The organism is Halorubrum aidingense JCM 13560, from assembly GCF_000336995.1.
Lineage (GTDB): Archaea > Halobacteriota > Halobacteria > Halobacteriales > Haloferacaceae > Halorubrum > Halorubrum aidingense.
Genome location: NZ_AOJI01000022.1, coordinates 275,852 through 331,763, shown reverse-complemented (window position 1 = coordinate 331,763; position 55,912 = coordinate 275,852). Strand labels below are relative to the sequence as shown.

General features: G+C 69.2%; 55 protein-coding genes and 1 pseudogene (2 of these 56 cut by a window edge). 20 read left to right on the top strand and 36 right to left on the bottom strand.

The genetic code is table 11. From position 1 onward, the window contains the following. Positions 1–1,256, top strand: partial view of a hypothetical protein gene (locus C461_RS08480; RefSeq protein WP_008000353.1) — the 3' portion only. It extends 61 nt beyond the left edge of the window; 1,256 of the gene's 1,317 nt are visible here — the last part of the coding sequence; its start codon lies beyond the left edge, outside the window; the stop codon is at positions 1,254–1,256. A 734-nt stretch (positions 1,257–1,990) separates the two neighbouring features. Here C461_RS08480 and C461_RS08475 read toward each other — a convergent pair. Next, on the bottom strand, positions 1,991–4,417 hold the full coding sequence (locus tag C461_RS08475; RefSeq protein WP_008000350.1) for a heavy metal translocating P-type ATPase: 2,427 nt from the start codon (positions 4,415–4,417) through the stop codon (positions 1,991–1,993). Positions 4,418–4,591: 174 nt separating this feature from the next. Beyond that, positions 4,592–5,347 carry a helix-turn-helix domain-containing protein gene (locus tag C461_RS08470; RefSeq protein WP_049906445.1) on the bottom strand — a complete coding sequence of 252 codons (756 nt, stop codon included), beginning with the start codon at positions 5,345–5,347 and terminating at the stop codon, positions 4,592–4,594. Between the two features lie 220 nt (positions 5,348–5,567). On the opposite strand from C461_RS08470, the gene C461_RS08465 reads away from it, so the two are divergent. Beyond that, complete coding sequence (locus C461_RS08465; protein ID WP_008000346.1) at positions 5,568–6,026, top strand: Htur_1727 family rSAM-partnered candidate RiPP; 459 nt, start codon at positions 5,568–5,570, stop codon at positions 6,024–6,026. Further along, the gene (locus C461_RS08460) at positions 6,023–7,264 is read left to right on the top strand and encodes a TIGR04347 family pseudo-SAM/SPASM protein (RefSeq protein ID WP_008000343.1); all 1,242 of its coding nucleotides are present in this window, start codon (positions 6,023–6,025) and stop codon (positions 7,262–7,264) included. The genes C461_RS08465 and C461_RS08460 overlap by 4 nt, the downstream gene beginning before the upstream one ends. Before the next feature lie 10 nt (positions 7,265–7,274). Here C461_RS08460 and C461_RS08455 read toward each other — a convergent pair whose 3' ends face one another. Both C461_RS08455 and C461_RS08450 read right to left on the bottom strand, forming a co-directional pair. Further along, positions 7,275–7,880 (bottom strand): helix-turn-helix domain-containing protein, encoded by a 606-nt coding sequence (locus C461_RS08455; RefSeq protein WP_008000341.1) that lies wholly within the window; start codon positions 7,878–7,880, stop codon positions 7,275–7,277. Between the two features lie 119 nt (positions 7,881–7,999). Then, on the bottom strand, positions 8,000–9,049 hold the full coding sequence (locus tag C461_RS08450; protein ID WP_008000339.1) for a hypothetical protein: 1,050 nt from the start codon (positions 9,047–9,049) through the stop codon (positions 8,000–8,002). A 172-nt stretch (positions 9,050–9,221) separates the two neighbouring features. Here C461_RS08450 and C461_RS08445 point away from each other — a divergent pair, with 172 nt between their 5' ends. After that, positions 9,222–10,055, top strand: a complete 834-nt coding sequence (locus tag C461_RS08445) for a geranylgeranylglycerol-phosphate geranylgeranyltransferase (protein WP_049906473.1) — start codon at positions 9,222–9,224, stop codon at positions 10,053–10,055. A 126-nt stretch (positions 10,056–10,181) separates the two neighbouring features. Here C461_RS08445 and yciH read toward each other — a convergent pair whose 3' ends face one another. From yciH to C461_RS08420, 5 genes are all read right to left on the bottom strand, one after another. Beyond that, positions 10,182–10,475 carry a stress response translation initiation inhibitor YciH gene (yciH, locus tag C461_RS08440; protein ID WP_004596695.1) on the bottom strand — a complete coding sequence of 98 codons (294 nt, stop codon included), beginning with the start codon at positions 10,473–10,475 and terminating at the stop codon, positions 10,182–10,184. A gap of 157 nt (positions 10,476–10,632) precedes the next feature. Beyond that, positions 10,633–13,017, bottom strand: a complete 2,385-nt coding sequence (locus C461_RS08435) for a transglutaminase TgpA family protein (protein WP_008000336.1) — start codon at positions 13,015–13,017, stop codon at positions 10,633–10,635. Beyond that, positions 13,014–14,180, bottom strand: a complete 1,167-nt coding sequence (locus tag C461_RS08430) for a DUF58 domain-containing protein (RefSeq protein WP_008000335.1) — start codon at positions 14,178–14,180, stop codon at positions 13,014–13,016. Before C461_RS08430 ends, C461_RS08435 begins: the two co-directional genes overlap by 4 nt. Before the next feature lie 6 nt (positions 14,181–14,186). Continuing rightward, complete coding sequence (locus C461_RS08425; protein ID WP_008000334.1) at positions 14,187–15,239, bottom strand: AAA family ATPase; 1,053 nt, start codon at positions 15,237–15,239, stop codon at positions 14,187–14,189. Positions 15,240–15,601: 362 nt separating this feature from the next. Next, a complete protein-coding gene (locus C461_RS08420; protein ID WP_008000333.1) occupies positions 15,602–16,915 on the bottom strand; it encodes a dihydroorotase in 1,314 nt (437 codons plus the stop codon). Between the two features lie 100 nt (positions 16,916–17,015). On the opposite strand from C461_RS08420, the gene C461_RS08415 reads away from it, so the two are divergent. After that, positions 17,016–17,561 (top strand): hypothetical protein, encoded by a 546-nt coding sequence (locus C461_RS08415; protein WP_008000332.1) that lies wholly within the window; start codon positions 17,016–17,018, stop codon positions 17,559–17,561. A 574-nt stretch (positions 17,562–18,135) separates the two neighbouring features. Next, positions 18,136–19,506, top strand: a complete 1,371-nt coding sequence (serS, locus tag C461_RS08410; protein ID WP_008000331.1) for a serine--tRNA ligase — start codon at positions 18,136–18,138, stop codon at positions 19,504–19,506. A gap of 13 nt (positions 19,507–19,519) precedes the next feature. Here the strand turns inward: serS and C461_RS08405 are convergent. After that, positions 19,520–20,123, bottom strand: a pseudogene (locus C461_RS08405) (LURP-one-related/scramblase family protein). Positions 20,124–20,203: 80 nt separating this feature from the next. Continuing rightward, entirely contained in the window at positions 20,204–21,391 is a 1,188-nt protein-coding gene (endA, locus tag C461_RS08400) for a tRNA-intron lyase (RefSeq protein ID WP_008000325.1), read from the bottom strand. A 148-nt stretch (positions 21,392–21,539) separates the two neighbouring features. Here endA and C461_RS08395 point away from each other — a divergent pair, with 148 nt between their 5' ends. Further along, on the top strand, positions 21,540–23,801 hold the full coding sequence (locus C461_RS08395) for an AAA family ATPase (RefSeq protein WP_008000323.1): 2,262 nt from the start codon (positions 21,540–21,542) through the stop codon (positions 23,799–23,801). Positions 23,802–23,807: 6 nt separating this feature from the next. Further along, a complete protein-coding gene (locus C461_RS08390) occupies positions 23,808–24,797 on the top strand; it encodes a hypothetical protein (protein ID WP_008000320.1) in 990 nt (329 codons plus the stop codon). Between the two features lie 18 nt (positions 24,798–24,815). Here the strand turns inward: C461_RS08390 and C461_RS08385 are convergent, their stop codons facing one another. From C461_RS08385 to lwrS, 4 genes are all read right to left on the bottom strand, one after another. Next, positions 24,816–25,301 carry a CopG family ribbon-helix-helix protein gene (locus C461_RS08385; RefSeq protein ID WP_008000318.1) on the bottom strand — a complete coding sequence of 162 codons (486 nt, stop codon included), beginning with the start codon at positions 25,299–25,301 and terminating at the stop codon, positions 24,816–24,818. Between the two features lie 25 nt (positions 25,302–25,326). Beyond that, a complete protein-coding gene (locus C461_RS08380; protein WP_008000316.1) occupies positions 25,327–25,686 on the bottom strand; it encodes a PadR family transcriptional regulator in 360 nt (119 codons plus the stop codon). Between the two features lie 37 nt (positions 25,687–25,723). Continuing rightward, positions 25,724–26,377 (bottom strand): HAD family hydrolase, encoded by a 654-nt coding sequence (locus tag C461_RS08375; RefSeq protein ID WP_008000315.1) that lies wholly within the window; start codon positions 26,375–26,377, stop codon positions 25,724–25,726. A 109-nt stretch (positions 26,378–26,486) separates the two neighbouring features. Next, a complete protein-coding gene (lwrS, locus tag C461_RS08370) occupies positions 26,487–26,897 on the bottom strand; it encodes an LWR-salt protein (RefSeq protein WP_008000314.1) in 411 nt (136 codons plus the stop codon). A gap of 64 nt (positions 26,898–26,961) precedes the next feature. On the opposite strand from lwrS, the gene uppS reads away from it, so the two are divergent. Continuing rightward, entirely contained in the window at positions 26,962–28,059 is a 1,098-nt protein-coding gene (uppS, locus tag C461_RS08365; protein WP_008000312.1) for a polyprenyl diphosphate synthase, read from the top strand. A 38-nt stretch (positions 28,060–28,097) separates the two neighbouring features. Here the strand turns inward: uppS and C461_RS08360 are convergent, their stop codons facing one another. Beyond that, positions 28,098–28,556: an NOB1 family endonuclease gene (locus C461_RS08360; protein WP_008000311.1), complete on the bottom strand. Its 459-nt coding sequence runs from the start codon at positions 28,554–28,556 to the stop codon at positions 28,098–28,100. Further along, positions 28,556–28,801 carry a PRC-barrel domain-containing protein gene (locus C461_RS08355; RefSeq protein WP_008000310.1) on the bottom strand — a complete coding sequence of 82 codons (246 nt, stop codon included), beginning with the start codon at positions 28,799–28,801 and terminating at the stop codon, positions 28,556–28,558. Before C461_RS08355 ends, C461_RS08360 begins: the two co-directional genes overlap by 1 nt. 129 nt (positions 28,802–28,930) lie before the next feature. Between C461_RS08355 and infB the strand changes: the two genes are divergently transcribed. After that, on the top strand, positions 28,931–30,724 hold the full coding sequence (gene infB / locus C461_RS08350; RefSeq protein WP_008000309.1) for a translation initiation factor IF-2: 1,794 nt from the start codon (positions 28,931–28,933) through the stop codon (positions 30,722–30,724). 80 nt (positions 30,725–30,804) lie between these two features. Here the strand turns inward: infB and C461_RS16185 are convergent, their stop codons facing one another. The 3 genes from C461_RS16185 to C461_RS08340 all read right to left on the bottom strand — a co-directional run bounded on the left by C461_RS16185 (position 30,805) and on the right by C461_RS08340 (position 32,240). Further along, positions 30,805–30,930 carry a hypothetical protein gene (locus tag C461_RS16185; RefSeq protein WP_275039111.1) on the bottom strand — a complete coding sequence of 42 codons (126 nt, stop codon included), beginning with the start codon at positions 30,928–30,930 and terminating at the stop codon, positions 30,805–30,807. 123 nt (positions 30,931–31,053) lie between these two features. Beyond that, on the bottom strand, positions 31,054–31,293 hold the full coding sequence (locus tag C461_RS08345) for a hypothetical protein (RefSeq protein ID WP_008000308.1): 240 nt from the start codon (positions 31,291–31,293) through the stop codon (positions 31,054–31,056). Positions 31,294–31,358: 65 nt separating this feature from the next. Then, on the bottom strand, positions 31,359–32,240 hold the full coding sequence (locus C461_RS08340) for a LysR family transcriptional regulator (protein WP_008000307.1): 882 nt from the start codon (positions 32,238–32,240) through the stop codon (positions 31,359–31,361). A gap of 233 nt (positions 32,241–32,473) precedes the next feature. Between C461_RS08340 and C461_RS08335 the strand changes: the two genes are divergently transcribed. From C461_RS08335 to C461_RS08325, 3 genes are read left to right on the top strand one after another with little or no spacing between them, the layout of a single operon-like run. Further along, positions 32,474–33,418 (top strand): substrate-binding domain-containing protein, encoded by a 945-nt coding sequence (locus C461_RS08335; protein ID WP_008000306.1) that lies wholly within the window; start codon positions 32,474–32,476, stop codon positions 33,416–33,418. A 5-nt stretch (positions 33,419–33,423) separates the two neighbouring features. Then, positions 33,424–34,140, top strand: coding sequence for an ABC transporter permease (locus C461_RS08330; protein WP_008000305.1), 717 nt, complete (start codon positions 33,424–33,426; stop codon positions 34,138–34,140). Continuing rightward, entirely contained in the window at positions 34,140–34,904 is a 765-nt protein-coding gene (locus tag C461_RS08325) for an amino acid ABC transporter ATP-binding protein (RefSeq protein ID WP_008000304.1), read from the top strand. The genes C461_RS08330 and C461_RS08325 overlap by 1 nt, the downstream gene beginning before the upstream one ends. Before the next feature lie 378 nt (positions 34,905–35,282). Here C461_RS08325 and C461_RS08320 read toward each other — a convergent pair whose 3' ends face one another. From C461_RS08320 to C461_RS08310, 3 genes are read right to left on the bottom strand one after another with little or no spacing between them, the layout of a single operon-like run. Then, positions 35,283–35,834 (bottom strand): HIT family protein, encoded by a 552-nt coding sequence (locus C461_RS08320; RefSeq protein ID WP_008000302.1) that lies wholly within the window; start codon positions 35,832–35,834, stop codon positions 35,283–35,285. After that, complete coding sequence (gene map / locus C461_RS08315; protein ID WP_008000300.1) at positions 35,834–36,739, bottom strand: type II methionyl aminopeptidase; 906 nt, start codon at positions 36,737–36,739, stop codon at positions 35,834–35,836. The genes C461_RS08320 and map overlap by 1 nt, the downstream gene beginning before the upstream one ends. Positions 36,740–36,791: 52 nt before the next feature. Next, positions 36,792–38,843, bottom strand: a complete 2,052-nt coding sequence (locus C461_RS08310; RefSeq protein ID WP_008000298.1) for a histidine kinase N-terminal 7TM domain-containing protein — start codon at positions 38,841–38,843, stop codon at positions 36,792–36,794. An 80-nt stretch (positions 38,844–38,923) separates the two neighbouring features. On the opposite strand from C461_RS08310, the gene C461_RS08305 reads away from it, so the two are divergent. Next, on the top strand, positions 38,924–39,391 hold the full coding sequence (locus C461_RS08305; protein ID WP_008000297.1) for a peroxiredoxin: 468 nt from the start codon (positions 38,924–38,926) through the stop codon (positions 39,389–39,391). A 49-nt stretch (positions 39,392–39,440) separates the two neighbouring features. Here the strand turns inward: C461_RS08305 and C461_RS08300 are convergent, their stop codons facing one another. From C461_RS08300 to C461_RS08290, 3 genes are all read right to left on the bottom strand, one after another. Then, positions 39,441–40,367 carry a DMT family transporter gene (locus C461_RS08300; protein WP_049906443.1) on the bottom strand — a complete coding sequence of 309 codons (927 nt, stop codon included), beginning with the start codon at positions 40,365–40,367 and terminating at the stop codon, positions 39,441–39,443. 118 nt (positions 40,368–40,485) lie between these two features. Continuing rightward, positions 40,486–41,532, bottom strand: coding sequence for a polyprenyl synthetase family protein (locus tag C461_RS08295; RefSeq protein WP_008000295.1), 1,047 nt, complete (start codon positions 41,530–41,532; stop codon positions 40,486–40,488). Next, positions 41,529–42,881, bottom strand: a complete 1,353-nt coding sequence (locus tag C461_RS08290; protein WP_008000294.1) for a ribonuclease J — start codon at positions 42,879–42,881, stop codon at positions 41,529–41,531. The genes C461_RS08295 and C461_RS08290 overlap by 4 nt, the downstream gene beginning before the upstream one ends. Before the next feature lie 336 nt (positions 42,882–43,217). Between C461_RS08290 and C461_RS08285 the strand changes: the two genes are divergently transcribed. Beyond that, positions 43,218–43,460 (top strand): LSM domain-containing protein, encoded by a 243-nt coding sequence (locus C461_RS08285; protein WP_008000293.1) that lies wholly within the window; start codon positions 43,218–43,220, stop codon positions 43,458–43,460. Continuing rightward, positions 43,457–43,633: a 50S ribosomal protein L37e gene (locus C461_RS15115; protein WP_008000292.1), complete on the top strand. Its 177-nt coding sequence runs from the start codon at positions 43,457–43,459 to the stop codon at positions 43,631–43,633. Before C461_RS08285 ends, C461_RS15115 begins: the two co-directional genes overlap by 4 nt. A 154-nt stretch (positions 43,634–43,787) precedes the next feature. On the opposite strand, the gene C461_RS08280 is transcribed toward C461_RS15115, so the two are convergent. The 4 genes from C461_RS08280 to C461_RS08265 form a co-directional block, all read right to left on the bottom strand. Beyond that, positions 43,788–44,861, bottom strand: coding sequence for a deoxyhypusine synthase (locus C461_RS08280; protein ID WP_008000291.1), 1,074 nt, complete (start codon positions 44,859–44,861; stop codon positions 43,788–43,790). A 72-nt stretch (positions 44,862–44,933) separates the two neighbouring features. Continuing rightward, positions 44,934–45,209, bottom strand: a complete 276-nt coding sequence (locus C461_RS08275; protein ID WP_008000288.1) for a ubiquitin-like small modifier protein 1 — start codon at positions 45,207–45,209, stop codon at positions 44,934–44,936. A 47-nt stretch (positions 45,210–45,256) separates the two neighbouring features. After that, a complete protein-coding gene (locus C461_RS08270; protein WP_008000286.1) occupies positions 45,257–46,672 on the bottom strand; it encodes a hypothetical protein in 1,416 nt (471 codons plus the stop codon). Next, positions 46,669–47,967, bottom strand: a complete 1,299-nt coding sequence (locus C461_RS08265) for a potassium channel family protein (RefSeq protein ID WP_008000285.1) — start codon at positions 47,965–47,967, stop codon at positions 46,669–46,671. The genes C461_RS08270 and C461_RS08265 overlap by 4 nt, the downstream gene beginning before the upstream one ends. Positions 47,968–48,113: 146 nt before the next feature. Here C461_RS08265 and C461_RS08260 point away from each other — a divergent pair, with 146 nt between their 5' ends. Next, entirely contained in the window at positions 48,114–49,403 is a 1,290-nt protein-coding gene (locus C461_RS08260) for an NAD-binding protein (protein WP_008000284.1), read from the top strand. 52 nt (positions 49,404–49,455) lie between these two features. Here the strand turns inward: C461_RS08260 and C461_RS08255 are convergent, their stop codons facing one another. The 6 genes from C461_RS08255 to sdhC form a co-directional block, all read right to left on the bottom strand. Beyond that, complete coding sequence (locus C461_RS08255; protein ID WP_049906441.1) at positions 49,456–50,091, bottom strand: uracil-DNA glycosylase; 636 nt, start codon at positions 50,089–50,091, stop codon at positions 49,456–49,458. Positions 50,092–50,241: 150 nt separating this feature from the next. Further along, positions 50,242–50,469 carry a hypothetical protein gene (locus C461_RS08250; protein WP_008000282.1) on the bottom strand — a complete coding sequence of 76 codons (228 nt, stop codon included), beginning with the start codon at positions 50,467–50,469 and terminating at the stop codon, positions 50,242–50,244. 225 nt (positions 50,470–50,694) lie between these two features. After that, entirely contained in the window at positions 50,695–52,524 is a 1,830-nt protein-coding gene (locus C461_RS08245) for an FAD-binding protein (RefSeq protein ID WP_008000281.1), read from the bottom strand. A 52-nt stretch (positions 52,525–52,576) separates the two neighbouring features. After that, on the bottom strand, positions 52,577–53,473 hold the full coding sequence (locus C461_RS08240; RefSeq protein ID WP_008000280.1) for a succinate dehydrogenase/fumarate reductase iron-sulfur subunit: 897 nt from the start codon (positions 53,471–53,473) through the stop codon (positions 52,577–52,579). Positions 53,474–53,480: 7 nt separating this feature from the next. Continuing rightward, positions 53,481–53,852 (bottom strand): succinate dehydrogenase hydrophobic membrane anchor subunit, encoded by a 372-nt coding sequence (locus tag C461_RS08235; RefSeq protein WP_008000278.1) that lies wholly within the window; start codon positions 53,850–53,852, stop codon positions 53,481–53,483. Between the two features lies 1 nt (position 53,853). Next, positions 53,854–54,279 (bottom strand): succinate dehydrogenase, cytochrome b556 subunit, encoded by a 426-nt coding sequence (gene sdhC, locus C461_RS08230; protein WP_008000276.1) that lies wholly within the window; start codon positions 54,277–54,279, stop codon positions 53,854–53,856. A 306-nt stretch (positions 54,280–54,585) separates the two neighbouring features. Between sdhC and C461_RS08225 the strand changes: the two genes are divergently transcribed. The 3 genes from C461_RS08225 to C461_RS08215 all read left to right on the top strand — a co-directional run. Continuing rightward, complete coding sequence (locus C461_RS08225) at positions 54,586–54,780, top strand: cold-shock protein (protein ID WP_004046659.1); 195 nt, start codon at positions 54,586–54,588, stop codon at positions 54,778–54,780. Between the two features lie 137 nt (positions 54,781–54,917). After that, positions 54,918–55,619 (top strand): TetR/AcrR family transcriptional regulator, encoded by a 702-nt coding sequence (locus C461_RS08220; protein ID WP_008000271.1) that lies wholly within the window; start codon positions 54,918–54,920, stop codon positions 55,617–55,619. Between the two features lie 48 nt (positions 55,620–55,667). Continuing rightward, positions 55,668–55,912 carry the 5' end (the start) of an MFS transporter gene (locus tag C461_RS08215; protein WP_008000269.1) on the top strand. 1,111 nt of this gene lie beyond the right edge of the window, so 245 of the gene's 1,356 nt are visible here — the first part of the coding sequence; the start codon lies at positions 55,668–55,670; the stop codon falls past the right edge of the window.

Sequence of the window (55,912 nt, the reverse complement as noted above, 5' to 3'; positions counted from 1 at the left end):
ATCACGCGTACCAAGAGTTCGAGATCGTCGTCTCCGGCGAGTACCAGGGAATCGAATCGTCGATCGAACTCTACGGCGACTACATCAATTCGCTGGTGAAAGCGGAGACCCACAACGCCTCTCGGGCGGACCGGATGGCGGAAATCCGTGCGTCTGACTCTAACGGTGAGAACCAGAAGCGGGCACAGGCGCTGTACGACTATCTCGACGGCGAGGCGACGGTCGGTGAGCGGTTCGTCGTCACCTTCCCGGACGCGCGGCTCCGGGACAGCGACGAGGCGCTCGCCAGCCGGGTGACGCCGCCACGGCTACTGCGGTCGACGACCGGCGAGACGATCGGTCGCGCAGCGCAGGACGACGACGGCAACGTCTTCCGGTGGGAGTCGGCGGTACCGCGACTCTCGGCACGGATCAGCCATCCGTGGCCACCGCTCGGGACGACCGGACCGTTCAACCCGAACGAGACGCTGCTCGCCGCCGGTGGAGATGGCGGGACTGACTCTCCGACCGTCAACGTCGGGCCATTGCTGGACCCCGCCCGAAACGACAACGAGCACGACGGGGTTTCGATCGCGAACGGTGCTGTCACCGGGTTCACGTGGGACGAGCGGGGGTCGTGGGGTGAGGAGACCCGTGTCGGTGCGGCCAGGCTCACGCCGATGCTCGTCGCGTCAGTATCCGCCCAGCCCGAGGGCTGCCCGGAACCGATACCGGCACTACTCTTCGTCCAGCGCGTCCGTCACGAGGGCCAGTGTATCTACGTCGGCGGCTGGACGATCAACGACAACGCCCTGTACCAGGACTCGGTGACGATACTGGCCGCCGAGACCGCGCCCGAAGTCGTCGCGGTAGCTCTCGAAGAGCCCGACGAGAACGACGGCGAGGATATCCGACAGGCTATCCTATCGGAGTTGGACACCGAAAGGTGCGACGAGCGGTGCCGACTCGGCTCCGTGACTTACGACGGCGAAGTAGGCGAAGACGGGACCCTGAACGAGGCGGTCGAACAGTTCCTGCCGGCTGCCTACGGTGACGGGAAAAAACGCCGACTCCTCGCGAACGACGTCTGGGAGAGCGCCGGCGGTCGGGACAACCGGACGTCGGTACAGGGCATGGTCGTGCCACTCAATCCGCCGATCGTCCACGTGGACTATCCGGCGGCGGCCACCTGTCGACCCTGTGAGACGTGGTACTGTTGGCTCCCCTGCCCCTCGACGAATCTGGTACCAGCGGTCAACAATATCAGCTCCCGCTGACTGTCGGTTCGTGAACACCCGTCGGTCGTCGTCTCCGGAGACGGCTCTCCGGAGCGGCTTCGAGCCGGATCAGAAGCGGTCCCGATTCCTCAGCGATCCTGCCTCTAGAGCAGTTTGTGCGAATAACGGATGATACCGTACATCGCCGAGAGTGTGTCAGCTGTAATTTGCTTTCTGAAACGGTAAGACGAATAATGGTCCGATAGTTGTCGGCCTCGGCACTCATAGGGCTCGTCATCGCTGGTGCCGAGGCAGCTCGGAGCGGTGCATCGTCATCGGCCGCTCTCCCGTAGTCGCCTCGTCGCCTAAAAGGGACCGGGGACGGGCCGCCCGCGGTTCGCTCCGCGGCGGTCAGTCACCCCCGTGGCTCGACCCCGCGTACGCGTTCCACCGATCGGTCCCGTTCGGGAGCCGCCCGGTGTCCGTCGCGTCGAACGTGGACGCGCACTGCGCGACGGCCTCGGCCGCGGTCGGCAGCGCATCGGGATCTTCGGTTTTCTCGGCTTTCTCGGCCTTCTCGGCGTCCTCCGATTGCTCGGATTTCTCAGCCGCCGGATCGGTCGTCGAGTCGGTTCGGTCCGCCTCGCGCGTACTCGGACCCTCGGGGCCGACCGCCGGCGCCGATTCCGAGCCTGCGTCAATCGTGTACTACTGGTGGCACGATACCCCCGACGGCCGTATCCTTAATAATTGTTTATGTTGGACTGGGTGTTGCGACGGGCGCTCACTCCGGATCACTCCGGCTCGATCCGGGAGAGCCGCATCGCGTTGGCGGTGACGCCGAGGCTCATCCCCATGTCGCCGACGACGACGGCCATCGCGACGCTCACCAATCCCAGGGGCACGCCGAGCGCGAGGAGCAGCTTCACGCCGAGGCTCGCCCAGATGTTCTGCCGGATCACGCCGTTGGCGGTGTGCGAGAGCCCGTACAGGTACGGGAGCTTCTCGATGTCGTCGGCCATCAACGCGATGTCCGCGGTTTCGAGGGCGGTGTCGGTCCCGGCCGCGCCCATCGCGACGGCCACGTCGGCGGTCGCCAGCGCGGGCGCGTCGTTGATCCCGTCGCCGACCATCGCCACCGTGCCGTAGGCGTCCTGCAGCGACTCGATCGCGGCCACCTTGTCCTCGGGGAGGAGTTCGGCGCGGTACTCGTCCACGCCGACCTGCTCGGCGATCGCCCGCGCGGTCCCCTCGTTGTCGCCGGTCAGCATGACGACGTGCGCCACGCCGAGGTCGTGTAACCGCTCGACCGCCCGGCGCGCGCCGGGGCGCACCTCGTCGGCGATCGCGATGGCGCCCGACAGCTCCGTTTTCGTCCCCACGAGCACGACGGTCTTCCCCTCCCGCTCCAGTGCGTCGATCGTCTCGACGCCGAGCGCCGCCGACTCGTCGGCCGTCGCGTCGCGTTCCGCCGCGACCCCGCCGTCGGTCGCCGCCCGCGATTGCGACAGGTCGAACCCCAGCTCTTCGAACAGCGCCGGCTTGCCCGCGTAGTACGTTTCGCCGTCGAACTCGGCGCGGACGCCCCTCCCCGTCAGGCTCTCGAAGTCGGTCGGCTGCGGGAGGTCCGCGATCCCGTCATCGTCCGCCCGATTCAGAACGGCCGTCGCGATCGGGTGTTCGCTGCGCTGTTCGATGCCGGCGGCGCGCCGGAGCAGCGTCGCTTCGTCGGTGCCGCCGAAGGGGACCACGTCGGTGACGGAGAGCTCGCCTTTCGTGAGCGTCCCCGTCTTGTCGAGGGCGACGGCGTCGACCTCGCCCATCGCTTCGAGGTGAGTGCCGCCCTTGATCAACACGCCGTTCTTCGCCGCGCTCGTGATCCCCGAGACGACGGAGACGGGCGTCGAGATGACGAACGCGCAGGGACACGCGATGACGAGCAGCGTCAGCCCGCGGACGAACCACGTCCCCCAGTCGCCGACGAACGTGATCCCGTATCCCGCGACGGCGACCGATATCGGGTCCGCGATGAGCAGCGGCGGGACGACCGCGGTCAGGATCGCGAGGACGACCACGAGCGGCGTGTAGTACCCCGCGAACCGGTCGACGAACCGTTCGGTCTCGGTCCGTTCCGCCTGCGCGCCCTGGACGAGTTCGATGATCCGCGCGAGCGTCGAGTCCCCCGCCGTCGAGGTCGCTTCGATCTCGAGGTACCCTTCGGCGTTGATCGAGCCCGCGTACACCTCGTCGCCGGCCGTCTTGTCGATCGGCACGCTCTCGCCGGTGATCGGCGACTCGTCGACCGCGCTTCCCCCGTCGAGAACGGTGCCGTCGAGCGGGACCTTCTCGCCCGGCCGGACGATCACGGTCTCCCCGACGTCGACCGCGTCGGCGGAGACGGTCACCTCCTCGCCGTCCCGGCGAACGGTGGCCTCTTCGGGCGACAGCTCCATCAGCTCGCGCAGCGAGTCGCGAGCGCGGTCCATCGCGTAGTCCTCTAACAGCTCGGCGACGCTGAACAGCACCGCGAGGGTCGCCGCCTCGACGAAGTAGCCGATCCCGGTCGCGGCGACGATGGCGGTCCCCATCAGCAGGTCGATGTCGAGGCTCCGCGCCCGCGCCGAGTAGTAGCCGGCCCGGACGATCGGGACCCCGCTGACCGCGACGGCGCCGATGAACAGCGCGTCCGCGACCGTGATCGGCGCGCCGAGCACGGTCGCCACGCCGACGTTCGATCCCGTAAGGACGAACTCGAAGAGGAGCCCGAGCGTGACGAGGACGGCACCGACCCACGTCTTCTTGGCGCGCGGGCTCGTCCAGGTCTCGGACGGCGGCGCGACCGCGGGACCGTCGGCGGCCGTCGCCGACGCGGTCGCCCCCGACGCCGCGTTCGACCCGTCGGCGCTTCCGCCACCCGTCGCGTCGGCCCCACCGGAGCCGGCGGGGTCGGCCCGGTCGACGACCTCGTAGCCGGCGCCCTCGATCGCGGCGACCACGTCGGCTTCGCTCGTTCGGTCCGGGTCGTACGTGATCGCCGCCGTGCCGGTGGTCGGCTGGAGCACGGCGTCGACGACGCCGTCGACGCGCCGGAGCCCCTTGTCCACCTTCCCCGCACAGGACGGACAGTCCATCTCGGGGACGGCGAGGCGAACGGTCAGGGTCGGCTCGGCACCGGACCCGGGGTCGGCCGCCCCGCTTCCCGGCTTCGAGTGATCGGTCATCGCGTGACGGTAGGCGTCACCTCACGGTAAGCCTTTGTTGGAATGTTCCAACTCGGCGGCGTTCCGCTCGCCGAATCTAAACGGTTCGGGGCAGTCCGGCGGTCCGAGGCGGTCCGAGGCAGTCCGGCGGTCCGAGGCGGTTCGAGGCGGTCTGGGCAGTTACCGGTGATTCACCTACCGGCTACCCATCGTCGGGCTCGTCAGCCCCTCGTCGGCGAATCGCTCCGTGATCACCTTCGCCTCGGCCCGGCGGAGCCGGTAGGTGAGCGTCGAGCGCGGCACGTCGAGGTGTTCCGCGAGCTCGCCGGCGTCGATCGCCCGCGGGGACTCGTAGTAGCCGTGCTCGACGGCGGCCCGGAGCGCCGCCTCCTGTTCGGGGGCCAGCTCCGCGGCGTCGCCGCGGCGCCCGCCGGCAGAATCGTCCGGCGTCGCGGTCGCCGTTCGGAGCAGTTCCGTCCGGGCGCAGTCGCCGACCGCCGCCCGCACGTCGTCGAAGAACGCCCCCACGTCGCCGGCGCCGGAGTGGATGAGCCGCCACGTGTAGTGGCGCCCCTCGTGGCGCGTCTCGAACAGCACGCCCTCGCCGAGGTGCGCGCGAGCGATGTGCGGGACCGACGCGCACCGAGGGGTGCGCTCCCAGTCGGAGTACAAGATCAGGGTGTCGGCCGTGCGATCGAGGACGCGGGTGGTCTGGGTCGCCCCGCAGTCGTCGCTCGCGAGGCAGTCCGCGTAGTAGTCGCCGTCCGTGAACGCGCTCTCGAGCGCGTCGAGTGCGGCCGGGCTCCCCGTCGCGTGATCGACGCGCCAGAGCCGGTCGGCCGTCGCGTGCAGCGACAGCGATCGCACCCGCGCGTCCGGATGCTCGGCCAGCGCGTCGGCCACCCGGTTACACCCGGGTTCGTACTCGAGAGCGAAGACGAGTTCGCGCATACCGCCGTGTACGCCCCGCGAGAGCATAACGCGTTGGTCGCCGGACCGGCGGCGATCCGTGGGCGCCGATCGTCCCGAGATCGGTGCGAAGCCGGCGTAATCGGTGTTTTGCTATATCAATATACCATTTATAAGCCCGGCCGTCCGAACGTGTTCGGCCGGGTTACCTGCCCATGAAAACCCACGAAACCCGGTTGGATACGGCCTACGTACTCCGAATATGGTCGAAACGACGGACCGAACCGGGGGATCGAGTGGACCGCGCTCGGCGGACGGCCGCCGCTTCGAGGTGTTCGTCCGCGAGGCGGAGTCGGACCCACTTCGCCACGTCGGCACCGTCGCTGCGCCGACGCCCGACGCGGCCCACGAGGAGGCGAGCAAGCTGTTCGCGTGGTACGCCCGCGACGTGTGGGTGTGTCCCGCCGCCGAGACGCACCGGTACTCGGCGGAGTCGCTGGCCGACAGCGACGACGCGAGCGATCGGGATTCGGCCGCGGACGACACCGACCGTGAGGGCGCGGCAGAACCGCGCGTGTACGAGGAAACGGAGGGTACGCCCACCGTGCGCTGCGGGGGCGCCCCGCTCGGTGACGACCCCGCTGACGCCCCCGTCGGCGACAGCCCTGCCGACGCCCCCGCCGACAACGGTCCGACCGAGGGCTCGGGGGATACGCGATGATCTCCGTCAGCAAACTCCTCTGCGGGCTCGACGCCGAGAGCGACGGGCTCCGGTACGACGCGGCCGACGACTCGACGGAGCCGCAGATCACCGAGGAGAGACAGCGCCGCCCGGTCGTCGTCTGGAACACGACGAAGCGGTGTAACCTCTACTGCGAGCACTGCTACGCCGCCGCCGACCAGACGGGCGCCCCTGGAGAGCTGTCGACCGCGGAGGGGACGGCGCTCATCGACGACCTCGCCGACTTCGGGGTTCCGGTCGTTCTCTTTTCGGGCGGCGAACCCCTCGTCCGCGAGGACCTCACAGAGCTGGTCGCGTACGCCGCCGACGCCGGGGTGCGCCCGGTTCTCTCGACGAACGGGACGCTCCTGACGCGCGAGCGGGCCCGGGCGCTGAAGGAGGCCGGTCTGCAGTACGCCGGAGTCTCGGTCGACGGGCTCCCCGAGCGCAACGACCGGATCCGCGGGGAAGACGGCGCGTTCGACGCCGCGGTCCGCGGTATCGAGGCGTGTCTCGACGTCGGGCTCAAAACGGGACTCCGATACACGATCACCGAACACAACGTCGACGATCTGGCGGGCGTCGTCGACCTGCTCGTCGACGTGGGCGTCGACCGGTTCTGTTTTTATCACCTCGATTACGGCGGGCGCGGCGCCGACATCGCCGACGTCGACCTCGCCCCCGAGGCGACGCGGCAGGCGGTCACCGATCTGTGTGACCTCACGCGCGAGTACCACGACGCGGGCGAGGAGATCGAGACGCTGCTCGTCGGCAACTACGCCGACGCCGGCTATCTCGTCGAGTACGCCGACCGAGAGCTGGGGACGGACCGCGCTCGGCTGATCCGTCGGCACTTGGAACGCAACGGCGGCGACCCGACCGGCGAGCGGATCGCCGACGTCGACCCCGTCGGGAACGTCCACCTCACGCAGTTCTGGCAGGGGTACTCGCCGGGGAACGTTCGGGACCGCTCGTTCGGCGCGATCTGGACCGACGAGTCGAACCCTCTGCTCGCGGGGCTCCGCGATCGCGAAGAACGACTCACCGGCGCGTGCGCCGACTGCGCGTACCGAGACGTCTGTCGCGGCGGATCGCGGCTCCGGGCGCTGTCGGCGCACGGCGACCCGTTCGCGCCGGACCCGAAGTGTTACCTGACGGACGCCGAGCGGGCCGGGGCCGAGGCGATGCGTCGGATCGGTGGCGCGGAACACCGGACCGGCGAGTCGTCCGCGGACTGACCCGCCTCCGTCAGCGGCCGGCGCCGTCGAACGCGTCGGTGACGAGCGCGGCCTGCGCGGCGCGGAGCCGCTGTGAGAGCGCCGACTTGCTGATGTCGAGTTCGGCCGCGAGGTCGCCGAGCGCGACGTTCTCGTCGGCGTCGAAGTAGCCGCGGACGACGGCGAGTTCCATCCCCTCCCGCTGTTTCGGGGTGAGCGCGGACAGGTCGACGGTCGCCTGTTCCGTCGCCTCCGGCCCATCGACGACCGCGAGCCTGACGAGCCGGACGCCGTCGAGGATCTCGCGGAGCCCGGCGACGATCTCGCGGACGAGCCCCCGGTCGTCGACGTAGGTCGTCACGAGCAACAGCCCGTCCTCGCCTCGCCGCACGTGGGGGACGGCGCCGAACTGCTGGAACACGCGACAGAGACAGTCGTCGGTCACCTCGCCGCGCCCGCGAACCAGCCCCGGACGGTCCGTCGGTCGGAGGTCGACCGTGCACTCGTCGCCGACCGCGTTGATCGTCGCGGCCGCGGCGTCGTCCGTCGCCTCGACGACGGGGCAGTCCCAGTCGTCGCTCGGCGTGACCTCGAGGTCGACGCGGAGGCGGCGGCCGTCACCGGCGGCGTCGGTCATACGAATAAAAAGCGATCGGGCCGCTTAGGTGTTCGGCGCGTTGTCGTCGGGCGAGAATCTCGCTCGGGATCTCGGCGGTCCGAAAGCGGCTCGTGCGGCCGTGAAGACGGCGACCGCGCTCAGTCTTCGGGCTCGGGCGCCGCCGGCTCGTCGCCCTCGTCGCTCGCACCGTCGCTCTCGGCGGGCGCCTCGCCCTCCTCGGAGCGGGCGGCCACGAGGGCGCCGCTGGCGACGCTGTACATCGGTTCTTCGGCCGAGCGCACGCCGCTGATCGAGAACGGGATGTTGGCGTCGTCGAGGTGATCCGCGAACAGGTCCGTGAACCCGTTCGGGCTGGAGGTGCCGCCGGTGACGACGACGGGCACATCGAGGCCCTCCTCGACGTCCTCCTCGTCGACCTCGCGGGAGATGTTCTCGATGACGTAGTCGATCAGGTTCTCGTAGTAGATGGCGAGCGCGCCCTCGACGCCGCCGACGTCGGTGCGGAAGTCGAGCTCGAAGTCGTCCTCCTTGATACTCGTCACCTTGTCGACGGGGGTGCCCGTCGCCTGCGCGGTCTGCTCGTCGACCCAGTCGCCCCCGCGCGCGATGGAGAACTTCATCACGGGCACGGCGTAGTAGGAGAGACAGACGTTCGTCATCCCCGCTCCGAAGCTGATCCCGAGGCCGGTGAAGTTGTTGTCGGCGAGCTCGGAGTAGATGACGGCCATCCCCTCGTTGATCGGTTCGGGGTCGTACCCCATGTCGCCGAGCATCGATTCGAGCGTCTTCTCGTGGTACAGCGTCGTGAGCGGCGAGTCGATCGGGTCCGCGGGGCTGGAGTAGAACAGGCGCTCGTTCGGCCGCGAGGGCTGGCCGACGACCTGTTCGGTGATGAGCTTGATCATCGGAATCGCGGAGGCCTCCTCGCTGGAGAGGATGCCGTGTTGCATCGGGCGGCGCGTCTCCTTGTTGAAGATGTTCGCGAAGTTGAGGGCGTCGTCGCCGACGACGTACACCTTGTCGTCCTTCCGGATGTGGAGGACCTCGCTGCGGGAAAGCATCTGTTCGGCCATATCGCTGTACTCGATCTCGACGAACGAGTTGCGCTGCTGTACGAACACCGTCTCCGCTCCCTCCTGTCGCGCCGAGAGGATGTTCATCGTCCCGACGTCAAGGCCTTTAGCCATACGCGGACGTTTCATTCCGCCCATCATAAACGTTCGTGGCGGTGGCGTCGTCCGGCCGACACCACCCCGGATCGATCGGCCGACACCACCCCGGATCGATCGCCGTCCCGGACCGATCGGCCGACGCCATCCCGTGCCGCTTATGTGCGACGACGCGGTGGTCGGAGACGAGTTGAACGACACAGCACGCGGGGTGGTGGAGCTAGCGCGCCCGGGCAACTGCGTTGCGGCGGGGCTGTTGACGGCGACCGGCGCGTTCGTCGCCGGGACGGAGGGCGCCGCGGTCGCGGCCGCGATCGCGACGGTCACGACGGCGTTCGCGGTCGCCGCGGGCAACGCGATCAACGACTACTTCGACCGCGACATCGACGCCATCAACCAACCGGACCGCCCAATCCCGCGCGGCGCCGTCTCGGCGCGCGGCGCGCTGGCCGTCTCGGCGGGCTGGTTCGCCGCCGCGGTCGCGCTGGCGCTGGCGCTCCCGCCGCTGGCGCTCGCCATCGCCGCCGTCAACCTCGCCGCGCTCGTCACCTACACGACGATATTTAAAGGGACGCCGGGGCTCGGCAACCTGCTCGTCTCGTACCTCGTCGGCTCGACGTTCCTGTTCGGCGGCGCCGCCGTCGGGGCGCCCCGAGCGGTCGTCGTGCTCGCGCTGCTCGCCGGGCTCTCGACGTTCGCCCGCGAGGTGATCAAAGACGTCGAGGACGTGGTCGGCGACCGCGAGGAGGGGCTCACGACGCTGCCCGTCGCCGTCGGCGAGGACCGAGCGCTGTGGATCGCGACCGGCGCGCTCGTCGTCGCGGTGGTCGCCAGCCCGGTTCCGTACCTCACGGGGACGTTCGGCGTCGTGTACCTCCTCGTCGTCGCCGTCGCGGACGCGGTGATGCTGTTCGCCTGCTACGAGAGCTTCGCGAACCCGACCGCCGCCCAACAGCGGTTTAAATACGGAACGCTGCTCGCGGCGCTCGCGTTCGTGGTCGGGCGGGCCGCGCTGTTGGTGTGACTCGATGACGACGACCGTGTCGAGGCTCAAACCGGTGCAACGAAGACGACCAGAGACGGAGCGGCCGCTCCGCGAGTCAGTTCGCGCTTAAAAAGGATCGCTCGACGGCGGACGGTTAGGTGACGGTCACGCGACGTTGAAGCCCTTATCGCGGAGGAAGTCCTCCACGCGACCCGAGTGGTTCCCCTGTAGCTCGATGGCGCCGTCCTCGACGGTGCCACCGCAGGCGAACTTCGATTTGAGATCCGAGGAGAGTGAACTGAGGTCCACGTCCTTCGGGTCGAATCCTTCGATGACCGTTACCTCCTTACCGTACCTGCGCTCGTCGATGCGGATGCTGATCTGCTGGGACTCTTTCGCGACGTCTTCGCAGACGCAGAGTTCCTGGGGCAGTCCGCACGTCGAGCAGACTTCCGACATTACGGTCGAATCTACATGGTGCCCGTATTAAATAGTGTCGGGAGTGCGAGCCGGATGCACGTCGAACGGCGACCGCGAACCGCGGGTTCGTGCGTCCGACTCGCACGCGTTCGGGCTCGCGCGACCCGCGACCACGTCGTCGATTGCCGACCGATGATCACCGACCGCCGAACAGCCGGCCGACGCCCGGGAGCCGCTCGAGCGTGAGCCGTCTGACGATCCGCCGCGCCTCCGCCGCCTCGCTCCGGGTCACTGTCCCGGCGTACGTCGCTCGCTCGTAGATCTCGCCGACCGCCTGCACCCGCTCGTCCGCCCCGCGGACGCGGACCGCCTCGAGGTACTGGCGGGGCGTCTCCCCCGACCGACGGGGCCGATACCGGCCGGCGAGCAGCCGTTCGAGCGTCGCGAACGCCCGGCGGGCGTCCTCAGACGGCGCCGCCCGCGAGGGGAGCCAGAGCCGGGCGGCGGTTCGCGCGCGTGCCACCGCCCGGACGCGGCGCGCTCCGGCGGCGACGGCGGCGGCGAGCAGCAGCCAGACGGCGGCCGCGGTCCCCGAGGGGACTGGAAGCCACCCGTCGCCGCCGCTCCCGTCGTCGCCGTCACCGATCCCGCCACCGTCCACGCCGGTCCCGGGTACCAGCTCTCGTCGGGGGACCTCGCCGCCGGCCGCCCCGGCGGTATCGTTTCCGCCGTCGCCCGCGGCGGTGTCGTTCCCGTCGTCGGTCGCGTTCGTCTCCGCGGTCGGTCCGTCGTCCGCTGACGGGTCGACGTCGGCGGACGAGCCCTCGAACTCGAGCGACGTGTCCACCGACGACTCCGCGGTGTCGACGTTCTCGTCGCCGTCCGCGCGCGCCTCGGCGAGCTGCGCCTGCCGGATTCGGTCGCGGTCGGCGGCCGGCGTCGGGTCGAACTCGACCCAGCCGTGCTCCGGGAAGTACACCTTCACCCACGCGTGGGCGTTCTGCCCGCGGACGACGTACCGGTCGTCGCCGACCGCCTCGCCCGTCGTGTACCCCGTCACGAACTGCGCCGGGACCCCCTGCGAGCGCAACATCGCGACCATCGTGGTCGCGAAGTAGGTGCAGTACCCGGCGTCCATCTCGAAGAGGAACGCGTCCGCGACGTCGCCGTCCGGCTTCTCGACGGTCAGCGAGTAGTCGTACTCCTCGATCAGGTACCGCTCGATCGCGACGGCCTGATCGTACGGGTTCTCGGCGCCCGCCTCGGAGACGATCGCATCGGTCCGATCGCCGACCCGGTCCGGCGTGCTCTCCGGGAGTTGGGTGTACCGCGCCTCGATAGCGGGGTCGTACTCCGTGCTCGCGTTGCGTAGCTCGGCCGGCTCCGCGTCGAGGACCCGGCTCTCGACAGTCGCGACGTCGCCGGGTACCAACGGAGCGCCGAGCCGGATCGTCTCCCGCTCGTCGACCCGTGCGGTTGAGCTCCCCGCACCGCGCGCGTCGACCGCCTGCCACGGGGCCGGAAGCAGTCGGGTCTCCGACGCCGGCTCGATCGTGACGTTCGCCGTCGTCGTCTCGCCCGGCGGGCCGTCGAGCGGGCCGTCGAGCGCGGACTGCTCGCCCGAGCGCACCCACCCGTCGCCGGTGTACCGGTCGTAGGCGTTGGCGTGCCAGTTCGACGCGATCGGGCTCTCGATCGTGTACCTGACCTCGGGCGAGAGCCGCGTCGGACCGACGATCTCGACCCGGTCGTCGGCCCCCAGCGTCGACTCCAGCGTCGGGTTCCCGCGGTCCAGCGCCCAGGGCTGTGCCGCGCCCGCCGGCAGCACGGTGACGGTCGCGCTCACGAGGATCATCGCGGCCAGCACCGCGGCGAGCGTGCCGCCGTGCGACCGGAGCCGCCCGGGCGCGGAGAGGGTGTCGAGCCCGGCGGTGAGCGCGATCCCGACGACGCCGGCGAGCGTCGCGGTCCCGCCCGCGTCGCCGGTGAGCACGAGGAACGACAGGGTTCCGCCGGCGACCGTCGCGGCGGGCACGTGGCGTCCGCGGCCGGCGAGGTAGCCGACGAGGAACGTCGGCACGGGTGCGACCGCGAGTATCCACACGTCCGCGAGCGCGAGTCGGAGCACCGAGAGCCCGGTCAAAAGCGAGACGACGTCGTACGCGACGCTCTCGACCGAGAAGACCGCCCGTTGGCTCGCGGGGATCGCGAAGTAGTAGCCCGCCAGCGTCGCGGCGAACAGCGCCGCAGTCAGCCGAACCGCGGTGCGCTCGCGGACGACGCGGGCGAGAGCCGCGCCGGCGACGCCAGCCGTGGCGACCGCGACGGCCGTCCGAATCGTCCCGCCGACCACGTCCGTCGCACCGAGGAACACGGCGAGGTACGCTCCCGTGACGAGCGCGACACCGGCGACCGCGGGATCGGCGATTCCGGGCGGGAGGACGCCCAGCGGTCCGACGCCGCCGGGTGCCGACCGATCGCCCGTCGAGCGGTGGGGAGCCGACCGGTCGACCGCCGAGCGCTCACGAGCCGCCCGTTCCCGGTCCGATCGCATTCGGTCGAGAAGGCTCCGGTCGCTCATCGTCCCGACGCCTCCGTGGCTCGCCGATCCGCGCTGGGAGCGCCGGGGACGCTTCGGGCGCCCGGAGCACCGCCCGCGTTCCGGGCCGCCCGTTCGCCCCGCTCCGCCGGGCCGTGCGCCGGTGTCCCGGTGAGCGCCTCGAAGTCGACCGTCCGATCCCCGAGTTCGTACCGCGCGCCGTCGGCGTCCGCGACCACGCGCACGTCGGCGTCCTCGACCGCGACCCGTCCCGGTCCGGTCCGCGCGGCGAGTTCGAGCACGGTCCGCCGCCCCCGCTGGCCCGGGTCGGCGGCGACGGTCCCCGCCGGAAGCGCCACGTCGACGGGCACGCCGTCGTCCAAGAGCGCGACCGCGAGGCTGGCGGTCGCGGTCGCGAGTCGGTCGTCGCCCGCGAACCCGTCGTCGCCCGCGCGGTCGCCGACGGTCTCGCCCGCGATCGACACTCGGCCGCGGTCGGTCTCCGCGGCGAACTCCTTGACGACGATCTCGTCGCGCTTCGCGGTCGACGGCCAGTGAACGTCGCGGAGCGCGTCGCCGCGAGCGTACTCGCGCAGCCGGTCGAACTCCTCCCGCTGCCGGCCGACACCGAGCGCGTCGGGGGCGGACAGCCGTCGACGGAACTCGGCCGGGATCGGACGACAGGCGGGGTACGCGAGCGCGGTGTCGACCTCGTCGATCACGGCCCGCCGCTCGAAGAGCCCGAACACGTCGGTCGCCGTCACCGTGACGGGACCGAGCCGGCGCTCGCCGCGCCGCCGGTACCGAACGGCGTACGAGACGCCTCCCGACGCGCCCGCGGTGGTCGCGATCGGCTCCGTCTCCCCGGTCGTCCCCGTCGTTCCCGTCGCTCCCGCGAACCCGTCGTCGAGCCGGTCGGAGACGAGCGCCGGAAACGCCGGTGACACCGGCTCACCGAGGGTGTCGCCGTACAGCCGGAGGCCGACCTCGCGCGTCTCGCCGACGGCGCCGTCCGCCGGCCCGGTCCGACGGACGCTCGGGTCGGAGAGTCTGGCGACCTGGTAGTACCCCGCGGCGAGCGCGACGACACCGGGGAGCACGACCGCGTTGAGCGAGCGCGTGCCGACCGCCAGCGCCATGACGATCGCGACGGCACAGACGCCGCCCGCGATCCGCCCCCGGCGCGTGAGGGTGATCGTCGCCACGGCCGCTCACTCCACGGGGACGCGTTCGAGCGCGTCGGCGACGACGTCGGCGCCGTCGGTTCCGCTCGCGCCCGTCCTGATCCGGTGGGCGAACACCGTCTGCGCTTCCCGCTGGACGTCGTCGGGGATCACGTACCCGCGCCCGTCGAGCGCGGCCCGCGCCTGCGCACACCGGAGCAGCGCGAGGCTCCCGCGCGGGCTGACGCCGAGGCTGGCGTTCTGTCGGGTGTCGACGGCCAGTCGAGCGACGTATCGGCGGACCGTCTCCGCGGTCTCGATCGCGCCGACGGCGGCGCGGGCGGATCGCACGTCCGCGACGGTCGCCACCGGTTCGATCGCGTCGACCGGGTGGTCCGCGACCATCCGGCCGATGATCTCCGCCTCCTCGTCGGTGTCGGGGTAGCCGAGGCGGATCTTCTTGGTGAAGCGGTCCACCTCGGCCACCGGAAGCTCGTACGTCTGCCCGGGCTCCACGTCGTTCTGGGTCGCGATCACGCAGAAGGGGTCCGGCAGCTCGCGGGTCACGCCGTCCGTCGTCACCTGCCGTTCCTCCATCGCTTCGAGCAGCGCCGACTGGGTCTTCGGCGGCGCCCGATTGATCTCGTCGCCGAGCACGACGTTGCCGAACACCGGCCCCGGCTGGAACTCGAAGGCGTCGGTGCGCCGGTTGAACACGTTGACCCCGGTCACGTCGGAGGGGAGGAGATCGGGGGTGAACTGGACGCGCGTGAACGAGCCGTCGATCGAGCGCGCGACCGCCTTCGCGAGGGTCGTCTTCCCGACGCCGGGAACGTCCTCGATGAGGAGGTGACCGCGGGCGAGCAGGGTGACGAGCACGTGTTCGACTGACTCTCGCTTCCCGACGATCACCTCCTCGACGTTGGCCGTCACGCGATCGACGAGGGCGGCGACGTCGGCGACGGACATCTCCGTCGACGCACCGGTGTCCGCGGTATCGGTGTCAGACGAGCCGGTATCAGCCGCATCGGCGTCTGGTGAGGTGGAATCGGACGCGTCGGTCGCGGCGCCGACGGACCCCGTCTCGGTCGGGTCAGTCATGTGACCGATCGTCGGAGACCAACGGCCACCGGCCGCCGGGCGAGACGGTTGACCGGGCGTCTACGGAGACCGCCTCGGCGAAAATCGTGCGAACGCTACCCATGGTCATTAATATGACTCGACTACGGGAAGCAGCGGCATATGCGTTCCGCCGGCTCCGCCGTCCCCACCGGCTCTCGGGCCGGTCTCGTCGGTGTACGGTGATCGAGTCGGTCTCGCCGCGGCGGTCTCGTCGGGTTGACCTCGTCGGGTTGACCTCGTCGGGTTGACCTCGTCAGGTCGACCCCGTCGGAGCGTCGGCGCGTCGAATCGGTTATGGAAATTGCCAGGCTAAAAACCCGCCCTTCAGGGCGGGGAGGATGTCAACGGTCGCGGACGTTCCGTCCGACGGGCTCGCCGAACGACTCGGCGCCGGTGACGGGGTCTCGCTCGTAGACGACCTCGCCCCTGACGAGCGTTAGCTCCGGGAACACGCCCTGTACCCCCTCGAAGGGCGTCCACCCGCACGCGCTGTGGAGCGCGCCGGCCTCGATCTCGCGCGGGTTCGTCAGGTCGACGAGGATCAGGTCGGCGTCGGCCCCCGCCTCGATCCGGCCTTTCCCCTCGATGCCGAAGATCGACGCCGGGTTGGTGGCGACGACGTCGCGGACGCGCTCGATCGGGAGTTCGCCGGTCCGAACCGATTCGAGAAGCAGCGGGTACAGCGTCTCCACACCGGGGACGCCGCTCGGCGCCTCGCGGAGCCCCTGCCGCTTCTCGGCGACCGTGTGCGGCGCGTGGTCGGTGGCGACCACGTCGACGTCGCCGTCGCGGAGCCGCTCGAAGACGGCCGCCCGGCGCTCCTCGGACCGGAGCGGCGGGTTCATCCGACCGAACGTGCCGAGCCGTCCGGCGTTCTCTCGCGACAGAAAGAGGTGGTGGGGCGTGACCTCGCAGGTCGCGTCGGTGTCTGCGACGGCGTCGATCCCCTCCGGCGTCGACGTGTGCGCGATGTGCACCTGCGCGTCGCTCGCGTCGGCGGCGTCCAGCGCGCGTTCGACGGCCGCGGCTTCGGCCTCGGCCGTCCGGTAGGCGGACCACGCGTCGGCGGCCGCGGCGGTCCCGACGCCGCCGAGGTCGCCGCCGAGCGCCGACTCGTCGAACAGCGTCTCGTCTTCGGCGTGGACCGTGACGGGCACGTCCCGGGCGGCGGCCTCGGCGAGCGCCTCCTCGAACAGGTCGAGCGCGATCCCCATGTCGCCGGTCGAGTCGGCGAGGAACACCTCGCCGAGCGCGAACAGGGGGCGCTCGAAGAGGCTCTCGGGGTCCCAGTCGGCGGTGACGCCGCCGTTGATCCCGTAGTCGACGTGGGAGGCGGCCGCGAGGGCGGCCTTCTCGTCGAAGGCGTCGCCGTCGACGGTCGGCGGCGAGGTGTTCGGCTGGTCGACGACCGTCGTGACCCCTCCGGCGGCCGCGCTCCGTGAGCCCGAGGCCCACGTCTCCTTGTGGCTCCCGCCGGGCTCGCGGAAGTGGACGTGGACGTCGATGGCGCCCGGCAACAGGTGTCTGCCGCGCGCGTCGACGACGCGCTCGCCGGCGTCGGCGTCGAGTCCCTCCCCGACCGCCTCGATCGCTCCCTCCCGGATCCGGACGTCGCGGACCCGTCCGTCGGCCAGTTCTGCGCCCGTGATGAGCATGGATACGCGCTCGCGTCGGGCGGGTTAAATCGTGGTGATCCGAGCGGCGCCGACCGCGATCGACCCAAAACGATTTGTCGCGCGCGGCGGCCCTTCGAGCATGGCCGTTCCCTCCGTCGCTCCGGTCTTCCCTCTCGCTCTCGCCCTGCTTCCCGGCACTTCTCCCGCTCTCGCCGTCGTCGACACGGCGGTCGGGTGGGTCTTGACGCTCGCGCTGCTCGCGCTCCCCGGGATCGCCGCCGCGGTGCTGTGGTCGCCGTTCCTGCTCGCGGCGCGGTTCCGCGCGCTGTTCGTCGCGCTCCCGCCCGCCGGGCGGCTCGTTCCGTCGTACGTCGGCGTCGCACTCGGGCTCTCGGTCCCCTACGTCGCCGGCATTCTGCTCACGGTCGGGCTCGTCGACCCGGCGGGCCCCGGCTGGAGCAGCGGTCTCGTCGAGACCGCGCTGGCGGGCGGCGTCCTCGTCGCGCTCGTCGCCCCGACGGCCGCCGTGCTCGGGCTCCCGCGGCTCGGCGTCGACTGGGACCCGACCGGCTACGGCCCCGGCACGTGGGCGCTGCTCGTCGCTGCCGGGCTGTGGTACGCGGCGGTCGCCGCGGCGCCGCTGTTCGCGCTCGCGGTCGTCTTCGCGCTCCCCGGCGGATACTGATCGAGAATCTCGGCGCGTCCGTCGATCGACGGTGGCGGCGATGATGACGGGGGTGACGACGACGTAGTATATAAATGACCGAACGCGGTGGCGCGCTCCGGTGAGCGCCTTATAAAGGCGCGAACCGAGCGAGAGGGAGTCGCTGGCGCCGTCGGCGCCAGCGNATGACCGAACGCGGTGGCGCGCTCCGGTGAGCGCCTTATAAAGGCGCGAACCGAGCGAGAGGGAGTCGCTGGCGCCGTCGGCGCCAGCGGCGAGGCTGGGGAGGCGTGAGGTGCGGAGCGGTGCGGTTGCGGACCGGTGCGGTTGCGGAGCGGTGCGGTTGCGGAGCGGTTGCGGAGCGGTTGCGGAGCAGTTGGGTGTCGCAGGCGTTGGACAGGGCCACTACTCCACCGACGATTTGTAAGCGATCGACCGGAGCACGGTAGCGTTCACCGAGCCGCCGCTGGCGATTATTTATAAGTGGCCACCGCGGGCCGCGTGGCCGTGCACCGCACTCACCGAGCTATCGGTCCGACGAGACGGTACCGACGCTCCGATACGGTTTTGGGCCGTCCGGCGGAACCACCGACAAATGCTGTCTCGACAGTTCGTCCGGCAGAACCCCGAGGTCGTCCGCGAGGCGCTCGCCAACAAGGGCGTCGACGTGGACCTCGACCGGATACTCGACGTCGACGAGGAGTGGCGAGAGCTGAAACAGCGCGGCGACGACCTGCGCCACGAGCGCAACGAGGTCTCCTCGAAAATCGGCGAGCTGAAAGCCGCCGGCGAGGAGGCGGAGGCGCAAGAAGCGATCGAGCGCTCGCAGGAACTCAAGGCCGAACTCCAGGATATCGAGGACCGCGCCGACGAACTGGAGGCCGAACTGGAGCAGTCCCTGCTCGAACTTCCGCAGATTCCCCACGAATCGGTGCCCGTCGGCGCCGACGAGTCGGAGAACGTCGAGCGGCGCCGCGAGGGGTTCGACGACCGCCGGGAGCTTCCCGACGACGTGATTCCGCACTACGACCTCGGCGAGGAGCTGGAGATCCTTGACTTCGAGCGCGGCGCGAAGGTCGCCGGCGGCGGCTTCTACGTCGCGAAGGGCGACGGCGCCCGACTCGAACACGCGCTGATCCAGTTCATGCTGGACGTCCACCGCGAGCAGGACTACCACGACGTGTTCCCGCCGATCCCGGTCAACTCCGACTCGATGCGGGGCACCGGCCAGCTCCCGAAGTTCACCGAGGACGCCTACCGGATCGAGGGGACGAACGAGGAGCCGTACGAGGACGACGACCTCTGGCTGCTCCCGACCGCGGAGGTGCCCGTCACGAACCTCCACCGCGACGAGATCCTGCTCGGCGAGGACCTCCCCCTCAAGTACCAGGCGTACACGCCGAACTTCCGGCAGGAGGCGGGCGAGCACGGCACCGAGACGCGCGGAATCGTCCGCGTCCACCAGTTCAACAAGGTGGAGATGGTGAACTTCGTCCGGCCCGAGGAGAGCGAGGAGCGCTTCGAGGGGCTCGTCGACGAGGCCGAGGAGGTGCTCCGCCGCCTCGAACTCCCCTACCGCGTGCTGGAGATGTGCACCGGCGACCTCGGGTTCACGCAGGCGAAGAAGTACGACCTAGAGGTGTGGGCGCCCGGCGATGACATGGACGAGGGCCCCGAGGAGGGCGGCCGCTGGCTCGAGGTCTCCTCGGTCTCGAACTTCGAGGACTTCCAGGCGCGCCGCGCCGGGATCCGGTTCCGCGAGGAGCACCACGAGTCGGCCGAGTACCTCCACACCCTGAACGGCTCCGGGCTCGCGGTCCCGCGGATCGTCGTCGCCATCTTGGAGTACTACCAGAACGACGACGGCACCGTCACCGTCCCCGAGGCGCTGCGCCCGTACATGGGCGGGACCGAGACCATCGAGGGGCACGACGCCGTCGGCGAGACGAAACTGGGCGGCGAGTAGGCGGCGCGCGTCGCTACTGGTTTTCGAGGGCGTCGAGGACGCACGCGGCGGCGATCACCGCCTCTTTCGGCACGTCGCTCGCGTCGTCGATGGTGACCGTGTAGGCGTCGCGCAGCGAGAACTTCCCCTCGATGTCGCCGACGTGACCGCCGTCGGCGTCGAAGATCTCGTACTTGTTCGGGACGAGGTTCGCGACGGAGATCAGGTGCCGGAGCGCGGACATCGCCTTGCTCTTCGACCGGATCGTCGCCAGCGCCGCCCCCGTGTCGGGGTCGCGGATCGTCCAGTTCTCGACGAACAGCGAGAAGTCCTCGTCGAGGACGACGACCTCCTCGCCGGTGCCCGAATCGACGATGGCGTAGTTGCCGGCGACGTCCATGATCCCCCCCCGCCTTCACGGTGAACGCGTCGTCGCCGTCGCCGGTGACGAACGGGAACTCCTCTTTCAGCTTGAACATCTTCTGTTTCCCGCGCAAGACGACGGTGCCGTTGCTGTCGCGAACGGCGTACTTGTTCCGGATCGCCGACTGCTTGACCTCGTACCGGTCGTCGTCGAGATCGACCGTGGAGATGTCGTACGCGGTCGACGTCGATCCGAACGCGGAGGGCTCGTTCATAAGTCCCGAGAGGTCCACGTTCGGAAAAAATCCTTCCGTTCGTCCCGGAGGCGGTCCCCGTCCGCTCACATCGGCGATCGCTACGGGGTCAGCCGCCCGATAGAGAGCCACTCCACGTCGGCGTCGAGGGGCGCATTCTCACCACCGTCCTCCCCCACCCTGGCCAGCGCGAACACCATCTCCTTGCGGACGCCGCCCGCGAGTCGCACGTCGAGCGACAGTTCGCGCGGCGAGAATCGGTGGTCGGGGGCGACGACGCGCACGAGGTGCTCGGAGTGCGGGAGGTCGTCGACCGTCTCCACGTCGAGGTACGTCCGGAAGTCGGCGCCGAATTTGAAGCCGGTCTTCGGGACGGTGTCGGCCTCGCGAAGCCGTCGATATACGGCGAGGCGACGGTCGAAGCGCTCGCCCTCGACCGCGCGGCCGCGGGCGACGATGGCGGCGGCGGGGCCGTCTGTCTCTGTGGCGCCCTCGCTGAGCGATTCGCCCGCCGCGTCCACCGACGCCGACAGCGACAGCGCCCCGTCGGCCGCCAGCGACGCCGCCTCGACCAGCGAGAGCTGGATCGCCCCTTCGACGGCCGCGGCGCGGCCGGTGAGCGGCTGGCCGTAGAAGCCCCGCTCGTAGAGGGGGTCCGGGGCGTCCCAGACGACGACCCGATCCGAGAGCAGGACGCCCGTCACGCGCTCCGCGGGCTCGTACTCGGTCGTCCCCGAGAGGTCCGCGCGGTCAGCCGCGAAGTACGTGATGTCGGACTCCTCGTCGACGACGGCGAGGGTGCGGCCGGCGAGCCCGGCCGCGGGAAGCGACTCGCGCTCGCCGACGACCTGCACCGGGTACTTCACGTTCCCCGTGTCGGGCGTCGACCCGCGTTCGTAAGCGACGAAGTCGACCGCGTCGGCGACGGGGGCGTCTCCGCCGGGCCAGGGGTCGCGGGCCGGCGAGAGGTAGAAGCCGCGGTCGCGGAGGTCGGCGTACACGAGGTAGCGCACCGCGAAGCGGTCGGCGGCGGCCGCGCTCTCGACGAAGAAGCGCTCGAACCCGGCGGCGTCGCCGTCGGTGTCGCTGTCGGTGCCGCGTCCGCCGTCGGAATCGAGAGTGACGCCGGCCAGGTCCCCGCGGAACAGCAGGTGGGCGGCCTCGACGCGCGAGAGCTCGATCTCGTTGCCGTCGAGCGGGCGCCCGTAGCCGCGGGAGTCGTAGAATCGCTGGCGGGCGTCGCCGGCGACGCGGACCGCGCCGTCGCGCAGGTGCCCTGTCGGTTGCATACCTAGCCGCCCGCTCGCGGGAGGGAAGGGGGTTGCGGTCGGCGGTCGGCGGCCGACAGTCGGCGGCCCGGACCGACGGCGCGAGCCGGGTCGCCGATCGGCGACCGGGCCGGACAAGGATAAAGAGCCGGCGGCGACTACGACGGCCATGAACGACACCGCCGCCCTCCGGCTCACCGTCCGCGCCGCCGAGAAGCGGGACGCGGGCCGCGGCATCGCCCGGCTCCCCGAATCCGCTCGCAAGCGACTCGGCCTCCTCAGCGGCGACACCGTCGAGATCCGCGGCGAGCGGACCGCGGTGGCGAAGGTGTGGCCCGGGGGCGCCGACGCCCGCGACGGCTCCGTTCTCATCGACGCCGACACCCGAGCGAACGCCGGCGTGAAAGTCGGCGACACCGTCGCGGTCGGCCCCGTGGACGTCGAGGACGCGACCCGCGTCGTCCTCGCGGCGCCCGCTCGTCTCGCCGACGTCGACGTGAGTCGCGAGGTCGTCGAGCGCGCGCTCGCTCGGGACCTCCGCGATCGGCCCGTCACCGAGGGCGAGGCGGTCCACGTCGAGCGCCTCGGTGGGCTCCGATTCGTCGTCGCCGAGACGCGGCCCGACGGCACGGTGCGAGTCACCGACCGAACCGACGTATCCGTCGTGTACGAGGAGCGCGAGGGCGCCGAGAGCCGGGCGACCGGGACGGCCGGGGGGGCCGGGACGGCCTCCTCGACGACCCCCTCGACGGGCGCCTCCGGGACCGCGCCGACTGGGGGCGACGGCGGTTCCGCCGGTACCGACGGCGTCGACGGCGCCGCACCCCCCGCAGAGCACACCGCCGGCGCGACCTACGAGGACATCGGCGGTCTCGACGAGGAGTTGGAGCTGGTTCGCGAGACGATCGAACTCCCGCTCTCGGAGCCGGGCGTGTTCACTCGCCTCGGCGTCGACCCCCCGAAGGGCGTCCTGCTCCACGGGCCGCCGGGCACCGGGAAGACGCTCATCGCGCGCGCCGTCGCCAACGAGGTGGACGCCACGTTCATCACCGTCGACGGCCCCGAGATCATGTCGAAGTACAAAGGCGAGAGCGAAGAGCGCCTCCGGGACGTGTTCGAGCGCGCGAGTCAGGAGGCCCCCGCGATCGTCTTCTTCGACGAGATCGACTCGATCGCGGGCAAGCGCGACGACGGCGGCGACGTGGAGAACCGCGTCGTCGGCCAGTTGCTCTCGCTGATGGACGGGCTCGACGCCCGCGGCGACGTGATCGTCATCGGCGCGACCAACCGCGTCGACAGCCTCGACCCCGCGCTGCGCCGGGGCGGTCGCTTCGACCGCGAGATCGAGATCGGCGTCCCCGGGGAGGCGGGCCGCCGGCAGATCCTCGACGTCCACACGCGCCGGATGCCCCTCGCGGACGACGTCGACCTCGACCGCATCGCGAGCCGGACCCACGGGTTCGTCGGCGCCGACATCGAGGGGCTGACACAGGAGGCGGCGATGATCGCGCTCCGGCGGGCCCGGGAGACGGACGCGACGGCGCTGGCCGAGGTGACGGTCGGACGGGCCGACTTCGAGGCGGCCCACGCCGCCGTCGAACCGAGCGCGATGCGCGAGTACGTCGCCGAGCAGCCGACCACCGATTACGCCGACGTCGGGGGGCTCCCGGACGCCAAGGCGAAGCTGGATCGGGCGGTCTCGTGGCCCCTCACCTACGGGCCGCTGTTCGAGGCGGCTCGCGCCGACCCGCCGACCGGGGTGCTGCTCCACGGGCCGCCCGGCACCGGGAAGACGCTGCTCGCGAGAGCGATCGCGGGCGAGAGCGGCGTCAACTTCATCCAGGTCGCCGGCCCGGAGCTGCTCGACCGGTACGTGGGGGAATCGGAGAAGGCGGTCAGGGACCTGTTCGATCGCGCCCGCCAGGCCGCCCCCGTCATAGTCTTCTTCGACGAGATCGACGCGATCGCGGCCGACCGCGACGGCCCCGGCGGCGACGGGTCGGGCGTCGGCGAGCGCGTGGTCTCCCAGCTGCTCACGGAACTGGACCGCGCGAGCGACAACCCCAATCTGGTGGTGCTGGCGGCGACGAACCGGCGGAACGCCCTCGATCCCGCGCTGCTTCGCCCGGGGCGGTTAGAGACGCACATCGAGGTGCCCGAACCCGATCGCGACGCCCGTCGGAAGATCCTCGACGTCCACACCCGCGAGAAGCCCCTCGTCGAGGGGGTCGACCTCGAACGACTCGCCGACGAGACGGAGGGGTACTCCGGCGCGGAGATCGCCGCGCTCTGTCGGGAGGCGGCGCTCCAAGCCATCGAGCGCGTCGCCGACGAGCACGGCGCGGCCGCCAACGACCACGCCGACGAGGTCGGCATCACCGGCGACGACTTCGCGGCGGCGCTGGCGACGATCCAGCCGGCGAACCTGTGAGAGTCGATGACCGCCGACGGAGACGGGCCTGTTCGGGACGCCGACGCCGGTGACGAGGCAGGCCGGAACAGCGGCGGAACGCCGCGGGGGCCGCCGACCGTCAGCGAGCTCGCCGCGAGTCTCACCGCCGCGGTTCGGTCTCGTCCTCCGGCCGAGCTCGCGCTCGTGTTCCTCCCGCTCCCGGCGCTGCTCGTCGCCGTGAGCCTGCTCCCGGGGTCGTCGGCGTGGCGGCTCTCGCTGGCCGCCGAGGGCGTCTTCGAGAGCCGGTGGACGCTGTGGACCGCGTTCGCGTCGAGCTACGTCCACACGACGACGACGCACCTCGTCGATAACGTCGTGAACTACTGGCTGCTGCTCGCGGTCGCGTACCCGCTGTCGGTCGTCGCCGGGTGGCGACGCCGGCTCCTGTACGCGGCGCTGACGTACCTCTCGGTCGTCCCGATCGTCTCCGCGTGGGCGACGATCGTCGCGCTCGGCGGGCTGACGAACGCGCCGACCGCGGGGTTTTCCGACGTGAACAGCGCGTTTCTCGGGTACCTCGTCGTCGTCTGGTTCGCCGCGCTGGCGACGGAGACGAACGGGAGCGGAGCGGTCGACCGCAGCCCGGACGGCGGCCTCGTCGGCATCGACGCTCGATGGGCGGCCGTCGTCGCGCTCGCGTCGCTCGCGGTCGCGTATCTCGTTCCGAGCGGCGCCGGCTACTTTCCGCCGCTGCCGGCGGTCGGCGGCCTGTTCGCCGTCGCCGCGGTCGCCGTCGCCGCCGGGCTGCACGCGGTCGCCGGGCGGCCGCGGGTCGTCGGACTGAACCTCGCACCCTCGCGGGAGTTGCTGTACGTCACCGGTGCGAGCGTCGCCGCCGCCGGGGTGATCGGGTCGATGGTGCTCGTCCCGTTCGGCAGCAACGTGTTCGCGCACCTCGCGGGGTACGTCGTCGGCTTCATCGTACCGTTTCTCGCCGTGATCGCGGACGAGTCGTCGGCTGCCGGCTCGGGGTGACCGCGTCGCGACGCCGGTTTACTCGTGACTGTGACCGTGTCCGTGGCCGCTCGTGGCGTCGTCGCCCTCGGCGGCCGCGTCGACGACGGCGTCGGCACCGAACTCGTCGACCGGGGTGACGCTGTAGTCGACCGTGAGAGTGTCTTTCGTCGCGCGGATCTTGCCGACGAACGCCGAGATCTCGTCGAGTTTCCCTTCCAAGACGAACAGCTCCATGCAGTAGCGCGAGCCGACGTGGCTGTGGAAGTTTGAGGCGACGAGCCCCTCGTGTTCGTGGCGGAGTCGCATCATGCGCTCTTCGACGCTCGTGGTCTCGTAGTCGAAGAGCACGGTGACCACCGCCATCAGATCCCTGTCCTCCAGTTTCGCGTCCTCGAACTCGCCGAGCAGGTTCCGGGAGGCCTCCCGAACGACCTCGCTCCGGCCGGTGTAGCCGTGCTCGTCGGCGAATCCGTCCAGTCGCTCCAGTAACTCCTCCGGCATCGAGACGCTGACGACCGTCATATATTAACTGAAGGCGTCGATGTTGTTAATCCTTGAGGTTCGAGCGGGGAACGTCGCTCGGCGCGATATCGTCTCCGGCGTCGTCCGCGGTGTCGCTCTCGGCCGAGCCCCCCGCGACCAGCGCCGAGAGCCAGTCGTAGTGGTCGCGGAGCGCTCGTTCGCCGGCGTCGGTGAGCGCGTACACGTCGGCGATCCCCTCGGTGCGGCGGTCGAGGTGTCCGGACTCGACCAGCGAGTTCAGCGTCGCGTAGAAGGACCCGGGATCGATCCGCTCGTCGTAGTGCGATTCGAGACGGTTCTTCAGCGACTGCGCCCGCAGTTCGCCGGCGTCGTACAGGAGCGCACACAGGTCGCGCCGGCGCCCGCTGTGGAGCCACTTCGTCATGTACCCGCATTCGTCCGCCGCCTGACGACCGTTTCGGTCACGTCGCGTCGAGCAGTTCGTCGAGTCGGGTGACGCGGCGGTCGCCGAGCACGCACCGGCCCCGGTCCTCGTGGCCGACGCGTTCGACGTGGACGGCGTCGAGCCCGGCGTTCCAGGCGGCGCCCACGTCGCTCTCGCCGTCGCCGACGTAGTAGCCGCGTTGGGTTCCGGGGTCGACGCCGAGCTCCGCCATCGCCAGTTCGATCGGGTCGGGGTCCGGCTTCCACCCCGTCTCGTCGGTACAGCAGACGACCGCGTCGAACCGGCCGTCGAGGTCGAGGCGGTCGAGAACGGGATCGGCGAGGAACCGCTGGCAGTGCGTGACGAGCCCGGTCGGCCCGCCGACGTCGTCGAGGTGATCGAGCAGGCGCGCGGCGTCGTCGTGGAGCGCGGTCGCTTCGGCGCGGGCGATCGGGTCCTCAACGTCGTGGAAGGCGGGCCAGAACGCGGTCGGGTCGACGCCGATCTCGCGGAGCGTGTCGCCGCGCGCGCCGCCGAGCCCGTGCCAGAGCACGTACGCCTCGCGGTCGCTGAAGCGGCGGCCCAGGCGGTCGCCGACGCGGTCGAACACCGACCGCGTGTACGACCACTCGGCGTCGACGAGGGTGCCGTCGAGGTCGAACAGGTGAAAGTCGTAGTCGGCGGGGACCATGGGCCCGTCTGTAGGCGAGCGACCGACAAGTGCGTTGCGGGGATGGTCGGTTCGATTCCGACCGCACCCGCCGACTCCGGTCGCACGTTCCTATTCCGGTCGCACGTTCCTATTCCGGTCGCACGTGAATCGACGAGCCGAGGTACTTGTGGAGGACCTCGTCGACCGACTCGGCGTTGAACCGGTCGAGGTCCGCGCCGATCGCGGTTTTTAGCGCCGCGAGGTACGCCTCGTCGGTGCGGAGTTCGCGGAACGACGCCGCCACGACCTCGACCCCGAGGCGGTCGCCGGCGAGCCGTCGGAACGACGGTTCGTCGCCGATCTCGCCGCGCCAGAGCCGGTCGCGGAAGAACAGCCATCCGTCCGTTTCGGGGGCGCTCGCGGGGATCTCCATCGTCGTCTCGAACCGGTCGGGATCGACGGCCGCGTCCCTCGGGTCGAGCCGGAACGCGACGGCGAACACGTAGGCGGCGTTCGGGGGGCCGTCGGCCGCCGCCGGGTCAGTCGACACGGGGGCCATCGCCGAAACGACGCTCCCCGAGAGGATAAAAGTACATACCGGTCGGTCGTGTCGAACAGGATGTATGTTGCATCGCCTCCGCGACCTCGCGGCTCGCGTGTACCGCCAGCACCTCCGCCGCGAGATCGAATCGGTTCCGGATCACGTCGCCGTGATACAGGACGGAAACCGTCGGTACGCCCGCGAGCGGGGCGACGACGCCCCCCAGGGCCACCGGGCGGGCGCCGACACCACGGAACGCGTGCTCGACTGGTGTGCGGACCTCGGCGTCACCGAACTGACGCTGTACGCCTTCTCGACCGAGAACTTCGAACGCCCCGCCGAGGAGCTCGAGCCGCTGTTCGACCTGCTGGAAGGCAAGCTACGCGAGTTCGCCGACGCCGACCGCGTCCACGAGCAAGGCGTCCGCGTCCGGGCGATCGGTGACGTCGAGCGGCTCCCCGAACGCGTGCGCGACGCCGTCGAGTACGCGGAGCGCCGCACCGCCGACAACGACCAGTTCACCCTCAACATCGCGCTCGCGTACGGGGGGCGGACGGAACTGCTCGACGCGGCTCGCGGGATCGCCACCGACGTCGCCGCCGGAGACCTCGAGCCGGAGGCGGTCGACGTCGAGACCGTCGAGGACCGCCTGTACGACCGACCACTCCGTGACGTCGATCTCATCGTTCGGACCGGCGGGGACGAGCGCACCTCCAACTTCCTCCCGTGGCACGCGAACGGTAACGAGGCGGCGGTGTACTTCTGTGCGCCGTACTGGCCGGAGTTCTCCGAGGCCGAGTTCCTGCGGGCGATCCGCACTTATCAAGCGCGCGAGGCGTCGTGGCAGCGGGCCCGTGCGGAGCGGGCCGTCGCGCTCGTGCGGGCGGTCGCGGAGGTCGAACTCGCCGAGGCCCACGCCGTCGCGGGGCGGCTTCGAGAGCGCGTCCCGCGGCTCGACGGGGACCTGCTCGACGCGGCGCTGCCGGGCGGGCGCGGCGACGCCGCCGGTCGGAGGGTCCCGGAAGACGCCGGCGGCGAGGACGACGCAGGCGACAGGAGGGACGGGTCGGCAGATGCAGGCGGGTCGGCAGAAACAGACGACTCGGACGGCGAGCGCGACGAGCGCGACGAACGCGACGAGTCGACACCGACTGAGACGGAGTCGAAGCTCGCGGACTGACTGGGTTCAGCGCGCGTCGATCTCGCGGTTCGAGTTCGCTACGCCGGGTTCTTTCGCGTCAGGTCGCTCCCGCAAATCGGACAGCGCTCCCTGTTCTCGTCGAAGGTCCGGTTGCAGCCGACGCACTGGAACTTCCACTCGCGCTCCTCCGTGATCCCGTCGCGGGCGATCGGTTCGACGGGGATGTCGAGCCGCTCGGCGACGTTCTGCATCGCGTAGTCGTCGGTGACGAGCGTCGCGCCCAGTTCGAGCGCGGTCGCGATCAGTCGCGTGTCGGTGTCGGAAAGCTCCGCGGCGTCGCCGGATCCGCGCGCGGCGCGTCGAACGTTGTCGATCACCTCCGGGGCCGGGACGTGGATCGTCATCCCCGACCCTTCCATCGCGTCGAAGCGGAGCGCGCCGCCGCCGGTGAGCTCGTCGTGGACCTCGGGTACCGAGACGGCGTCGTCGTCCGTGGTGTACTCGTGGATGAACGCCGAGGTGTCGAGGACTTCCATTAGCGGGCGACGACGATGTAGTCTTTCACCGCCTGCACGTTTCCGACCGGCACCTTGAGCCGTCCCCGCTCGTCGACGTCGAAGCCCGACCGCTCCGGGCTGAGGTGCTCGTGAGGGCTCACGAGCAGATCGTTGAGTTCGCCCGATTTGAGGTCCATCGTGATGTTGTACAGGTCGCCGAGCTCCGTTCCGTCCGAGCTCATCACCGCCTTTCCGGAGAGGTTCTCCGCGAGGATATCTACCATGTGCGCATCGTCCCGTGCAACGGTCTTAAACGCCACGGGGGCGTCCGACGGGCGGCGGACGCGTTTTGAAACACTTAACTGACGGCCGGGCCGAACGTCTGGTAACCGACCTTTTCGGGGCGATCACTTATGACCGACCACACAAACGCGGACACTCTTCGGACGCCGATCGTCGCCGTGCTGGGCCACGTCGATCACGGCAAGACGAGCCTGCTCGACACAATCCGCGGCTCCGCCGTCAGCGAGGGCGAGGCCGGCGCGATCACCCAACACATCGGGGCGACTGACATCCCGCTCGACACCATCTCCGGGATGGCCGGCGAGCTCATCGATCCGACCGACTTCGACCTCCCCGGGCTCCTCTTCATCGACACGCCCGGCCACCACTCGTTCTCGACGCTGCGCGCCCGCGGGGGCGCGCTCGCCGACATCGCGGTGCTCGTCGTCGACGTCAACGACGGCTTCCAGCCGCAGACGGAGGAGGCGATCGACATCCTCCGGCGCACCGGCACGCCGTTCGTCGTCGCGGCGAACAAGGTGGACACGACGCCGGGATGGAACCCGCAAGAGGGCGAGCCGATCCAGCGCAGCCTGGAGGCGCAGTCGGAGCGGGCCGAGGCCATGCTCAACGAGAACCTCTACGAGATCATCGGCCAGCTCTCCGATGCGGGCTTCTCGGCGGACCTGTACTGGCGCGTCCAAGACTTTCAGAAGAACATCGGCGTCGTCCCCCTCTCGGCGCTCACGGGAGAGGGCGTCCCCGACCTCCTCACCGTCCTCATGGGGCTCTCCCAGCGGTTCATGAAAGAGGAGATGGCGATCGACGTCGAAGGCCCCGGCGAGGGGACGGTGCTCGAGGTGAAAGACGAGCGCGGCTTCGGCGCCACGATCGACACCGTCGTGTACGACGGCGTGATCCGCAACGGCGACACGATCGTCGTCGGCGGACAGAACGAGCCGATCGTCACCGAGATTCGGGCGCTGCTCCAGCCGCGCCCTCTCGAAGAGATCCGCACCGAAAAGCAGTTCGAGAAGGTCGCGGCGGTCGGCGCCGCGGCCGGGGTGAAGATCGCCGCGCCCGACCTCGATCAGGCGATGGCGGGCGCGCCCGTCCGAGTCGTCCGAGATCGGCCGCTGGAGGACGTGATCGAGGAGGTGAAAGCCGAACTCGCGGAGATCGAAGTCGAGACGGCCGACAACGGCGTCGTGGTCAAAGCCGACACGCTCGGCTCGCTGGAGGCGATGGCGAACGCCCTCCGAGAAGCCGAGGTCCCGATTCTCCGAGCCGAAGTCGGGGACATCGCCCCGCGGGACATCGCGGTCGCCGAGACCGCGAACCAGGACGAGCACAAAGCCATCCTCGGGTTCAACGTCGACCTGCTGGCGAACGCGGAGTCGGACCTCGAAAACGCCGACGTGAAGCTGTTCACGAACGACGTCATCTACCAGCTGATCGAAGACTACGAGACCTACGTCGAGGAGAAACAGCGCGCCCAACAGGAGACGGTGCTGGACAAGGTCGTGCGCCCCTCCCGTTTCCGTATCCTCCCCGACCACACGTTCCGCCAGAACAACCCCGCCGTCGTCGGCGTCGAGATCATCTCAGGGACGCTCCAGAACAACCGCAACGTCGGGCTGTTCGAGGGCAACGAGTTCGAGCGCGTCGGCCAGCTCTCCGGGATCCAGAAACAGGGCGACGACGTGGACGAGGCGCGCGCCGGCGAGCGCGTGAGCATCGCCATCGACGGCCCCACCGTCGGCCGCGACATCGAAGAGGGCGACACCCTCTGGACGGAGGTGCCGGAGAAGCACGCGAAGATCCTCGAACAGGAGCTGAAAGAGGAGATCACCGCCGACGAGCGCGAGGCGCTCGCGGCGTACCTCGACACCAAGCGGAAGCGGGACCCCTTCTGGGGGAAGTGAGTCGAGTCGCCGACCCGGACTCGTGATCGCCACCGACCGTTGAGTCAGCCACGGAGCCGCGACCGCCGAGGCCGACTCCCTCAGATCTCCCTGCCACAGCTTGGACACTCGGCGCCGCGGTCGCCGTCGACCGGTTCGACCGCAATCCGGCAGTTCTCACACCACCGACGCGTTCCCTCCTCGTTGCCGGGCACATCGTGAGTCATGCGCTGTCACGACACACGAATCGGGTGATAACCGGTACCGACGTCGACGCTGACGATGGCCACGTCGCACGGGTCGAGCACGGGTGGAAAACGAAACGTCGCGCGCCGTGCCGCGGGGCGATATCAGTCGTCGCGGTCCGCGAGCGTTTGTCTGATCTGCTCCAACTTGACATAGGAGGCGAGCGCGAGGATGGTACTCGGCCACAAGCCGACGAACTGGCCGCGCTGCTTGTCGCCGCGGACGTAATAGAAGTACAGTGCGAGGACGACGGAGGCTAGGGATGCCACCACGGCGGGTCCGAGGTTGTCGACGCGGATTCCGGCCACAGTCTCGTTCGTTGCCGCTTCGGCTGAGTTGTTCATGATTCATCATTGCTTCGTGCCGTTAAATCACTTTCGTTGACAGGAAAGGGACCGCTGCGATCTCTCTACTCGCGTCTCGACGCCGCAGACTGGCTGACGACCCGCGTCGCGGTCGCCTTCCACCGGATCGCCACGTCGTCGCCCGCGTCCAGATCCAACCGCGCCGCGCTCTCGGCCGTGATCAACACTCGGAAGGTGACCCCCTCGGTCTCGCCGGGCCCATCGATCTCGCCGGTCCCACCGGTCCCGTCGACCGCATCGGCCTCGTCGACGACGCGGTCGTCGACCTCGCCAGCCCCATCGACCGCGATCCGAACCGTCGAGACGGTCTCGCCCGCGTCGACGCCGACTACCGCGCCGCGAAGTCGGTTCCGGGCGCTCGTCGAATCCGGGTCCACCTCGGCGGCGTCCTTATAAATCGTCACCGCGTCGGCGCCGATCCGCACCTGCACCGCGTCGTCGACCGCCACGCCGCCGTGGAGCCCGCGGACCGGGCCGACCGCGGTGTCGACGTCGGCCAACTCCCCGTCCACGCTCGCGATCGTCCCGTCGAGCACCGTCTCCGGCACGCTCGCGGTCGCGGCCACCACCGCCTGTAGGCGGTCGTAGCGGCCGAGGAGGTCGCGACCGGTCGCCGTGAGTCGGCTGCCGCCGCCCCCGGAGCCGCCGCGCTGCCGCTCGACCAGGGCACCGAACGCGGCCTCTAGGGTATCGATGCGCGAGAGGGCGCGAGCGCGGGAGCGTCCTAAGTTCGAGGCCGCGCCCGCGACCGACCCCGACTCGTGGACCGCTCGGAGGAGCGCCGCGTCTCGGCCGTCGAACTCGGCGTCACCCTCGATGAGCGCGGCCCTGCCGCGGCCCGATCCCGCGCTCGCCGCCGGGGGTCCGTCGGCGCTCGCTCCCGCGTCGGCCTCCGAACCCGCATCGGGGCCCGCCGTCTCGTCCATACGACGACGCTCGGCCCGAACCCTGTTGGCGTTTTCCCCTCGTCGCTTCGTAACTGATTGTGGTTACACCAGTCGATCGTTCATCGATCGTTCGTCGAGCGGTTTCTTGAAGGAAACTCGCCCGGCGCCCATATTTTCGAACGCTATCAGTTCGCCTCCGCACCGACACATAACCGGCCGCGGTTGATCGAACGGCAGAAGATATATGAGACTCCCCGCAGATCGATGTATCTATGCCGATACAACGGCGGCGATTCGTCGCGGCGGTGGGTGCGGGGGCGATCGCGAGCGCGGCCGGCTGCTCGGGGATCGCGGGGACCCTCGGACCGTCGGGGGACGACGGTTCCGAGGGGCCGGCGGTCGTCGGCGAGACGCTCACGCTCACGACGACGACGAGCACCTACGACACGGGGCTGCTCGACGAGATCCATCCCGAGTTCGAGGAGATGTACGGCGTCACCGTCGACGCGGTCGCCCAGGGGACGGGGGCGGCTTTGGAGTCGGCCCGCAACGGCGACGCCGACGTGGTGCTGGTCCACGCTCGCGGCCTCGAAGACGAGTTCCTGCGCGACGGGTACGGGATCAACCGGCGCGACCTCATGTTCAACGACTTCGTGATCGTCGGACCGGAAAGCGATCCGGCGGAAATTCGGGGAACCGCCTCGGCGACGGAGGCGCTCACCGCGATCGCCGACGCGGAAGCGCGGTTCGTCTCACGCGGCGACAACTCCGGCACGCACACCAAGGAGCTGAACCTGTGGGAGGCCGCGGGTGCCGAACCCGGCGGCGACTGGTACCAGGAGACCGGCACCGGGATGGGTGAGGCGCTGAACGTCGCCACCCAGCAGGGCGCCTACACGCTCTCGGACCGCGGGACGTTCATCTCTCAGCGCTCGGCGATCGACCTCGTCGTCCTGGTGCAGGGTCCCATCGAGGACGGACCGGAGATCCTCGCAAACCCCTACGGGATCATGGCGGTGAATCCCGGCGTGCACGACAACGCCAACTACGACCTCGCGATGGCGTACATCGGGTGGATCACGAGCCCCGACGCCCAGGACGCCATCTCGGAGTACCGGACGAACGGCGAACAGCTGTTCTTCCCCGAGGCGGTCTCCGACGACCCCGACTTCCAGCAGTACGTTCCGGAAGGTTGGAGTAGCGACTCGTCCGACTGACACCCGTGCCGATCGAACCGGTCGCGGGGCTGCTTCCGATCGTCTTCGACCTCCCGTTCAGGGAGGGGTACGTTCGGAGCATCATTTTCGTCTCGTTGTACGTCAGCGTCGTCGCCGTGACGCTCAGTACCCTGTTCAGCGTGCCGGTCGCCGTCGCGATGGGGTTCGCCGACTTCCCCGGCAAGCAGTTCGCCAAGTCGGTCATCAACACGGGGATGGGCTTTCCGAGCGTGGTCGTCGGGCTCCTCGTGCTGTTCGCCGTCTCGAATCAGGGGCCGCTGGGGTCGTTGAACCTCATTTTCACCCCGGAGGCGATGATCCTGTCGCAGTTCGTGCTCGCGACGCCGCCGATCACGGCGATCAGCCTCGCGGCCATCACGGGCGTCGACGAGGGCGTCCGCGACGCCGCCCGCGTCCTCGGCGGGACGCGGCTCGACGTGGCGCTCGTGGTGCTCAAGGAGGCGCGATACGGGATCGCGACGGCTATCCTCGCCGGCTTCGGTCGCGCGATCAGCGAGGTCGGCTCCGTGCTCATCGTCGGCGGGAACATCACGGGCGCAGACGGAATTTCGAAGACTCGGACGCTGACGACCGCGATCCAGCTCGAAGCCCGTCAGGGACAGTACGAGACGGCGATGGTGCTCGGTGCGATCCTCGTCGCGCTCGTGTTGACCGTCAACGCGATCGTCGTCCGGCTCGGCGATCGGGAGGTGCGACCCTAATGCTTCGCGTACGCAACGTGACGCAGTCGTACGGCGACGAGACGGTGTTCCGCGACCTCTCGCTCGACGTCGACGCCGGCGAGGTTCTCAGCGTGATCGGCCCGTCGGGCGTCGGGAAGTCGACCCTGCTCCGGACGCTCGCGCTCTCGCTCGAACCGGACGACGGGACGGTCACGCTCGACGGCGCGGAGGCGTGGGCGGTGTCGGAGTCCGATCGGCTCTCCCTCCGACGGCGCGTCGGGATGGTGTTTCAGGAGGCGAGCCTCTTCGACGCGTCGGTCGCCCGTAACGTCGAGTACGGACTGCGTATTCGCCGGTCGTGGGCGGAGCGGGTCCGGGCGGAGCTCCGCTCGGTCGCGGGCTCGGACGGGACCGCCGACGCCGTTCGCGAGTCGCTCGACATCGTCGGGCTGACCGGCAAGGCGGACCAACACGCCGACTCGCTGTCGGGCGGCGAGGCCCAGCGCGTGTCGTTCGCCCGCGCGCTGGCGTACGACCCCGACGTGTTGCTGCTCGACGAGCCCACGTCGGATCTGGACCCGCGGAACACCGCCGTCATCGAGGACGCGATCGCTGAGGCCCGACGCCGCGGAATCGGCGTCGTCGTGGCGACCCACGACATGCATCAGGCCGAGCGCGTCGCGGACCGCGTCGCGGTGCTGCTCGGCGACGGTATCACGGAGATCGGGCCCACAGAGACCGTGTTCGAGACCCCCTCCGACGACCGCACCCGGAAGTTCATCTCCGGCGAACTGGTGTACTGACGGCGGGGCACCGGGAAGAGGCTGGAAATCGGTCGGCATCCGGCGAGCTATTTATAAGTGATCGACGACTCCGCGGTGAACACCGCCAACGCCCCGCGACCGCAGCCTCACGCCTCCCCAGCCTCGTCGGACCGGCACAGTCGCGCCGGTCCGACTCCCTCGCGCTCGGATTCGCGCCGCATTGCGGCGCTCACCGGAGCGCGCCACCGCGTCAGTTGTTTATAAAGAGTCGTCACCGCCACTTCCGGCCGCTTATATACTACGTCGCCAGCGGTGGTCTGCGACACCCACTCCCGCACTCGATCGTTGCTGGACCTGCACTGAGCGATAGCGGGTGCAAAGCTATCACCCGCAGCGGGTTTCACCAGAGCCGTCACTTCAGATGTCGAAGTCGAGTTCGACCGCCGCTCCGGCCTCGGCGTCGCCCGGATCGACCACGTCGTCGCCGGCGGCGAATCCGGCGTGGAGGTGTCCGTAGGTCCGGTCGATCGCCTCCACGATCACCTTCGTCTCCCCCGTTACCGGCATGAAGTTGGTGTCGCCGTTCCACCGCGGGACGACGTGGGTGTGGAGGTGATCGACGGAGCCGCCGGCGGCCGCGTCGCCGAGGTTCTGGCCCGTATTGATCCCGTCGGGGTCGACGTCGCGACGCAGCGCCTCGAGCGTCGCCCGCTTCAACTTCGCGTGGTCGAACAGCGTCGCGTCGTCGAGGTCGGTCGGGTCCTCGCGGTGCTCGCGGGGGATCACCATCGCGTGTCCCGGGTTGTACGGCGCGTTGTTCAACAGGACGTAGTTGCGGTCGCTGTAGGCGACGATCCGCGACTCGCGGTCGTCCTCGCGCTCGGGCAGCACGCAGAACGGGCAGCCCTCGATCGGGTCCGTCTCGCGTTCCACCCACTCGATCCGCCACGGCGCGTAGATCCGGTCCATCAGTCGAAGTCGTGGATCCCGGCGGTTGTCACCTCGACGCCGTCGTCGGTGACGAGCAGGGTGTGTTCCGCCTGACTCACGAGAGCGTCGTCGGCCTCCTTCAGGACGGGGTAGCCCTTGATCGCGTTCGCCTGCTTGAGCCGGCGGAGCGCCATTCCGACGCGGTCGCCGTCGAGCCACCGCGCCGCGAACGGGAGGTCGTCGAACGCCTCGATCTGCTCCATCACCTGTCGCGCGCGGCGGTCTCGGACGCTGGCGGAGCCCTGCTGTTCGAAGATCTCCTCGTCGGTCCCCTCGCCGACCTTCCCGCGACCGTCGGTGGCGAACGGCTCGATGGCGACGGCCTGTCCCGGCTCCAGCGTCGTCGAGCGCTCGACGCCGCGGTTCGGGATCGTCGGCCCCGTGTGCGCGTCGTATCGCTGGACGCCGTGCCCGGAGAGGTTGAGCACGGGAGTGTAGCCGTACCCGCGGATCACGTCCTCGATCGCCTGTCCGACCACGCCGACCTCGACGCCCGGTCCAGCCTCGTCGACGGCGGCCTCCAGCGCCATCTCGGCCGCCTCGACGAGTTCCCGGGTCCCCGTGTGGTCGACGGTCACCGCGGCGTCCGCGATGTAGCCGTCGACGTGGACGCCGATGTCGAGACACACCATCTCCTCGCCGAACTCGGTCTCGTCGTCCCGCGCCGGCGTCGCGTGCGACGCCTCGGGGTCGACGCTGATGTTGACCGGGAAGGCGAGCCCGGCGCCCGACTCGCGGACGAAGTCCTCGGCCCACTCGGCCACTTCGAGGTGCGTTCGGCCCGGCTCGACCATCTCGCGGGCCTCGTTCATCGCTTCGACCAACACCGCGCCCGCCTCCCGATAGCTCTCGATCGCGTCCTCGTCAAGGGATCCGTAGCTCATGTCCGTCGGTTCGGTGACCGACCGCAAAGAGGTTGCGGAGGGGCTTCCACCGTCACCGATCTTCGCCGGCGCCGCGGAGCCGCATCGTCACCAGCGTGCCGGTCGGCTCGCGGGTGTCGATCGTCAGGTCCCCGCCGGACTCGGTGACGATCCAGTGGACGAGCCAGAGGCCGAGGCCGCTCGCGTGTTCGAGCGCCGTCTCGCGGGCCTCGGAGAAGACCGTGCGCTCGACCGCCGGTATGCCCGGCCCGTCGTCGGCCACGACGACTCGGAACCCGTCGCCGTCGGCCTCCACGGTCGCTTCGACGGTCGGCTCCGGTCCGTCGTTGTGGACGACGGCGTTTTCGAGGACGTTGCGTATCGCCGACTCCAACAGCTCGTCGGCACACACCGGCGCCGTCTCGGGACACGACACCCGCACCGTCGCGTGTGGAAACGACGATTCGAGCGACTCACAGAGCCGCTCGACGAGCGGTGTGAGGTCGATTTCCGTCCGTCCGACCTCGCTGTGGAGCGCGACGTCGATCTGTCTGGCCTGGTCGCTGAGGTGGGTCAGCGTTTGCACCTTCCGGTCGATGATGTCGAGGTACTCGTCGCCCTCGTCGTCCACGTGGTCGCGAAGCAGGTCCGCGTAGCCGCCGATAACGTTCGTGTCGTTTTTTAAATCGTGTCTGAGCACGCGGTTGAGAACCTGCAGGCGTTGTTCGTATCGCCTGCCCTCCGTCACGTCGGTCGCGGTGATCACCACCTCTTCGGTGTCGTCGAACAGACGCTCGGTGACCGTCTCGAACCGGCGCCAGTTCCCGTTGGCGTGTGCGATCCGGTGGTCGAGCGGTTGCGGATCGTCGCTCTCGAAGGCCCGTTCGAACGCCCGCTGGGCCGGTACCCGGTCTTCAGGGTGAACGAAATCGAGTATCGGTCGTCCCTCGACCTCCGCGGGCGCGTGCCCGAGGAGCCGCTCTATCGACGGGCTCACGTACCGGAGGAGACCGTCGGTCCCACAGACCGCGATGACGTTCGGCGACTTCTCGATGAGCGCTCGGTAGCGCCGCTGAAGCGTCTCGCGCTCGGTGATGTCGCGGAACAACAGCACGCACCCGCCGATAGCGGAGCCGTCGGCGATCGCGTGAACGTCCAGCGTGAGAAATCGAGGGGCGCTCCCGTCGTCGAGCGTCACTCGCAGTTCGTCGTCGACCGCGTCCGCGGGCGCACCGCGCTCCACCGCGGCGGCCACAGCCGGGCACTCGGCGAAGGCGGTTTCGGCCGTCTGACCGACTTCGACCGACGGAAATAGCCCGCGAGCCGGGTCGTTACAGTCGACGATTCGACCGCCGCCGTCGACGACGACGACCCCGTCAGAGAGGTTCGTGAACACCGTGTCGCGGGCGATAGGCGAGAGATCGAACAGGCGGTGCCGGAACACGACCCACCCGAGCACGACGGAGGTGACCGCGAACGTCACCGGCGTGAGATCGACGAACGTCGGACCGATCCCGCCCCAGACGCCGACGATTCCCGCCAGCATCGGCGCGACGCCCGCGAAGAACAACAGCCCCGCCTGCCGCCGGAACACGCCGTCGCGGACGAGCGCGGCGTAGCCGAGCACGGCGAACGTCGCGAGGTTCACGGCGTAGGTGTACGCCATGAATCCGAGCAGCGCCGGGGTCGGCACGAACGCCATAACGAGGTACCCGTCCGGCGAAACGAGCGCGGGCGAGGAGTAAAACAGCGGGTCGGCGCCGAACGCGAGGGCGCCGCCCACCGCCGCCGCCGGCACGGCGCAGAGCGCCGCGAACCGCCGCGGTCGGAGCCACGCCGTCCAGTCGACGTACGCCAGCACGAACGCCGGCCACGCGACCGCGAGCACGCCGACGCCGACCCAGACGAGTCGGTTCCAGAGGAGGGTGTCGCCGAGGGTCACCGCCGACAGCTGTCCGGCGTACGCCAGCGACCAGACCCCGCTGCCGACCGCGACCCCTGCGAAACTGCGGACGAGCGATCGCTCGCCCCGGAACCGGTGGCGGACCGCATAGGCGACAAAAGAGAACGACGCGAGCGCCGCCACGAGCAACGGAGCCGTGTACGGCGTCGGTTGCCACTCCATCGATACCGGGTAGGATGTCAGTACCTGATAAAAAGGAACCGGACCGAACGTGCTAAGAGGCCGCCGACACCACGGCAGGTATGCTCGAACCGGGCGATTCCGCACCCGCGATCACGCTGCGCGACCACCGCGATGAGGCGTTCACCGTCGACCCGGCAGCCGCGCGCTACACCGTCGTCTACTTTTACCCGCGCGCGGACACGCCGGGCTGTACCGCCGAGGCATGCGGGTTCCGCGACGAGTGGGACGCGTTCGAAGACGCCGACGTCGCCGTCGTCGGAATCAGCGACGATCCGGTCGACGACCTCGAACCCTTCGCCGAGAAGCACGACCTCCCGTTCGCGCTCCTCTCCGATCCCGACGGGGAGATCGCGAGCGCGTACGATTCGTACGGCGAAAAACAGATGTTCGGTAACACCTTCGACGGCGTGTTCCGCAACACGTACGTGCTCGACGACGAGGGGACGATCGTGCTCGCGTACGAGGGCGTCTCGCCGGAGGATCACGCGACCGAAATCCTGGGGGATATCGCGTCGCTAGACGACTGAAGCCGGAGACGGAACCGATCGAGACCGCCGCCTCGAAGGAGGAACCCGATCAGAACAACCCGTTCAGCGTCGCGACCAGCTTCGAGCCCTCCGTCGCGATCGCCCGCCGTTTCAACAGGCCGAAGCCGGCGATGATGACGGCGAAGCCCGCGACGGTCATGGCGGTCACCGGCTCCGCGAGCAGCAGCGCTCCGGTCGTCGTCGCGACCACCGGGACGGCGTACGAGACGAGGTTGATCTCGAAGGCGCCGAGTCGGTCGAGCAACGTGAAGTAGATCGCGTACGCCACCGCCGAGGCCAGCACGCCGAGGAACAACAGCGAGGCGAGCGCGGGGAGATCGGTGACCGGGGCCTGCTGGGTCTCGCCGAGCCCGAGGCTGAACCCGTGGATCAGCAGGCCGCCGAACAGCATCGCCCACCCGGTGAGCGCGATGCTGGAAAACGTCGTCTCGACGGTCCGAAGCCCGACGCTCCCGACCGCAACGGCGATCACGCCGACCGAGATGAGCGCGACGCCGACCGTGACGCCGCCGGCGAGGTTGGCCGGGTCGGGCTGAGCGACGAGCCCGACGCCGACGAACGCGAGCACGACCCCGAGCGCGCCGCGCGCGTCCAAGACGCTACTACCGATCCAGAGGGCCGCGACCGCCGCCGTCGCGATGGGGACGAGGCTGTAGGTGATCGAGGCGATCCCGCTCGTGGTGTACTGCTGGCCGACGAACAGAAGGGAGTTGTTGGCCGCCACGGAGAAGCCGCCGCTCAACCCGATCGCGGCCAGGTCGCCGCGGCTTCGGGGAAACGGACTGCGCTCCGTGAGGAGGACGTACGAGACGAGCACTAACGCCGCGATGTCGAACCGGTAGGCGGCGTACAACAGCGGCGGGTAGTAGTCGAGGCCGATCTCGATGGCGATGAACGAGGCGCCCCACAACAGCGCGAGCAGGAAGAACAGAACGACATCGAGATATCGGGACACGGTCCGACGAACGGGAGCCGAGAATAAACCGGTGTTCGTTCCGGTCAGCGGCGGCGGGTTCACGACCGGGTCGCGATCGCGACCGTGTCGGGAGAGAAACAGCGGCGGCCGCAGACCGTCAGTAACCGCGGACGATCAGGTAGTCCGCGAGGTCCTCCAGAAGCTCCCGCGAGCCGCTCTCGGGGAGCACTTCGAGGTGCCCTTTCGACCGTTCGGTGAGGTCCTCGGCCGTCTCTCTGGCGTACGCGATCGAGCCGACGTCCTCCAGCGTGGCCACCGCGTCGTCGATCGCCGCCTCCGTCGCGTCGGCGGGGGTGTCGGCGTCGACGAGCCCGTCGACGTCGACGCCCTCTTGGCGGGCGTGAAGCGTGATCAGCGTCTCTTTCCCCTCGACGAGGTCCGAGCCGCGCTGTTTACCGAGATCCGCCGACGGAACGGTCAAATCGAGCACGTCGTCTTGGATCTGGAACGCGCGCCCCGAGTCGATCCCGTACTGGTACAAGGCGTCGACGACCGCGTCGTCGGCACCGAGCAGGAGCGCCGGCGTCGCGGCCGACGCGCCGTACAACACCGCGGTCTTCAGCTCGACCATCTCGAGGTACTCCTCGGGCAGGATGTCGTCGCGCGACTCGAAGGAGACGTCGAGGGCCTGCCCCTCGCAGATCTCCGTGCAGGTGGTCGCGAGCATCCGCATCGCCTCCAGCCCGTTGGCGGGGTCGGCGCCGGTCTCCGTCATGAACTCGAACCCCTTCGAGTAGAGCGTGTCGCCGGCGAGGATCGCCGTCGAGGTGTCGTACTGCTCGTGGACGGCCGGCACGCCGCGCCGGAGTTCGTCCTCGTCCATGATGTCGTCGTGGATCAGCGTGAACGACTGGATCACCTCAATGGCGACCGCCGCACGCATCACGTCGACGTCGACGCCGTCCAGCGACGGGAACGCTCGGAAGTCGGTGCTCATCGGTTCGACGCCGGTGACCGCCTCCGCGGCGAGCGTCGCCACCGTCGGACGGAGCCGCTTGCCGCCCGCTTCGAGGATGTACCGCGTCGCCTCGTAGAGCCGTTCCGGGTGCTGTATCGGCAACTCCTCGTCGATAGCGGCGTTGACCAAGTCACGCCGCTCGCGGATGGCGTCCAGCACCCGCGCCTCCTTCGTCTCGTTCGTCATTCGACCAGTTGGATGACGCTCCCGTTCTGCGTGACGTGCACGTCACGGCCGAGCTTGTACCCCTGCGAGGTGGCGAGGTTCACGTACGGCGAGCGACCCTTCAGCGTCTGGTGGCCGGGGATGACATGCTGGGGCTGGAGCGCGTCCAGCATCTCGTAATGTCCCTCCTCGCGGAGGTGGCCGGAGACGTGGATGTCGTCGTAGAGGCGCGCGCCCTGCATCCGGAGCAGCTGTTCGGACTGGTAGCGCTGGCCCTCGTTGGTCGGCTCCGGAATGACGCTCGCGCTGAAGACGACCTTGTCGCCGTCGTCGATTTCGTACGGGGTCTCGCCGCGACCCATGCGAGTCAGCATCGCGCGCGGCTCGCCCTGGTGGCCCGTCACGATGGGGAGGAAGTTGCCCTTCCCCTCCTTCATGATGCGCTTGAACGCGCGGTCGACGGACTTCCGGTGGCCGTACATGCCGACGTCGCCCTGGAAGTCGACGAAGTCGAGCCGCTCGGCGGTGCCGGAGTACTTCTCCATCGAGCGGCCGAGCAGGACCGGCTGCCGGCCGATCTCGCGGGCGTACTCGACGAGGGTCTTCACGCGGGCGATGTGAGAGGAGAACGTCGTGGCGACGATGCCGCCGGTGTAGTCCTCCATCGAGGTGAGCGTGTCCTCGACGTGCTTTTTCGCGTACGATTCGGAGGGGGTCCGGCCCTTGCGGCCGGCGTTCGTGCAGTCCTCGATGTAACAGAGGACGCCCTCGTCTTCGCGACCGATCTCGCGGAAGCGGTCCATGTCGATCGGGTCACCGATGACGGGCGTGTGGTCCAGTCGCTTGTCGAGCCCGTAGACGATCGCGCCCTCGGGGGTGTGGAGGACCGGGTTGATCGCGTCGATGATCGAGTGGGTGACGTTGACGAACTCCATCTCGACCTGCTCGGAGTCGCCGATGCGCATCGTGCCGCCCGCCTGCATCTTCACGAGGTCGTTGTCGACCTGGAACTTGCCCTCGTCGGCGATCTGCTGTTTGACGAGTTCGATCGTGTACGGCGAACCGACGATCGGGGCGTCGTACCGGTGCGCGAGCTTCGGGATGCCCGCGATGTGGTCGAGGTGACCGTGGGTGGGGACGATCGCCTGAACGTCGCCCTCCAGTTCGCTCATGACGCGATCGTCCGGGATCGCGCCCATGTCGATAAGGTCGAGGCTGTGCATGCTTTCGGTCTCCACGTTGTCGTGGATGAGGACCTTACTGAGATTCAGGCCCATGTCGAAGATGACGATGTCGTCGCCCGCGCGAACCGCCGTCATCTGTCGACCGACCTCTTCGTAACCGCCGAGTGTCGCAATTTCGATTTCCATGGTTTGTCGGTTTCGAACGCCGTAACTGGCGTCCATCACTGAAACCCCGCAAGGAGCCGTCAGCGCTACGTCCTACCGCGCGTCGTTGAGGCCCCGCTACGGCCGAGCCGACGTCGGCTCACCGTGTCCCGCGGGAGTGTGGTATCTGGGCGTACAGGTGCGCGTCTTAAAAACACCCGGGTTCGATCGGCGGTCGTCGCTCACGGATCGGCCGCCCGGCAAGCGGCTCGTGGTACCCACCGACACGCCGCCTGAGCCCCCGTGCAACCGATTCTCGTCACGGGATCGCCCTCCGTCCCGGTATTTTTAATAGTGCGACGGGCGCCCGTAGTACCAATGAGTGGACGACCCCTCGACGTGCTCGAAGCGTCGCTCGAGGAGCCGGTGACGGTACACCTGAAAGACGGAACGACGTACTACGGGATCCTGGCCGGCTACGACCAGCACATGAACGTCGTCATCGAGCCGGAGTCCGGCGTCGACGATCGCGTCGACGACGAACTCGACGGCGAGTTCGCCGTCGCAATCGAAGACACAACGATTATACGCGGCGATAACGTCGTCACGATCAAAGCATGACCGGCTCCGGTACGCCCTCTCAAGGGAAAAAGAACAAGACGGTTCACGTGAAGTGCCGCCGCTGTGGCGAGAAGTCCTACCACTCGAAAAAGGAGCGCTGCTCCTCCTGCGGCTTCGGGAAGTCGGCGAAGCAGCGCGGCTACTCGTGGCAGTCGAAGAACGGCGACAACTAACGGCGACGCGGACTCTTTCGGCTCTCGTTTCGACACCGCGAGCGGCTGCCGTCTCGAACGCTCGGATCGGTCCCGGTCGCCCGCGTGACAACTCGGCCTTGATTCTCGTCCCCCACAGCTCCGACTCCCGCTCCCGCCGACTCCGGCCGGGCGGCTACTCCACGCGCTCGCGAGCCGCCGCGACGAGCATCGGCAGCATGACGGTCGCGTCGCCGTAGACGGAGGCGTTGCGCGCGTCCTTCTCTAACTTCCCCCACGATCGGGCCTCTTCGAGGGTCGCGCCCGAGAGCCCGCCCGTCGCCTCCGGGTCCATCGTGATCTGGACGGCGTAGTCGTACGCTCGCGGCGTGACGAGCATCGTCTGGAGGGTGAAGTTCTTCGGGACGCCGCCGCCGACGAGCAGGCACCCGGCGTTCTCGGCGTCGAACGCGAGGTCGGTCAGTTCGGTCATGTCGTCGAGCGCGTCGAGCGTGAAGTCGGCCGTCTGGGCGTACATCCACGCCTGCAGGCCGAGCACGGAGTCCTGGACCGCGGGGCAGTACACGGGCACGTCGCACTCGTACGCGGCGGCCGCGACGCCGGGATCTTCGGCCACGTCGTCGCGCTCGTTGACCGCGGCGTTGGCGCGGCCGAGTTCCCGGGTGAGATCGGCGATGCCGACGACCCCGTCATCCGTCGCGCCGTCGCCGCCGGCGTCCGGGTCCGCTTCGAGCGCCGGGAAGACCTCCGACCGCAGGTGCCCCTCGAACGCGGCGAAGTGCTCCTGTGGCAGGTAGACGTTGTAGATTCGGTCGACGCCCTCGTCGCGGAGGCCCTCGTCGTGCTCTCGGAGGCTCTTTTCGGGGTCGTGCGTCCGGCCGTGGTGGTGTTTCCCGCCGATCGCCTCGATGGCGTCGTGCGTCAGGTTCGCGCCCGTCGTCACCAGCGCGTCGACGTAGCCGTCGCGGATCAGATCGGAGACGATCCGGCGCATCCCCGCGGGCACCATCGCGCCCGCGAGCGAGAGGAAGACCGTGCAGTCGTCGTCGCCGAACATCTCGGCGAGCACGTCGCCGGCCTCGTTGACCGACGCCGCGCCGATCCCGGCGTCGCCGTACCCTTCGACCAGTTCGCCGACGGTCATGTCGGCGGTCGCGCGGGTGTGTCCGACCGGGTCCTCGTGGAACTCCTCGCGGTGCGGGTCGTCGCCGCCGGCCGCGGCGTCGCCGGATTCGTCGCTGTCGCTCATGTCGCAGACTCCGTCACGCGACCGTTTGAAACGACCGATCCGTCTCCTCGGCTCTCGCCGTCGATATCGGGGCTACCCCCCGCTCACCGGCGGGAACAGCGCGAGTTCGTCGCCGGACTCGAGGGTGGCGTCGAGCCCCTCGTCGTGGTGGACGCTCCGTCCGTTTCGGAGCACGTTGATGTGGTCGGCGACCTCGCCGTCGGCGTCGAGTACCCGATCGCCGAGGGCCGGGCGTTCCGCGAGCAGCGCGTCGAGCGCGTCGCCGACCGTGTCCCCCGGCTCCGCGTCCACCGCGATCACGCGGTCGCCGGCGATCTCTGCGAGGTCGGCGAACAGCTTCCACTCCATACGTAGGTTCCCGCAGGGACGCCTCAAGAGCGTTGCGTCCCGTCGTCTCACAGGCCGTCGGACCGCGTGCGGTCGTCCGGGTCGACGTCCGCCGCTCCGCCCTCGTCCGCCGCTTCGCCCTCGTTCGCCGCTTCGCCCTCATCTACCGCTTCGCCGTTTGCGACCTCGGCGTATTCGTCTGGGGTGCGCTCTTCGACGGCTAAGTCCGTGTCGAGCGCGTGGGCCAGTTCGTCCGCGTCGATCGCACCGCCGCGCTCGTCGCCTTTCGCGGCGGCCTCGAACCGACGGATGGCGTCGGGCCGGCCGACGAGATACACCAGGTCGCCGGCGCCGAACGCGTACGCTCGCGAGGGAATCGGTTGGACGGCGCCGTCGGCCGGCCGGACGGCCGCGACGACGACCTCAGCGTCGCCGACCGTACTTTCGACGAGGTCGCTGCCGGCGCCGACCGCGACCGCGGCCATCGTTTCGTCGGCGGTGCGCAACAGCGAGGCGAACTCCCGGTCCGCCTGCGGCGCCGCCGGAAGCGTCACGAGCCGATACGGTCCCTCCGACAGCTTCTCGGCGTCCGACTCGTCGAGCACGACGGTCACCGCGTCGCCGGCGATACCGCGAAGCTCGCCCGTCGCGACGCGCTTCGCGTCCGGTTCCGTCTGCCACACCTGGACCACGTCGCCGGCGGTGGCGTTGTTCGGCGGGTCGGCGACCACCGCGACCGCGGCCGATCCGGGAGCGAGCGTCGGGCCGAGCCCGGCGGCGCGCGATCCCACCGCGAAGTAGTCGACGGTTCCGTCGTCGGCCACGTCGACGTCGACGTACGCGACGCCGTAGTCGCTTTTCACTCGCTCGACGAGGCGTTCGCGGAGCTCCTCACCGGAGAGCTTCCGGGCGAACAGGAGGGTCTTTCCGGCGAGTTCCGCCTTCTTTTCGGGAGAGACGGGGTCGTACGTGTCCATGTCCTTGATCTCCGCCGCCTCGGGAAGGGTGACTGCCGTGAACCGACCGAAAGCGCGGACGACTCCGCTCAGCTCGCCCTCTAACTGCTTCGCGCCGGAGAGCGCGAACACGTCGACTGCGAGCCGGTCGCCGACGTGTCTCCCGACCGGTGCGGTCACCGCCGCGACCCCGAGCGAGACGACGTTGAAAAAGACGCTCTCGGGTCTGAGCAGTTCGGGGCTGTCGCCGATCGCGACCGCGCCGAGCGACGTGGTGTTGAGGTACAGCGCGACGACCGCCACGCCGAGCAACGCGGTGACGCCTTCGGGGATCTCCGCCCGGAAGTACCACCGGTACGTCAGCGCCGCCGCCGCCGAAAGCAGCGCGGAGAGCAACGCGAACGTCGCGAGCGTGATCGCGGCCTGACGCGGCTGGGCGAAGCCCGCTCCGGCGACGGTCTCGAAGCCGATGACACCGGAGGCAACGGTGGCGACAGCGGTGCCGGCCGCCCCGAGTACGGCGCTCATGCCGCGACCTCCGCGAACCGATCGAGCGCGTCGCGGCTCCCCACGACGAACAAGTCGTCGCCCGCCGACAGCGACTGCGACCCCCGCGGTGCGATCGTCCACGACTCGTGGCGCGCGGCGAGCACGGCGACGCCGTACGCCTCCCGAATCCCGACCTCACCGATCGTGTGACCGTCGAGGGGGCCCCCGGCGATGACCGATACCTTCCGGAACCGCTTGCCTGCGCGCCGAAGCAGCGTCGTGAGCTCGTACTCCCGGCGCGTCCCGCGCGAGAGCACCAGGACCCGGCCCCGATCCGCACGTAAGAGCGCCGTCGCCTCAGATCGGTCGACGGCCACGGTCACCCGTCCTTCCCCGCCGGTCGTCGTCGGCGCGGTCGACGGAGTCGGTGTCTCGGGGGCCTCGGACGCCTCCGTTCCGCCGTCGGTACGGGCAGCCCCGTCGCCCGGCGGGTCGTCGGTCGCCGGACCGCCTGACGAAGCGGTTCCGGTCGGCGTGTCGTCCCTCGCGTTCGGCACGCCCTCCGCTTTCCCGCTGGACCGAGCCGCGAGCACCGTTCCGGTGACCGTCGTGTCCGGCGTCAGCACGCGGACGACGTCGCCGCGAGCGATCCCGGTCGGTACGAGCGCCGGGAGCGACACCGCACGCTCGCCCGCGGGGACTCGCTTCGACAGAGCGCCGATCGGGGGCGCGGCGGCCACGGCCGCGCGGGCCTGCTCGTCGATGCGGACGGAGATGTCGGCGAGGTCGAGTTCCGTCCGGAGGCGTTCGGCGAGCCGGTCTTCGAGTTCGACGAGCGGGAGGTCCGCCGGGAACGTCCACTCCCCCTCGACGATCGCGCGGCGGGTCTCGGCCGGCAGCGGAGGGTATCCCTCCATGTCGCCGACCTCGCCCGCGATCTCGACGGTCACGCGGCCGCGACCGCCGACGAGTTCGACGACGTCCGTCGAGAGGGTCCGGTTCCGGAGCTGCTGTAAGGAGATCCGCTTCGGGACGCTCGCACCGAGTTTGTCCCCCTGCGCGTGGGCGTACAGCGAGAGCATCAGCACGATGACGATCGCGGTGAGGATCGCCGGGGCCCGTTCCGACGAGCGGATCGTCTCGTCGTTGAGCGCGAGGAGTCCGCCGTTGATCCCCGCGATCGCCAGCGCGAGGACGACGACCCCGAGCCCCGGGATGGTCACGTCGGTGACGTACTTGAACACGAACCCGAGCACGCCGGCTACCAGCGCGGGGACGATTCCGGTGATGATCCCGAGATAGATCCCGAAGAGGATCTCGACGGGGAGAGACATACGCCGTCAAACCACCGCGCCGGTTAAACCAGTACCGACGGATCGATCGGTCCGCACCGACGGGATGCGATCCGCACCGGCGAGTCGACCGAGGCGCGAGCATCGCTTCTCGCGAAGTTTAAGGCCGACCTCGGCGACGGACCGGTATGGAACTGACCCGCGATTGGGTGACCGTGCGGGCGTCGATCGCCCTCACGTTCGCGGTCGCAGTCCTGTCGATCCTCGCCGGTCTGGCGCAGATCGGCGGGCTCGGCGTCGACGGCCCTCTCGCCCCCTACGTCCCCGACGTCGTTCGACAGACGGTCGGGTTCACGGGGACGATAACCGGCTTCGCGATGCTCGGCAGCGGTTTCGCGTTGAAAAACGGGTACCGCGTCGGCTGGTACTCGACTGCGGTTCTCCTCCCGCTAACGGCGATCCAAGGGCTGATGCAGGCTTCGGTGCTGTCGTTCCCGCTGGTGGCGCTGTCCGTCCTGTCGGGGCCGGCGCTCGCGTACAACCGCAACCGGTTCGACCGGACCTTCTCGCCGTCGCCGACGCAGCTCGCGGCCGGCGCGGCGCTCGTCACGGCCATCTCGTACGGGACCGTCGGGTCGTACGCGCTCCGCGATCAGTTCAACGGGATCGAGACGATCGTCGACGCGTTTTACTTCACCGTCGTCACGGCCTCGACCGTCGGCTACGGCGACGTCACTCCGAAGACCGGCGCGGCCGCCGACATCGCCCAGCTGTTCGTGCTCTCCTCGCTCGTGATGAACGTCGCCGCGTTCGCGGTGGCGCTCGGGGTGCTTCTCACTCCGGCCATCGAGGCGCAACTCTCCAAGGCACTCGGGAAAATGACCGACAGACAGATCGACCTCCTCGACGACCACGTCCTCGTTCTCGGCTACGGGGACCTGACCGAACCGATACTCGAAGAACTCGCCGCCCGCCACGGCGTCGAGTACGCCGTCGTGACGACCGACGAGACCGCCGCGCGGCGGCTCAGCGAGCGCGACATCCCGGTGTTCACCGCGGACCCCAGCGACGTCGAGCCGCTCGAACGGGTCAACCTCGCCGGCGCCCGCGCGGTCGTCGTCGCCACCGAAGACGACGCGCGCGACGCGCTCGCGATCCTGACCGCCCGACAGCTCAACCCCGGTGTCCGGATCGTCGCGGCCGCGACGCAACGCGAGAACGTGAACAAGCTCCGTCGCGCGGGCGCCGACCAGGTCATCTCGCCCACGACGCTGGGCGGTCACATCCTCATCGACTGCGCGTTCGGCGCGGACAGCACCGACGCGACGACGGATCTGCTCGGCGGCGCGCTCGACGACGTGACAGACCTCGACGACGCGACCGATTCAGATGACGCGGCAGACCTCGACGACGCGACCGGTTCAGATGACGCGGCAGACCTCGACGACGCGACCGTGTCAGACCACACGAGTAACTGAGCGCACACCCACGGTGCGAGCGGCGACGAACTCTGTCTCCCAGCCGAGCCAGTCACCGACTCTGTCGTCCTTTCGTCTGCCGGTAGTCGCGACTGAGCACGTTCTCGCGCATGTGCGCGACGAAGGCGTCAGCGTCCGCGTCCGTCATGGCGTCCGGCTCCTTCATCGGAACCAGCTCGAAGCCGCGACCTCGGATAGTCGTCGCGTGCTCGGCGTCGACGTCGAACGAGTCCGGCCGCCGCGTCGTGTACTCGATCGCGAGTTCGCGGAGCGGGCGGCCGCCGACCGGAACGATGATCTGCGGATTTATCATTCGGATCTCGGCGTTCACGAACGGTTCGCACGTCTCGATCTCGCGGTCGGTCGGCTCGCGTTCAGGATGCCGACAGCGCGTCAGGGTCGTGAAAAAGACGTTCTGCACGTCTGGCGCCGCCGCGTCCGGCGGCGATCGCACGAACCCGAGGTCCCCGAAGATCGACTGGACTCGCTCGCCGCCGCCGTCGCCGGTGAACGGGACGCCGTTGGCCTCGGCGGCCGCGGTCGGGCGCGTGCCGATGACGACGAACTCCGCGCCTACGTCGCCGTAGCCGTGGACCACGCGATCGCGAGGGCCGCATAGCTCGGGACAGTTCTCGCACGCCTCGTCCATCCCGAACGGGTTCCGGAACTCCTGTTGGTTCGCGTCCACGGCTTCAGTGAGTGCCACGGGCTCGTAAACGCTCCGCTGGACGGAGCGTCTCGAAGGGAGATATCGAACGGAGATATCGGACGGAGGTGCCGAACGACGTCGAAAACAAAACCGCGGCTGCCGATCCGGCCCGAGTCTGTTCAGTTCAGTTCAGTTCAGCGCGTAGGTGTCGCCGTCGCAGGCGACCATCCCTTCTTTTTTGAGGGTTTTCAGGATGCTGTACAGCGAGATCTTCTTCATACCGAGTGAGTCGCCCATCTCGGAGACGGTCGCATCGCCTTTCGTCGTCAGGTACAGGTACACGAGTTTCGCACGGGGAGACTGCAGCTCCGGCGGCAGCGCCGGGGCCGCCGTCCGTGCGGTCTCTGTCTGAATCATCTTGCTCGATGCAATGGCTTCGACGATAATAAACCCCCTATTCAACGATCGTCGAAAAATTGTGGGCGGCGCGTTCGGGGGTCGTACGAGGCTAAAACCGGCGTATCGACGGTCGGGTCCCGATGTTCCCGCCGACCGATGGGAGCAAACTCCCGTGTGGTTTCGACCGCTGACGGATAAGGGACCGTGATAGATCCGGGTGGATCGTGATCGATCCGATCGCGTTCAGTACGAGCGGGTCTTCGGCTCGTACGTCTTGTTCTCGCCTTCGAGGATCGCCGGCTTGTACCACAGTTCGGGCTCGCCGTCGTTCCACGAGACGAGCGTGTGTTTCAGCCAGTTCTCGTCGTCGCGCTCTTGGCGCTCCTTGCGCCAGTGTGCGCCGCGGAACTCCCGCCGGGCGAGCGCGCCCATCGTCAGCGCCTCGGCGATGTCGAGGATGTTCCGGGTCTCCATCGTGTGGATGAGGTCGGTGTTGAACGTCCGAGACGGGTCCGAGACGGCCACGTCTTTGTACGCCTCGCGCGCCTCGCGGAGGTCTCCGAGGGTCTCTTTGAGCCCCTCCTGCTCGCGGAACACGTTCACGTTCGCGGTCATCGTCTTCTGGACCTGCGAGCGGATCTCCGCGTGGTTCCGCCCCTTCCGAGCGAGCAGTTCGTCGACGCGCTCTTGGGCGCGCTCGACTGTGGCGCCGAGGACGCCGTCGGCGTCCGTCGCCACCGCTCCGCCGTCGGCCGCGGCGGGATCGCTCCCGCCGGTCTCGCCGACTTCGACCTCGAACTCGTAGTCGGCGGGCTCCCACTCCCCTTCCTTGCCGGTCGGGATCTCGGCTTCGCCCATGTCGTCGCCGGCCGCGTGGCGACCGGCGCGCTTGCCGAAGACGATGAGTTCGGGCAGCGCGTTTCCGCCGAGGCGGTTCGCGCCGTGAACGGACGCGCAGGCGCACTCGCCGGCCGCGTACAGCCCGTTGATGACGGTTTCGCCGTGCTCGTTCGTCTCGATACCCCCCATCGCGTAGTGCTGACCGGGCTTGACCGGCATCGGCTCGGTGAGCCCGTCGGCGCCCTCGAAGTCCTCCGCTAAGTGGAGGATGTTCTCCAGGCGGTCGAGGATGCGCTCCTCGCCGAGGTGACGCATGTCGAGGTGGACGTACTCGTCCTCGATGCCGCGTCCCTCGTTGACCTCGGTGAGCTCCGCGCGCGAGACCACGTCGCGGGAAGCGAGCTCGCCGTCGTTGTTCGCGTAGCCGTGTTCGAACATGAACCGCTCACCCTTGCGGTTGTACAGGATTCCGCCCTCCCCGCGGACGCCCTCGGAGATGAGCACGCCGGTCGACGGGAGCGTCGTCGGGTGGAACTGGATGAACTCCATGTCCTCCATCGGTACGCCCGCGCGGTACGCCATCGCGACGCCGTCGCCGGTGTTCGCCACCGCGTTCGTGGTGTGATCGAACACCTGTCCCATCCCGCCCGTCGCGAGGATGACGCCGCCGTCGGCGCGGAAGCCGCTGATCTCACCGCTCTGGATGTCGTACGCGACGACGCCGTGACAGGTCCGATCGGCCGGATCGTCCTCGTCGGTGACGGCCAGATCCATCACGTGCCACTCGTCGTACACCGTGATCCCTCGTTTGACCACCTGCTCGTACATCGTGTGGAGCATCTGGTGGCCGGTCTCGGCGCCGGCGTACGTCGTCCGCGGGAACGACAGCCCGCCGAACGGCCGCTGAGAGACGCGTCCGTCGTCCTCGCGGGAGAACGGCATCCCCCAGTGTTCGAGGGTGATAACTTCCTCGGGGCTCTCTCGGCAGAGCGCCTCGACGGCCGGGGCGTCGCCGAGGTAGTCCGACCCCTTCATGGTGTCGTAGGCGTGGTCCTCCCACGAGTCGGCGTCGCGCAGCGCCGCGTTGATTCCTCCCTCGGCGGCGCCCGTGTGCGAGCGGACCGGGTGGAGTTTCGAGACGATGGCCACGTCGGCCCCGGCTTCCTGTGCCGCGATCGCCGCCCGGAGTCCCGCCCCCCCGGCGCCGACAACGATAACGTCGTGTTCGTACATTGTGGTATGGTATTTCGTTAGGTTCGAAGTCCCTTGAGCGTGTCTCCCGCTGTCACCAGAACTTCAGGTTGTTCTTGACCGCTTCGCGCTTCAGCTCCTGGATGTGCTCGGTGAGCGGGATGTCCTTGGGACACACTTCGGTACAGGAGAACTGCGTCTGACACCGCCAGACGCCGTGTTCCTGCTCGATGATCTCCAGCCGTTTCTGTTTGATGTCCTCGCCTTCCCGCTCGTCCATGGCGAATCGGTACGCCTTGTTGATCGCGGCGGGACCGAGGTACTCGTTGTCGCCGGCGGCGATGTTACACGACGACATGCAGGCGCTACACCAGATACACCGGGTCGACATCTTCACCTTCTCGCGGTTTTCCCGGGTCTGTCGCTGCTCTTCGAGTTCGCCGTCCGGCAGGTCGTTCGTCTGGAAGTACGGTTCGACGGCCTCCATCTGGTCGTAGAAGTGCTCCAAGTCGACGACGAGGTCCTTCGTGACGTCGGCGTGCGGGAGCGGCTCGACGCGGATCGGCTGGTCGAGATCGGAGATCTGGGTCTTGCACGCGAGCTTCTGTCCGCCGTTGACGAACATCGCGTCGGAGCCGCAGATCGCCTGCCGGCAGGAGTGCCGGAACGTGAGCGACGAGTCGTAGGTGTCACGCGAGTACATCAGCGCGTCGAGGACGGTCATCCCCTTCGTGAACGGGACGTGGAACGTGTCGAACCGCGGCTCCTGTTTCCCCTCCACCTCGGGGTCGTACCGGAACACCTTCAGCTCGACCGTCTCCTCGTCGGCGGCCGCCTTCTCGGCTTCTTCGGCCTGTCGCTGACGCCGCTTTTCGTCCGCCCGGCGTCGCTTCTCGGCGCGACGATCGTCGCCCTTCGAGGCGACGGCGGGCTCCGTCTCGGTCTCCGTCTCGCTCGATTCCTCGGTCTGTTTGGGTAGTTGCGTGCTCATGGTCGGTTCAGTAGAGTCCGATTCCCGCCCACGCGTTCGCGGTGCGGATTCCTTGGACGATCAACACGGCGCTCGCGGCGACGAGCGTCCACTTGATCACCGTGCGCTTGGTGCCGGTCAGTCCCTGATTGATCAGGGCGTTGTACACCCCGTTGACCCCGTGGAACGTCGCCGTCACGAGGAAGAGTATCATCAGCGAATAGTAGCTCAGCGTCGTCATGCGCGCCTGGCTCGCGAGGAACGAGACCTCGTCGGCGTGGTTGACGAAGTGGAGCAGGAAGAAGTGGAACGCCAACACGACGAGCAGGAACACCGCCGTGACGCGCTGGAGGAACCACATCCGGCCGCCCGCGTTGAACGAGGAGTAGCGCTCAGCCATCTCAGAACGCCCCCGCGATGAACGTCGGCACGGACGCCACCGTGATCGCGCCGGTCAGAATGAGCGACGCGTAGAAACTCTTGTCCTGTGCCTCCAGCCCGACGCCGAGGTCGACGAGGAGGAGTCGGGTTCCGTTCAGCATGTGGAAGACGGCGACCGCCAGCAGCCCGACCTCCAGAATACGGACCAACAGCAGCCCTTCGAGCGTGACGATCGTCTGCGTGTACACGTCTTCGCCCGCCATCAGCGCGGCCTCGCTCGCGCCCGCTGCCGGGATACCGGTACTCAACACGGCGATGTGGGTGAACAGGTAGCCGATGAGCACCCACCCCGTGAACTTATGAAAGATCCAAGCCCACATCCCCGCCTCGAACTCCCGCCAGCGGCTGAAGTCCTCAATGAGGCCTCGATTGTACGACTGACTCATATCTAACGGTTCTGCACTGGGGTCGTATAGTAGTTTCTAACACGGCGGAGAGCGCGGGGGTATCCATCGGGTGCGACCGGTCCGCGTGTCGCCGTACGGAACCGGTAGAGACGAGCGAAAACGCCCGAATCGCGGCTGTTGACCGTCTGCTCTCGGCCGTCTGCTCTCTGCCGTCTCAGTCGCTCCTTCGAGTCGCCGGCCAACGCCGTCGTGCGTCCTCGGAGCGCGCAGTCGTGTGCGTCATGTTCGCATGCCGGCCCTAGTCGCGGAAGCCTTTTATGTCGGTGACGCCCCTCTACGAGTGCAATGGCGAAAGGCGAAGTTGACTTCTTCAACGACACTGGCGGCTACGGATTTATTGAGACTGACGACGCGGACGAGGACGTGTTCTTCCACATGGAGGACGTCGGCGGCCCGGACCTGGAAGAGGGTCAGGAAGTCGAGTTCGACATCGAGGAAGCCGACAAGGGTCCGCGCGCGACGAACGTCACCCGTCTGTAACCGCTGACGAAGACGTTCGGTAGTTGTATCGGCTTTTCGACTGTTCTACACCCGTGAGCTGCTGGTCCGTTCGACGGCCAGTAGTTGACCTCGGGGACCGATAGGGATTTACCGACTGCTGACTGACCGGTCAGTCAATGAGCGATCAGCCGAGCGCGGCCGACGAGATCATGGACGGGGTCTATCGCGCGCTCCGGGCCCACGGGTTCGCCGACGTCACGATGCAGGACATCGCCGACGAGTGTTCGAAGAGCAAGTCCCTGCTCCACTACCACTACGACACCAAAGAGGACCTGCTCGTCGCCTTCCTCGACCACGTCATCACCGACTCGGAGGCGCGGATCGACGCCCACGCCGACGATCCACCGACGGAGCGGCTCGCCCAGTTCGTCGGCTGGTTCGTGTTCGAGGCGGACGCCGTCGACCGCGAGGCGTTCCACATCGCGCTGTTGGAACTCCGGACGCAGGGGCCGTTCAACGAGCGAATACGTGACCAGTTGGCCCGGAGCGATCGGCTGCTCCGCGGCACCGTCGCCGACATTCTCGAGGCGGGCATCGAACAGGGCGTCTTCCGCGACGTCGACGTCGAGGAGACGGCGGCCCTGCTCGTCGCGACTCTCGACGGGGCGCGCACGCGACAGATCACACTGAGCGAGGGGACCGGCGGGACACCGGACGACGGCGAGACGGCGACCGAGGGCGTCGGACAGACCTACACGCGAACGGTCGCCGAGGCGACGTTAGACCGGATCATCGGCCCGCTGCTCGCCGACGGCGTCGAACTCCCGTCGCTCACCGAGGGAATCGAAGAGATGGCGCCGGAGGGCGAGTACGAGTGATCCCGCCGATCCAGCGGCCCGGAGGCGCGCCGGGACGGGGGCGCTGAGATGAGTCGGCTCGGTTTTAACCGCCCGCCGACGGTGTTGCTCGCGGTCATCGCGAGCACCTTCTTCGTCGGGTTCGGCGGGGGCGTGGTCTTTCCCATCCTCCCGAACCTCGGCGCGGTGCTCGGCATCTCGGCGTTCATGGTCGGCGTCATCCTCTCGGCGAACCGCTGGGTACGGCTGGTCGCTAACGCGCCGGCCGGCGCGCTCGTCGACCGGTACGGGACCCGAAAGCCGTTCGTGTACGG

Coding starts and splice junctions, on each gene's coding strand:
- C461_RS08250 (WP_008000282.1), bottom strand. CDS start 50,469: ATGATTCAGACAGAGACCGCACGGACGGCGGCCCCGGCGCTGCCGCCG.
- C461_RS08310 (WP_008000298.1), bottom strand. CDS start 38,843: ATGGAGTGGCAACCGACGCCGTACACGGCTCCGTTGCTCGTGGCGGCG.
- C461_RS08240 (WP_008000280.1), bottom strand. CDS start 53,473: ATGAGCACGCAACTACCCAAACAGACCGAGGAATCGAGCGAGACGGAG.
- C461_RS08335 (WP_008000306.1), top strand. CDS start 32,474: ATGCCGATACAACGGCGGCGATTCGTCGCGGCGGTGGGTGCGGGGGCG.
- C461_RS08290 (WP_008000294.1), bottom strand. CDS start 42,881: ATGGAAATCGAAATTGCGACACTCGGCGGTTACGAAGAGGTCGGTCGA.
- C461_RS08295 (WP_008000295.1), bottom strand. CDS start 41,532: ATGACGAACGAGACGAAGGAGGCGCGGGTGCTGGACGCCATCCGCGAG.
- C461_RS08320 (WP_008000302.1), bottom strand. CDS start 35,834: ATGGACCGGATCTACGCGCCGTGGCGGATCGAGTGGGTGGAACGCGAG.
- C461_RS08305 (WP_008000297.1), top strand. CDS start 38,924: ATGCTCGAACCGGGCGATTCCGCACCCGCGATCACGCTGCGCGACCAC.
- C461_RS08245 (WP_008000281.1), bottom strand. CDS start 52,524: ATGTACGAACACGACGTTATCGTTGTCGGCGCCGGGGGGGCGGGACTC.
- C461_RS08475 (WP_008000350.1), bottom strand. CDS start 4,417: ATGACCGATCACTCGAAGCCGGGAAGCGGGGCGGCCGACCCCGGGTCC.
- C461_RS08450 (WP_008000339.1), bottom strand. CDS start 9,049: ATGGCTAAAGGCCTTGACGTCGGGACGATGAACATCCTCTCGGCGCGA.
- C461_RS08470 (WP_049906445.1), bottom strand. CDS start 5,347: ATGCGCGAACTCGTCTTCGCTCTCGAGTACGAACCCGGGTGTAACCGG.
- C461_RS08275 (WP_008000288.1), bottom strand. CDS start 45,209: ATGGAGTGGAAGCTGTTCGCCGACCTCGCAGAGATCGCCGGCGACCGC.
- C461_RS08345 (WP_008000308.1), bottom strand. CDS start 31,293: ATGAACAACTCAGCCGAAGCGGCAACGAACGAGACTGTGGCCGGAATC.
- C461_RS08340 (WP_008000307.1), bottom strand. CDS start 32,240: ATGGACGAGACGGCGGGCCCCGATGCGGGTTCGGAGGCCGACGCGGGA.
- uppS (WP_008000312.1), top strand. CDS start 26,962: ATGTTGCATCGCCTCCGCGACCTCGCGGCTCGCGTGTACCGCCAGCAC.
- C461_RS15115 (WP_008000292.1), top strand. CDS start 43,457: ATGACCGGCTCCGGTACGCCCTCTCAAGGGAAAAAGAACAAGACGGTT.
- lwrS (WP_008000314.1), bottom strand. CDS start 26,897: ATGGCCCCCGTGTCGACTGACCCGGCGGCGGCCGACGGCCCCCCGAAC.
- C461_RS08395 (WP_008000323.1), top strand. CDS start 21,540: ATGAACGACACCGCCGCCCTCCGGCTCACCGTCCGCGCCGCCGAGAAG.
- C461_RS08270 (WP_008000286.1), bottom strand. CDS start 46,672: ATGAGCGCCGTACTCGGGGCGGCCGGCACCGCTGTCGCCACCGTTGCC.
- C461_RS08285 (WP_008000293.1), top strand. CDS start 43,218: ATGAGTGGACGACCCCTCGACGTGCTCGAAGCGTCGCTCGAGGAGCCG.
- infB (WP_008000309.1), top strand. CDS start 28,931: ATGACCGACCACACAAACGCGGACACTCTTCGGACGCCGATCGTCGCC.
- serS (WP_008000331.1), top strand. CDS start 18,136: ATGCTGTCTCGACAGTTCGTCCGGCAGAACCCCGAGGTCGTCCGCGAG.
- map (WP_008000300.1), bottom strand. CDS start 36,739: ATGAGCTACGGATCCCTTGACGAGGACGCGATCGAGAGCTATCGGGAG.
- yciH (WP_004596695.1), bottom strand. CDS start 10,475: ATGTCGGAAGTCTGCTCGACGTGCGGACTGCCCCAGGAACTCTGCGTC.
- C461_RS08280 (WP_008000291.1), bottom strand. CDS start 44,861: ATGAGCGACAGCGACGAATCCGGCGACGCCGCGGCCGGCGGCGACGAC.
- C461_RS08465 (WP_008000346.1), top strand. CDS start 5,568: ATGGTCGAAACGACGGACCGAACCGGGGGATCGAGTGGACCGCGCTCG.
- C461_RS08375 (WP_008000315.1), bottom strand. CDS start 26,377: ATGGTCCCCGCCGACTACGACTTTCACCTGTTCGACCTCGACGGCACC.
- C461_RS08415 (WP_008000332.1), top strand. CDS start 17,016: ATGGCCGTTCCCTCCGTCGCTCCGGTCTTCCCTCTCGCTCTCGCCCTG.
- endA (WP_008000325.1), bottom strand. CDS start 21,391: ATGCAACCGACAGGGCACCTGCGCGACGGCGCGGTCCGCGTCGCCGGC.
- C461_RS08385 (WP_008000318.1), bottom strand. CDS start 25,301: ATGACGGTCGTCAGCGTCTCGATGCCGGAGGAGTTACTGGAGCGACTG.
- C461_RS08380 (WP_008000316.1), bottom strand. CDS start 25,686: ATGACGAAGTGGCTCCACAGCGGGCGCCGGCGCGACCTGTGTGCGCTC.
- C461_RS08435 (WP_008000336.1), bottom strand. CDS start 13,017: ATGAGCGACCGGAGCCTTCTCGACCGAATGCGATCGGACCGGGAACGG.
- C461_RS08325 (WP_008000304.1), top strand. CDS start 34,140: ATGCTTCGCGTACGCAACGTGACGCAGTCGTACGGCGACGAGACGGTG.
- C461_RS08390 (WP_008000320.1), top strand. CDS start 23,808: ATGACCGCCGACGGAGACGGGCCTGTTCGGGACGCCGACGCCGGTGAC.
- C461_RS08355 (WP_008000310.1), bottom strand. CDS start 28,801: ATGGTAGATATCCTCGCGGAGAACCTCTCCGGAAAGGCGGTGATGAGC.
- C461_RS08360 (WP_008000311.1), bottom strand. CDS start 28,556: ATGGAAGTCCTCGACACCTCGGCGTTCATCCACGAGTACACCACGGAC.
- C461_RS08420 (WP_008000333.1), bottom strand. CDS start 16,915: ATGCTCATCACGGGCGCAGAACTGGCCGACGGACGGGTCCGCGACGTC.
- C461_RS08460 (WP_008000343.1), top strand. CDS start 6,023: ATGATCTCCGTCAGCAAACTCCTCTGCGGGCTCGACGCCGAGAGCGAC.
- sdhC (WP_008000276.1), bottom strand. CDS start 54,279: ATGAGTCAGTCGTACAATCGAGGCCTCATTGAGGACTTCAGCCGCTGG.
- C461_RS08265 (WP_008000285.1), bottom strand. CDS start 47,967: ATGTCTCTCCCCGTCGAGATCCTCTTCGGGATCTATCTCGGGATCATC.
- C461_RS08455 (WP_008000341.1), bottom strand. CDS start 7,880: ATGACCGACGCCGCCGGTGACGGCCGCCGCCTCCGCGTCGACCTCGAG.
- C461_RS16185 (WP_275039111.1), bottom strand. CDS start 30,930: ATGACTCACGATGTGCCCGGCAACGAGGAGGGAACGCGTCGGTGGTGT.
- C461_RS08425 (WP_008000334.1), bottom strand. CDS start 15,239: ATGACTGACCCGACCGAGACGGGGTCCGTCGGCGCCGCGACCGACGCG.
- C461_RS08260 (WP_008000284.1), top strand. CDS start 48,114: ATGGAACTGACCCGCGATTGGGTGACCGTGCGGGCGTCGATCGCCCTC.
- C461_RS08235 (WP_008000278.1), bottom strand. CDS start 53,852: ATGGCTGAGCGCTACTCCTCGTTCAACGCGGGCGGCCGGATGTGGTTC.
- C461_RS08220 (WP_008000271.1), top strand. CDS start 54,918: ATGAGCGATCAGCCGAGCGCGGCCGACGAGATCATGGACGGGGTCTAT.
- C461_RS08225 (WP_004046659.1), top strand. CDS start 54,586: ATGGCGAAAGGCGAAGTTGACTTCTTCAACGACACTGGCGGCTACGGA.